The sequence below is a fragment of the Curtobacterium sp. MCPF17_031 genome, assembly GCF_003234035.1.
In the GTDB taxonomy this organism is placed as follows: domain Bacteria; phylum Actinomycetota; class Actinomycetes; order Actinomycetales; family Microbacteriaceae; genus Curtobacterium.
Genome location: NZ_QKSG01000002.1, coordinates 170,569 through 226,850, shown reverse-complemented (window position 1 = coordinate 226,850; position 56,282 = coordinate 170,569). Strand labels below are relative to the sequence as shown.

The following is a 56,282-nucleotide window of genomic DNA, read 5'->3' as shown; positions in this document are numbered from 1 at the left end:
GCCAGTTCCTCGGCCACGTCCGGGACCACGCGCTTCGCCGCGTCGGTCGGGGTGGAGGCGCGGAGGTCCGCGACCTCGTCGAGGATCGGTCGGTCGGCCTCGTGCCCGATCGCGGAGACGATCGGCGTCGTCGCGGCCGCGGCGGCCCGGACCAGGCCCTCGTCGCTGAAACCGAGCAGGTTCTGGAAGTCGCCGCCGCCGCGCGCGACGATGATGACGTCGACCGTGGGGTCGGCGTCGAGCTCCTGGATGGCTGCCGTGACCTCGGCGACGGCTCGGTCGCCCTGCACCGCGGTGTGCACGGTCCGGAACTCGACCTGGGGCCACCGGAGCTGCGCGTTCCGCTTGACGTCCTTCTCGGCGTCGGAGTCCTTGCCGGTGATCAGACCGATGCGGTGCGGCAGGAACGGCAGACGCTTCTTGCGCGCGGGGTCGAAGAGCCCCTCTTCCGCCAGGGCCCGACGCAGCCGCTCGAGGCGTTCGAGCAGGTCCCCGAGCCCCACGTGCTTCATCTCGACGACCTGCATGGTCAACGAGCCGCCCTTGACCCAGTAGTTCGGCTTCACGGCGGCGACGACACGGGCGCCCTGCTTGAGGTCCGACGGCACCCGGGAGCGCACGCTCGACCAGATGGAGAACGAGACGGTGGCGTCGACCTCGACGTCCTTGAGCTTGCCGTAGACGTTGCCGCCGGCGACGTTCCACTGGGTGATCTCACCCTCGACCCAGGCGACCCCGAGTCGGTCGATCCAGTCCCGGAGCTTCGCGCCGAGCAGCGCGACGGGCCACGGGTCCTCTGCCGTGGGCGGCCCCTGTTCGATCGCCATGGCGCCCCTCTCTCGTCGTGCGGTCCATGCTGCCGGACACCGGGGACATCCCGGGCGGCGACGCTCCTCCACAGGCTCGTCGGTGCCCAGGCTGCGCGGGTCCTGCTCACCTATCATCGGGGACGTGACGATCACCAACGGCCACTCGGTCCCGCTCGCCCCGCCGCGGGTCCCCGCAGCGCGCGGTCGACTGCGCGACGTCCCGGTGAGCGGACCCAAGCGGGTCCTGCTCGCCGCACCTCGTGGGTACTGCGCCGGCGTCGACCGGGCCGTGGTCGCCGTCGAGAAGGCGCTCGAGCAGTACGGCGAGCCGGTCTACGTCCGCAAGCAGATCGTCCACAACGTCCACGTGGTGTCCACGCTGGAGCAGCGCGGAGCCGTCTTCGTCGACGACGTCGCCGAAGTTCCCCGTGGATCGCACGTCGTCTTCAGCGCGCACGGCGTCTCCCCGGCCGTCGTGGCCGGTGCCGCGGACCGCGACCTGCACGCCATCGACGCGACCTGCCCGCTCGTCACCAAGGTGCACCGCGAAGCCACCCGGTTCGCCAAGGCCGAGCGCACGATCATCCTCATCGGGCACGCCGGCCACGAAGAGGTCGAGGGCACCATGGGCCACGCACCCGACCGGACGATCCTGGTGAACGGTCCGGCCGACGTCGCTGCGCTCGACGTCCCCGACCCGGACAACCTCGTGTGGCTGTCGCAGACCACCCTGAGCGTCGACGAGACCATGGAGACGGTGCGGCTCCTGCGCGAGAAGTACCCGTCGATCGAGAACCCGCCCTCCGACGACATCTGCTACGCCACCCAGAACCGCCAGGTCGCGGTCAAGAAGGTCGCGCCGGCAGCGGACCTGGTCATCGTCGTCGGCTCCGCGAACTCGTCGAACAGCGTCCGTCTGGTCGACGTCGCCCTCGAGTACGGCGCGAAGGACGCACACCGCGTGGACTACGCCGAGGAGATCCGCCAGGAGTGGCTCGACGGCGTGCAGACCGTCGGGGTCACGAGCGGCGCCTCCGTGCCGGAGGTCCTGGTCGCAGAGGTCCTCGAACAGCTCGCCGACGCCGGCTACGGTGCGGTCGAGGAAGTCGTCACCGCGCACGAGGACCTGATGTTCTCGTTGCCCCGCGAACTCCGCACCGACGCGGACGGCAAGCCGACGCGTCCGCTCGGCGGGCGCACCCGATGAACGGCCCTGATCCGCGGACGGACGGCTGGTCCCGGGTCCCGCCGCGGACGACGACGGCGGTGGACGGCCGGGAGGCCCGGGTCGACCCCGACGCGTCCGTCGACCCCGAGGGTGGTGGCGCCGGTTCCGGTACAGCCGGCGCGGCCGGTGCGGCCGGTGCGGCCGGTACAGCCGGGACGGCCGGCACGGCCGGTGTCTCCAGTGCGGCCGGTCGTCCGGCTCCGCAGTACGGGGAGTACGCACCCGAGGGTTGGGTCAACCCCGTCCTCGTCGAGCAGGAACGGCAGGAGCAGCGGGACCGCGATCACGCCGCCGCGTCGGCCGTCGCATCCGCCGAGCGCTCGAACGGCACAGCGCGTTCGAACGGCACGGCGCGTCCAGACAGCTCGGCCCGCTCGCCGCAGGGGGACCGCGGTCGGGGAACGACCCCGCGGGAGGGCGCGTCCGTCCGCCGGCTCGGTGCATCGCCGGTCGACGTGCTCCTGACGTTCGTCCTCCTGGCGATGGGACTGGTCAGCGTCGTGCAGTCGCTGTCGATCGGCTCGGTCGCCTCCACTGTCCGCCAGACCCTCGAGACGAACTACACGGAACTGCAGGACCCGGGCACGCTCAACGGCGCCGCGATGATCAGCGCCGTCGGCATGCTCGTGGTCTTCGCCCTCGTGCTCTGGTGGTCCGTCGTCCGGCTCCGGGCCGGCAGGCGCACCTTCTGGGTGCCGCTGCTCGGCGGTGCCGTCGCGACGGTGTTCAGCTCGATCGTCTTCGTCATCGTGGTGTTCCAGGACGACGGCTTCGTCGCAGCGATGATGCGTCAGGCCTCGGGCGGCTGAACCCGGGTCTCCGGACCGGGCTTCCGGACCCGGGCCTCGTGACCCGAGCCGCCCAGGTCAGGCCAGGAAGGCCGCGACCGCCGCGTGCAGGTCGGCGAGGTCGTCGACGTGCACCAGTTCGCGGACCGAGTGCATCGACAGCAGGCCGACGCCGATGTCGATCGTGGGGATCCCCAGCCGGGTCGCCGCGATCGGGCCGATCGTCGATCCGCCCGGGATCGTGTTCACGTTGACGAACGGCTGGTGGTCGACACCGGCCGTCCCACACGCGGCAGCGAACACCGCCGTGCCCCTCGCCTCGGTCATGTAGCGCTGGTTCGCGCTGATCTTCAGGAGCGGACCACCACCCGGCCGCGGGCGGTTGGTGGGGTCGTGCTTCTCGGAGTGGTTCGGGTGCACCAGGTGTCCGGCGTCGCTCGACAGCAGCCACGAGGCACGGAAGGCACGGGCGGACTCGGACCGGGTGGCACCGAGGCCCTCCTGCACGCGGGCCAGCACGTCCTCGAGGAACGGCCCACCCGCACCCGACGGCGAGGACGACCCGATCTCCTCGTGGTCGAACGCCGCGAACACCGGGATGTGGTCACCGTCACCCGGGGCCTCGAGCAGCCCGCGCAGTCCGGCGTGCACGCTCGTCAGGTTGTCCATCCGGCCCGAGGCCAGGAACGCCCGGTCGATGCCGATCCGCGACGGGGCCTGCGTGTCCGCGAAGAACAGGTCCCACGAGACGGCGGTCTCGCCGAGGCGGGAGCGCAGCCACTCCATCACGTCGGTGCCACCCGTGCCGGCGTCGGTGCCGACGATCGGCAGCGTGTGCCGCTGCTTGTCGAGTGCCGGACCGTCGTTGGCACCGCGGTCGAGGTGGATCGCGAGGTTCGGGATGCGGGCGACCCCGTCGACGGTGTCGAAGAGCGAAGTGGTGCCGTCGCGGTGGACGACCCGTCCGGCGATGCGGAGGTCACGGTCGAACCAGGTGGACAGGACCGGGCCGCCGTAGACCTCGACGTTCAGCTGCTCCCAGCCGCCGACGCGGACCGTCGGGTTCGGCTTGATCCGGAAGCCGGGGGAGTCGGTGTGTGCGCCGAGGATGCGGAAGGGCGTCGTCGCGGTCGCCCCGTCCGGGAGGCGCCAGGCGATCACGGCACCGTCGCGGACCACCACGTAGGCACCTGGTCCAGTCGGCCACGCCTGGGTCTCGTCGAGGTCGGTGAAGCCGGCGGCGACCAGACGGTCACGGGCGACCGAGGCCGCATGGAACGCGGTGGGGGACTCCGTGACGAAGTGGGCGAACTCGCTGGCGATGGCGTCGACGGTCATCCGACCATCGTGGCACGCCGTCGTGAGCCGGCATGCAGTGGGCGTCCCCGGACGCAGACGGGGGCCCGTCCGCCGGACGCGCCCCCGGGCCTCCTGGCCGGTCCGTCGTCAGCTCTGGGACTGTCCCGCCGAACCGAGGACCTTCGTCGCCTCGACGACACGAGCGGCCATCGCGGACTCGGCGACCTTGCCCCAGGCGCGCGGGTCGTACTGCTTCTTGTTGCCGACCTCGCCGTCGAGCTTGAGGACGCCTTCGTAGTTCGTGAACATCGAGCCGGCGATCGAGCGTGTGAACGCGTACTGCGTGTCCGTGTCGATGTTCATCTTGATGACGCCGTTGCGGACGGCCTCGTGGATCTCGTCGTCGGTCGACCCGGACCCGCCGTGGAAGACGAGGTCGAGCGGGTTCTGGCCGGTGCCGTGCTTCTCGGCGATGGCATCCTGGATCTCGCCGAGGAGCTCGGGGCGGAGCTTGACGTTGCCCGGCTTGTAGACGCCGTGCACGTTGCCGAACGTCAGCGCGGCGATCCAGCGGCCCTGGTCACCCATGCCGAGCGCCTCGACGACACGCTCGACGTCGTTCGCGGTCGTGTACAGGGCGTCGTTCGTGCCCTCGTGCTGCACGCCGTCCTCTTCGCCGCCGACGACGCCGATCTCGACCTCGAGGATCGCGTTGATGTTGCGCGTCTTCTCGATCATCGTCTTGGCGATGTCGATGTTCTCGTCGAGCGGCACGGCCGAACCGTCCCACATGTGCGACTGGAAGATGGGGTTTCGACCCTGGCGGACCTCTTCCTCGCTCGCGGCGATGAGCGGCAGGACGAAGCCGTCGAGGGCGTCCTTCGGGCAGTGGTCCGTGTGCAGCGCGACGGTGATCGGGTAGTTCTTCGCCACCTCGTGCGCGAAGGCCGCCATCGCGAGCGCACCAGCGGCACGGTTCTTGACGGTCTGGCCGGCGAAGTAGTCCGCCCCGCCGGTGGTCACCTGGATGATGCCGTCGGAGCCCGCCTCGGTCAGTCCCTGGAGGACCGCGTTGATGGTCTGCGAGGACGACACGTTGACCGCGGGGTAGGCGAACTTCCCGGCCTTCGCGCGGTCGATCATCTCGGCGTACTGTTCCGGCGTTGCGATGGGCACTGGGATCTCCTTCGACTTCTTCGGTGATGTCCCGGTCGATGCTAGTCAGGGCCGGTTGGTGCGTGGTGGGTGTGACGGGTGCCTGTGGACGGATCGCGCTCTGCACATCCGTCCGCAGGGGAGGCCGGACGGTCGGCGCTCGGTACGCTGGGGGGTGTGACTCCCACGACTGAGACCGGCTCCCTGTTCCTCCAGCCCGACCGCAACCTCGCGCTCGAGCTCGTGCGTGCGACGGAGGCCGCCGCGATCCGTGCGCAGCCGTGGGTCGGTCGGGGTGAGAAGAACCTCGCCGACGGTGCCGCGGTGGACGCGATGCGGAAGTTCCTCGGCACAGTGAACTTCGACGGCGTGGTCGTCATCGGAGAGGGCGAGAAGGACAACGCCCCGATGCTCTACAACGGCGAGCACGTCGGCAACGGCCACGGTCCCGCGTGCGACATCGCCGTCGACCCGATCGACGGCACCTCGCTCACCGCCGCTGGCCGCCAGAACGCCATCTCCGTGATGGCCGTCTCCGACCGCGGTTCGATGTACGACCCGTCGGCCGTGTTCTACATGGACAAGATCGCCGCAGGTCCCGAGGGCCGCGGGGTCCTGGACCTCGACAAGCCGATCGGCGACAACATCCGGGCGCTGGCAGAGGCGAAGGGCAAGGACCTCGAGGACATGGTCGTGGCCGTGCTCGACCGTCCGCGCCACGACGAACTCATCCGCGCCATCCGTGCCACGGGCGCCGGGACGCGACTGCTCCTCGATGGTGACGTCGCCGGCGGCATCGCGGCGGCGCTCCCCGGCTCGGCGATCGACATGTGCGTCGGCGTCGGCGGCACGCCGGAGGGCATCATCACGGCCTGCGCGATCAAGGCGCTCGGCGGGGTCCTGCTCGGCAAGCTCCAGCCGAAGGACGACGAGGAGCGCCAGAAGGCGATCGACGCCGGCCACGACCTGGACAAGGTCCTCGACCAGGACGACCTGGTGACCGGGGACAACACCTTCTTCGTCGCGACCGGTGTCACCGACGGCGTGCTCGTCGACGGTGTGCGTCGGTCCCGCGGGGTCATCCACACCGACTCGCTCGTGCTGCGGTCCCGCTCGAACACCATCCGTCGTATCCAGGCCGACCACCGCGCCGAGAAGTGGTTCTGATCCGCTGAGTCGACGGCGCCCCGGCCCCGCCACCGGCTGCCGCTGCGGCCCGCGGTGCCGATCAGCTGCGCACAACAGGAACCCGCTCGCGCCACGGCATCCCGTGGTTCGAGCGGGTTCCTGTTGTGCTGGGGCCGGCCGGCATCGGGCAACGGCACCGGGCAACGGCACCCGGGGCGGGCGTCGCGCCGCCGCGCTCAGTCCTCCGTCGCGCTGACGAGCTCCGGCGCCGTCAGCAACCGCGGCTCGTCCTCGATGCTCGTCGGGTCCGCGATCACCTTGGACTCGTCGAGCAGTGACAGCCGTCGGGCGCTCGGCAGCACCTGCCGCTCGAGCGAGCCCACGAAGCGGTTGTAGTCGACGACGCTGCCCCGGATGGACCGGCCGAGCTTGTCGACGTGGGTGGCCATCGTCGCCAGTCGCCCGTGCAGTTCACGGGAGATCGTGAACAGCTCCCGCGCTTCCTGCGTGACGACGTCCTGCTGCCACGAGAACGCCACGGTCTTCAGCACCGACCACAGCGTCACGGGGGAGGCCAGCGCCACGCGCTTCCGGAAGGCGTGGTCGAGCAGTCCGGGGTCGGCGGCGAGTGCACTGGCGATGAGCGACTCGGACGGGATGAACGCCACGGTCAGCTCCGGTGAGGCGTCGTAACCGGACCAGTACTCCCGCGCGGCGAGGGCGTCGACGTGGCCCCGGAGCGCCTTGACGTGCTGCGCCATCAGCTGGTCACGACGTGCGGCCTCGGCACCGGTGGCGCTGGCCGGGATCTCGGACGCCTGCAGGTACGCGGCGAAGGGCACCTTGGCGTCGACGGCGATCGACTTGCCGCCGGGGAGGTGCACGATCATGTCCGGTCGGGCAGCGCCGGCGGAGGTGGTCACGGCGGACTGCACGTCGAAGTCGACGCGTTCGAGCAGACCGGCCGCCTCGACCACGTTGCGGAGCTGCGTCTCGCCCCACATCCCACGGGTGCTGTTCGACGACAGGGCGCCGGCGAGGGTCTCGGCGGTCGCTCGGAGCCGTTCCTCGGACTCGGCGGCAGACCGGAGCTGGGCCGAGATCGCGCCGTACTGCTCGCTGCGGGAGCGTTCGAGTTCGGCGATCTTCTCGCGCATCACCTGCAGGGTGTCGGCGACCGGGCTCAGCGCCGTGAGCACCTTCGACTCGTCCTGCGCCCGAGCGGACTCCGCGCCGTGCAACCGCTGTACGAGGTGCTCCAGTTCGGCGGCTCGGCGCTCGAGGGATTCGACCTGCCGTCGGTACTGCGTGTCCTGCGCGTCGAGCCGGTCGTCGGCGTCGTTCCGCGATTCCTCGAGCTGGGACCGCAGCGCCTCGGCGGTGGCGCGGGCTACCGCCGCGTCGACGCCGGCACGGGACTTGGCGAGCGTCCACGCGACGAGGGCACCGACGACGGCGCCGAGCACGAGGCCGATGACCAGGGCGAGGATCTGCATGACGCGACCCTGGCAGGACCCACCGACACCGGGCCTCCCGTCCGGCGCGGCGGCGACGTGGATCGCAACCCATGTCATGACATTAGGCCAAGGGTCGTGTACAGTCGTGCTCGTCCGACGATGAAGCCGCACGGAAGGTCCTGCTGTCGCATGACGATCGAAGCACCGCACGCCTACGACGTGATCACGATGGGACGCGTCAGCGTCGACATCTACCCGCAGCAGACCGGCCCCCTCGAAGACGTCGAGACGTTCTCGAAGTCAGTGGGTGGCAGCGCCACGAACGTCGCGATCGCGGCGGCCCGGCACGGCGCGGACACCGCCGTCATCACCCGCACCGGTGACGACCCGTTCGGCCGGTACATCGCCCGCACGCTGCCCGAGTTCGGCGTCGCCAACGACTTCGTCGCCACGGTCGACGGCCTGAACACACCGGTCGCGTTCTGCGAGGTGTTCCCGCCGGACGACTTCCCGCTCTACTTCTACCGTGCGCCCAAGGCGCCGGACCTGATGATCACCGCGAAGAGCCTGCCGCTGCACGAGATCGAGCGGGCGCGGGTGTTCTGGACGACCGTCACCGGACTCAGCGAAGAACCGAGCCGGACCGCGCACCACGTCGCGTACGCGGCACGGAGCGCGTCCGAGCACACCACGAAGGTGCACACCGTCCTGGACCTCGACTACCGGTCGATGTTCTGGTCGACCCCGGCCGCCGCCACGCGGGAGGTCTCCGTCGCCCTCGAGCACGCCACCGTCGCGGTCGGCAACCGCGAGGAGTGCGAGGTCGCCGTCGGTGAGACCGACCCGGTGCGCGCGGCCGACGCCCTGCTGGAGCGCGGGGTCGAGATCGCGATCGTCAAGCAGGGGCCGAAGGGCGTCCTGGCGAAGACCCGTGACGAGTTCGTCGAGGTCCGTCCGCACCACGTCGACGTCGTCAACGGGCTCGGCTCGGGCGACGGTTTCGGGGGCGCGCTCACCCACGGGCTGCTGCAGGGCTGGGGGCTCGAACGGATCCTGTCGTTCGCGAACGCGGCCGGTGCGATCGTCGCGACCCGGTTCGAGTGCTCGACGGCGATGCCGACGAGCGACGAGATCGACGCCTTCCTGCGGAGCAACCCGACGCAGGGCACGGCGACCGAGGGAAGCAACACCGAGGGAACCAGCACCGAGGAGGCTCTCCGTGCCTGAGCTGACCACTTCCGACTTCGACCGCCTGCGTGACACGCGCGCCGGTCACCCCGAGCGGATCGCCTCGGTGCTCGCGTCGCGACGGAGGCGCCCCCTCCTGGGCGAGGACGGCAAGCTCTTCATCGTGGCAGCGGACCACCCCGCCCGTGGCGCGCTCGCGGTGCGGGACGACCCGGCCGCGATGGCGGACCGCTACGACCTGCTCGAACGCCTCGTCGTGGCCCTCGGCCGCCCCGGCGTCGACGGGGTCCTCGGGACCCCCGACATCCTGGAGGACCTGGCGCTCCTCGGGGCACTCGACGACAAGGTGGTCGTCGGGTCGATGAACCGCGGAGGACTCCGGGGAGCGACCTTCGAGATGGACGACCGCTACACGGCGTACTCGGCAGCATCGATCGCGGACTCCGGGTTCGACTTCGCGAAGCTGCTCATCCGCGTGGCCCTGTCGGACGCCGGCACCGCCCCGACGTTGGAGGCCACCGCGAAGGCCGTGACGGAGTCGGCCGCACGCCGCCTGCCGATCATGCTGGAGCCGTTCATGTCCGACCGTCGTGACGGCGCCGTCGTGAACGACCTGTCGGCGGAGGCGGTGATCACCTCGATGGCGATCGCCGCGGGCCTCGGCGAGTCGAGCGCCTACAGCTGGCTGAAGATCCCGGTCGTCGACGACATGGAGCGGGTGATGGCCGCGACGACGCTGCCGACGCTCCTGCTCGGCGGTGACCCGTCGGCCCGTCCGCTCGAGACCTACGCGAAGTGGGCCGATGCCCTCGCGCTGCCGGGCGTCCGCGGCCTGGTCGTCGGCAGGACGCTCCTCTACCCGTCGGACGGCGACGTGGCGGGAGCGGTCGACGTGGCCGCAGGGCTCGTCCACAGCGGGACCCAGCACACGGATCTCTCCACAGATCCCCATGACTCCTCTGCGGGGCCCGTCGGTTCCGCGAGCATCAACGAGCCCGTCTCGGAAGGAAGCAACGCATGACCACCACGGGATCCACCACGACCGTGTCCGACTCCACCAGCACCGACAGCCCGGTCGTCGGGCACTGGATCGACGGCGCGCACGTCGCGTCCACGTCCGGACGCACCGCGCCGGTCTACGACCCCGCCCTCGGAGTCGTGACGAAGCAGGTCGCCCTCGCAGACGAGCAGGAGATCCAGACGGCGATCGCCAGCGCGAAGGCCGCCTTCCCCGCTTGGAGTGAGCTGTCGCTGACGAAGCGCCAGCAGATCATGTTCTCGTTCCGCGAGATCCTGAACCGCGACAAGGCCGAGCTCGCCGAGATCATCACGAGCGAGCACGGCAAGGTCGTGTCCGACGCGCTGGGCGAGATCGCCCGCGGGCAAGAGGTCGTCGAGCTGGCGACGAGCATCCCGCAGCTGCTCAAGGGCGAGTTCTCCGACCAGGTGTCGACCGGCATCGACGTGTACTCGATCCGACAGCCACTCGGTGTCGTGGGGATCATCAGCCCGTTCAACTTCCCGGCGATGGTGCCGCTCTGGTTCCTGCCGATCGCCATCGCCGCCGGCAACACCGTCGTGCTGAAGCCGAGCGAGAAGGACCCGTCCGCGGCCATCTGGCTGGCGTCGAAGTTCACCGAGGCCGGACTGCCGCCCGGGGTGTTCACGGTCCTGAACGGTGACAAGGTCGCGGTCGACGGACTCCTGACCAGTCCCGACGTCGAGTCGATCTCCTTCGTCGGTTCGACCCCGATCGCGCAGTACGTCTACGAGACCGGGACGAAGCACGGCAAGCGCGTGCAGGCCCTCGGCGGCGCGAAGAACCACATGCTGGTGCTGCCGGACGCCGACCTCGACCTGGTCGCGGACAACGCCATCAACGCGGGCTTCGGTTCAGCGGGGGAGCGCTGCATGGCGATCTCCGTCGTCGTCGCGGTGGAGCCCGTCGCCGACGAGCTCGTCGCGAAGATCGCCGAGCGCGCCGCCACGCTGCGCATCGGTGACGGCCGCCGCGGCTGCGACATGGGACCACTCGTCACCGAGCAGCACCGGGACAAGGTCGCCTCGTACATCGAGGTCGCAGAGCAGGACGGTGCGGTCATCGTGGTGGACGGCCGCACCGTCCGTCCGGACGGCGACGAGAACGGCTTCTGGCTCGGCCCGACCCTCATCGACGAGGTGCCGACCTCGAGCCGCGTCTACACCGAGGAGATCTTCGGTCCGGTGCTCGCCGTCGTCCGGGTCGCCACCTACGAAGAGGGCCTGGAGCTCATCAACTCGGGCGCCTTCGGCAACGGCACCGCGATCTTCACGAACGACGGCGGCGCCGCCCGGCGCTTCCAGCGGGACGTGCAGGTGGGCATGATCGGCATCAACGTGCCGATCCCGGTGCCGGTGGCCTACTACTCGTTCGGCGGGTGGAAGAACTCGCTGTTCGGCGACCACAAGGCCTACGGCGCGGACGGCGTCAGCTTCTTCACGCGGCAGAAGGCGATCACCTCCCGGTGGCTCGACCCCTCGCACGGCGGCATCAACCTCGGCTTCCCCTCGAACGGCTGATCCGACGATGACCGACAACTGGTTCAACCCGCGGGGCAGCCGGCCGGAAGACGGCTGGACCGACGTGGTCGACGGCCGGGTGCCGGGGTGGGCGCACACCGGCCTCCGGACCGGGACTCTGACGGACGGTGGCTCGCTGCGGCTGGACTCCGCCCCGGTCGAACGGATCGTCGTGCCGCTCGCCGGCAGCTTCACCGTGACCCATGGCGACGCCGTGCAGCAGCTCGAGGGTCGCACGAGCGTCTTCGAGGGCCCCACGGACGTCCTCTACCTCGGCTCGGGGACCGCCGCGGTGATCACCGGCACCGGCCGACTCGCGGTCGCCGAGGCCCCCACCGACGTGGTCGAGCCGACGGTGTACATCCCGCGGCAGGACGTGCCCGTCGAACTCCGTGGTGCCGGGCAGTCGAGCCGCCAGGTCCACAACTTCGGGACCCCGGCGGCGCTCGACGCCGCACGGCTGATCGTGTGCGAGGTGATCACGCCCGCGGGCAACTGGTCGTCGTGGCCGGCGCACAAGCACGACACCGAACGGCCCGGGCAGGAGTCCGAGCTCGAGGAGATCTACTACTACGAGTCCGCCGTCGCCCGTGGCTCCGAGCACGTCGCTCCCGACGCCGCCGACCCGTTCGCGCTGCACCGGACCTCGGCCTCGGACGACCGGCCGATCGACGAGTTCCGGCAGGTCCGCACGGGCGACATCGCACTCGTGCCGTACGGCTGGCACGGACCCGCCGTCGCCGCCCCGGGCTACGACATGTACTACCTCAACGTGATGGCCGGGCCCGGCCCGGAACGCGTCTGGAACATCACCGACGACCCCGCCCACGGGTGGGTCCGTCAGCTCTGGGAGTCCGAGTCGCTCGACCCCCGCCTGCCCTACCTGAAGGAGGACGTGTGACCACGACACAGCGCCAGCCCGGACCGACGCGCCGCATGACCGTCGGCCAGGCGCTCGTCGAGTTCCTGGCGAACCAGTGGACGGTGGACGGTGACGTCCGCGAGCGCACGATCCCGGGGGTCTTCGGGATCTTCGGTCACGGCAACGTCGCCGGCCTCGGCCAGGCGATCAAGCAGCTGCACGTCGAGCAGCCCGGACTGCTGCCGTACCACCAGGCCCGCAACGAGCAGGCGATGGTGCACGAGGCCGTCGGGTTCGCCCGGATGCACCGCCGTCGTGCGACCTTCGCGTCGACGGCGTCGGTCGGGCCGGGCGCTGCGAACATGCTCACCGCCGCCGCGCTCGCCACGACGAACCGGCTGCCGGCACTGCTGCTGCCCTCGGACACCTTCGCCACGCGGACGACCGACCCGGTGCTGCAGCAGATCGAGATGCCCCACGACACGTCGATCCAGGTGACCGACGCGTTCCGTCCGCTCTCGCGCTTCTTCGACCGGGTGGTCCGACCGGAGCAGCTCTTCTCGATCGCGCTCCAGGCCATGCGGGTCCTCACCGACCCGGCCGAGACCGGTGCGGTGACGATCGCCCTGCCGGAGGACGTCCAGGCCGAACAACTCGACGTCCCCGTCGCGTTCCTGCAGCCCCGCGAGTGGCACATCCGGCGTCCGATCCCGGAGACCGGTCCGTTGGCGCGTGCCGTCGCCGCGATCCGACAGGCGAAGCGTCCGGTCATCGTCGCCGGTGGTGGGGTCCTCTACTCCGGCGCCGAGGACGAGCTCCGTCGCTTCGTCGAGGCCACGGGCATCCCGGTGGGCACCTCGCAGGCCGGAGGTGGATCCCTGGTCTGGGACCACCCGCAGTACCTCGGCGGCATCGGGGCCACCGGCACGGCCGCCGCGAACGCCGTCGCCGCGCAGGCCGACGTGGTCATCGGGATCGGGACGCGGTACAGCGACTTCACCACGGCGTCCCGCACGGCCTTCCAGGACCCCGACGTCACCTTCGTCAACGTCAACGTGGCGTCCTTCGACGCCTACAAGCACGGCACGCAGCTGCCGGTGATCGCGGACGCCCGGGAGGCCCTGGTCGCGTTGACCGCGGCCCTCACCGCCGACTCGTCGTACGCGGTCGACGCCGGCTACGTCGCCGAGGTCCGGGACCGGAAGCGCGAGTGGGACGCTATCGTCGACGAGGCGTTCGCCCCGTCCGGCGCCGATCTGCCCGGGCAGGCCGAGATCATCGGCGCCGTCCAGGCTGCCAGCGATCCGCGTGACGTCGTCATCCAGGCCGCCGGGTCGCTGCCCGGCGACCTGCACAAGCTCTGGCGGGTCCGCGACGCCCTCGGCTACCACGTCGAGTACGCCTTCTCGTGCATGGGCTACGAGATCGCCGGCGGCATCGGTGTCCGCCGCGCAGCACCGGACCGCGATGCCATCGTGATGGTCGGTGACGGCTCGTACCTGATGCTGCACACGGAGCTCGTGACCGCCGTCGCCGAGGGCATCAAGATCATCGTGGTGCTCATCCAGAACCACGGGTACGCCTCGATCGGCCACCTGTCGGAGACCGTGGGGTCGGAGCGGTACGGCACGAAGTACCGCTACCTGGACGAGACGCAGTCGTTCGACAACGGCGAGCCGTTGCCCGTCGACCTCGCTGCGAACGCCCGGTCCTACGGCGTCGACGTGATCGAGGTGCAGCCCGGACCGGACAGCATCGCCGACCTCACCGCAGCGCTCCGCCAGGCGAAGGCGAACCAGCACACCACGCTCGTGCACATCAACTCCGACCCGCTCGTGTACGCGCCGGACGGCGACGGCTGGTGGGACGTGCCGGTCGCACAGACCTCCACGCTCCCCAGCACGCAGGCCGCCCGCGCCGAGTACGAGCAGCAGGTCGCCGCGCAGCGTCCGCTGCTCGGCTGAACCCGATCCGAGACAGAAAGCGACAGCGACGTCATGACCGACACCGCCACCCCCACCGGGGTCCCCGACGAGGACACCACCACCGCCGGCATCCGCATCGGCACCGCTCCCGACTCCTGGGGCGTCTGGTTCCCGGACGACCCGAACCAGGTGCCGTGGCAGCGCTTCCTCGACGAGGCCGCGGCCGCCGGGTACCGGTGGATCGAACTCGGCCCGTACGGCTACCTGCCGACCGACCCGGCGCAGCTGTCCGACGAGCTCGAGTCCCGAGGCCTGCAGCTGTCGGCCGGCACCGTCTTCACCGGGTTCCACAAGGGCGACGACCAGTTCCAGCGTGCCTGGGACCAGGCGGTCGCTGTCGCCGGACTCGCAGCGGCCCTCGGGGCGGAACACCTCGTGACGATCCCGGACCTGTGGCGCTCGGACGCCACCGAGGAGGTCCTCGAGCCCCGGACGCTCAGCGACGAGCAGTGGGAGCGCCTGGGCACGGGGCACGACCGACTCGGCAAGGCGCTGCTCGAGGAGTTCGGTGTCCACCAGCAGTTCCACACGCACGCGGACAGCCACGTCGGGACGTTCAAGGAGACCGTGCGCTTCCTGGAGGTCACCGACCAGCGGTACACGAACCTGTGCCTCGACACGGGCCACTTCGCCTACTACGGCGGCGACAACCTGAAGCTCATCGCCGAGCACCCGGACCGCATCGGGTACCTGCACCTCAAGCAGGTCGACACCGATCTGCTGTTCGACGTACTGAAGAACGACGTGCCGTTCGCCACCGCGGTGTCGCAGGGCATCATGACCGAGCCGCCGCACGGTACCCCGGCGCTCGCGCCGATCATCGAGGCCGTCGCCCGCATCAACCCCGAGGTGTTCGGCATCGTCGAGCAGGACATGTACGGCTGCTCCATCGACGCCCCGGGGCCGATCGCCGAGCGCACCTTCCAGCACATCTTCGGTTCGACCGCGGCCGCGCGGACCGACTGACGTCGCGAACGCCACCGTCACCACGACCACGTCCACCACACAGAGGAAGACAGCCATGAGCACCACGCAGAACCTCCGCGTCGCCGTCGTCGGCGCGGGCATGATGGGCGCGGACCACGTCCGACGCATCACCGCGAAGATCTCGAACGCCGACGTCGTCGCGGTCGTCGAGCCGGACGCGTCCCGGGCCGCCGCCGCTGCTGCGCTGGCCCCGGGTGCGATCACCGCGGCCTCGTTCGAGGAAGCCCTCGACTCCACCGACATCGACGGTGTCATCATCGCGACCCCCGGTTTCCTGCACGAGCCCATCCTCGTGACCGCTCTCGAGCGCGGTCTCGCCGTGCTCTGTGAGAAGCCGCTGACGACCAGCGCCGAGGACAGCCTGCGCATCGTGCAGCTCGAGCAGGAACACGCCAGCCGTCCGACGATCCAGGTCGGGTTCATGCGACGGTTCGACGCCGGGTACCAGGAGCTCAAGGCGCTGCGGGAGTCGGGCGCGAACGGGGCTCTGCTCGCGCTGCACCACGCCCACCGCAACCCGACCACGCCACCGAACTTCAGCGAGTCGATGCTCATCCACGACTCGGTGATCCACGAGATCGACATCATCCCGTTCCTCACGGGCGAAGCGATCACGAGCGTCGAGGTCAAGAAGCCGCGGAAGAACTCGCTGGCACCGGCCGACCTGCCCGAGCCGCAGTTCGTGCTGTTCACGACCGAGTCGGGGACGATGGCGATCGTCGAGATCAACGTCAACGCCCAGTTCGGGTACCAGGTCACCACCGACGCCGTGTTCGAGTCCGGTGTCGCCTACATCGGGCGCGACACCTCGCAGACGATCGTGTCCGCCGGGGTCTCTGGTCAGGGCGTCACGCCGTCGTTCAAGGAACGGTTCGCGGCGGCCTACGACGAAGAGGTGCAGCGCTGGGTCGATGCCGCTCGCGACGGCGGCATCGACGGGCCGAGCGCCTGGGACGGCTACACGGCATCCGTCGTCGCCGAGGTCGCCGTCCGCGCGCAGCAGTCCGGCGCAACCGAGCCCGTGGAGTACGCGGTGGTCAAGCCGGCGTTCTACGACGCGGCTGCCGCACCGGCCGACGTCCTCGTGGGAGCGTAGCCCGTGCCGAAGATCGCCCTCGATCCGACCCCGTTCCACCACGACCTCGACCTGCTCGAGTTCCCCCGGAAGGTCGCCGAGCTGGGCTACGAGTACCTGCAGCTGACCCCGCACCGCGACTTCATCCCGTTCCACCGGCACCCGAAGGCGGACGACGACCTCGTCGACGCGTTCGCGGCAGCCTGCGTCGACGCCGGCGTCCAGGTGGCGTCGGTGCTGCCGGTGCTCCGCTGGTCCGGGCCCGACCGGGAGACGCGGGAGACCGCCGTCAAGCAGTGGAAGCGCGTCATCGAGATCACCAAGCGGCTCGGCGTGGACACCATCAACACCGAGTTCTCCGGCCGACCCGAACGTGCCGAGGAGTCCGAGGCACAGTTCTACTGGGCGATGGAGGAGCTCCTGCCGATCATCGAGGACGCGGACCTCCGGGTGCTCATCGACCCGCACCCCGACGACTTCGTCGAGGACGGTCTCGAAGCACTCCGGGTGATCCGCGGGCTGAACTCGAAGAACGTCGGCTTCGTCTACGTCGCCTGCCACACCTTCCACTACGGCGGGGACATGGACGCGGTCATCGACGCCGCCGGTGACTCCCTCCAACTCATCCACGTGGCGGATGCGTACGACCACCGTCGCTCGCACGGCCTCCGCTACATCACGAACCCGCCCGGCAACCCGGTCCGGGTGCACCAGCACCTGCCGGTCGGGCAGGGCGACGTCGACTTCGACGCGTTCTGGCGCGCGCTCGACCGGGTGGGCTTCTCCGGCCGTGACGACACCGTCGCGGTGTCGAGCGTCTTCGCCGAGGACGAGAACGCCGACGCGGTGTCGCGGTTCCAGCTCGACCAGATCACGAAGGGACTCCACCGATGACGAGCACGCTCGAGACCCAGGACGCGGCTGCGGTCGACGTCCGCCCGGTCACCCTGCAGGCGACGGAGCAGACGCCCACCGCGCTGTGGAACGACTCCGCCGACCCGCACGAGCTCGCGACCGCGATCTCCGAGTACGGAGCGGTCGGGGCGACATGCAATCCGGTCATCGCCTACACGTGCATCAGGCAGGACCCGGAGGTCTGGGTCCCGCGCATCCGACAGCTCGCCGAGGAACACCCGACCGCGGGGGAGACCGCACTCGGGTGGATGGCGGTCGAGGAGCTCTCGGTCAACGCTGCCGCGCAGCTGCTGCCGGCGTTCGAGGCATCGGGCGGTCGCAACGGCCGGCTCAGCATGCAGACCGACCCGCGCCTGCACCGCGACCGGGATGCCCTCGTCGAGCAGGCCGTGCGCTTCTCCGGCCTCGCGCCGAACATCATCGTGAAGATCCCGGCGACGAAGGTCGGCATCGCGGCCATCGAGGAAGCGGCGTACCGGGGTGTCTCGATCAACGCGACCGTGTCGTTCACGGTGGCGCAGGTCGTCGCGGTCGGCGAGGCGATCGAGCGTGCGTTGGACCGCCGGGCGGCCGACGGTCTGCCCGAGCAGGAGTTCGGGCACGTCGTCACCCTGATGGCCGGTCGGTTCGACGACTGGCTGAAGACCGTCGTCAAGCGCGACCACGTGATGATCGACCCGGGGTACCTCGAGTGGGCCGGGGTCGCCGCGGTGAAGAACGCGTACCGGGTGTTCCAGGAGCGCGACTTCCGATCCCGGGTCCTCGTCGCGGCCTTCCGGAACGCACTGCAGTGGTCCGAGTTCCAGGGCGGTGACCTCGTCGTTTCGCCGCCGTTCCAGTGGACGAAGGACATCAACGACAACGCGTTCCCGTTCCGTCCGGACGCGATCGACGACGAGGTACCGGCACACGTCCTCGAGGCACTCCGCCGTGCGACGCCGGAGTTCGCCCGTGGTCACGACGTCGACGGCATGACCATCGACGAGTTCGACCGGTTCGGCGCGACCGTCACGACGCTCCGCCAGTTCCTCGACGCCGATGCGCAACTCGACGCCCTCGTGCGCGACATCATCGTCCCGGCCGCCTAGGTCGTCGACGATGGACACGGTCGGGGTGGGGCTCATCTCGGTGGGGTGGATGGGACGCCTGCACTCTCGCGCCTACCGAGCGCTGCCGGACCACTTCCCGGAACTCGGAGTCCGCCCGCGCCTGGTGGTCGCGGCCGACCCGGTGTCTGCGGCACGGGAGCAGGCCACGGAACGGCTCGGCTACGAGCGGGCCGTCGCCGACTGGCAGGAGGTCCTCACGGACCCGGAGGTCGACGTCGTCTCGATCTGCTCCCCGAACTTCCTGCACCGCGAGATGGCGGTCACGGCGGCCCAGGCGGGCAAGCCGTTCTGGATCGAGAAGCCGATGGGCCGGTACGCCAGCGACTCCCGTGACATCCACGACGCCGTCCAACGGGCGGGGGTGGTCACGAGCGTGGGGTTCAACTACCGGCACGCACCCGCGGTCGAGCGGGCACGTGAGCTCGTCCGCGGCGGGAGGCTCGGCCGGATCACGAACGTCCGCGGCTCCCTGCTCGCCGACTACTCGTCCGACCCGGCGGCTCCGCTGACCTGGCGCTTCGAGCGCGACCGAGCGGGGTCCGGCGTGCTCGGTGACCTGCTGTCGCACGGCCTGGACCTGGCGCAGTACCTCGTCGGCCGGATCGCGAGCGTCACCGCACTCGCCGAGACCTTCATCACGGAGCGGCCGCTGCCCGGCGCCGGGATCGTCGACCGCAGCGCCGCCGCGACCGGTGACCGCAGGCCGGTCGAGAACGAGGACTACGCCGCCCTGCTCTTCCGCTTCGACGACGGTGCGGTCGGGACGATGGACTCCAGCCGGGTGATGCGCGGTCCGCACGCCGAGTACACGATCGAGGTCTACGGCACCGCCGGGTCGATCCGGTGGGACTTCCAGCGGATGAACGAACTGCAGGTCTGCCTCGACGGGCAGGAGACGCACGGCTACACGACCGTGTACGTCGCGCCCGGGGACGGCGAGTTCGCCCGCTTCCAACCGGGCGCCGGGACCGCGATGGGGTACGACGACCTCAAGACGATCGAGGCGGCGCAGTTCCTGGCGAGCGTCCGGAGCGGCCGCCAACTCGCGCCGTCGGTGGCGGACGGGCTCGCAGCAGCGTCGATCGTGGAAGCGGCGGAGGCCTCGCTTGCCGACGGGGCCTGGCACGACGTGGCACGGATCGACGGACTGCTCACCGCGGACGCGCCGACACCGGTGTTCTGATCCCGGCGGGTCCACCGACCACGATCCTGACGGGAGGCGCGTCACCAGCTGGTGACGCGCCTCCCGTCCGTCATGGGGTGACGCACGACGCCCGCTGGTCGCCGCCGCAGCAGCGGGGGCGATAGTATGTCCTGACAAAGTCACCACCAGCAGGAGGCACCATGCCGCTCGTCCGATTCGACCTCGCCACCGGTCGCACCCCGGAAGCCGTCCGCGCGATCGCCGACGCCACCCACCAGGCGATCGTCGACGTCTACGGGATCCCGGAGCGAGACCGCTTCCAGGTCATCACCGAACACCCGCCGACGCAGATCATCGCGCAGGACGCCGGCCTCGGCTTCGAACGCACCGAGGGTGTCGTCATGATCCAGGTCTTCACCCAGCGGGGGCGGTCAGACGACGCGAAGCAGGCGCTCTACGCCGCGATCCACGACGCGCTCGCCGGGGTGGGCGTCGCCTCCGAGGACGTCTTCATCGGCTACGTCGAGAACGGTCCCCAGGACTGGTCGTTCGGCTTCGGTCGCGCCCAGTACCTGACCGGCGAACTCGGCGTCCCCAGCGCGAGCTGACTGGCCTGCCAGGCCCTACTTGTCGACGAGCGTGACCTCGAACGAGTACCGGTCCGGCCGGTAGCAGTGCACGCCGTACTCGACCGCTCGACCCGAGGCGTCGTACGCCGTCCGGCTCATGGTCAGCACGGGGTCGCCGTCCTCGATCTCGAGCAGACCCGCCTCGTCGTCGGTCGCCGCACGGGCACCGATCCGCTGCTTCGCGACCCGCATCGTCACCCCGCGGGACCGCAGCAGCTGGTAGAGGCCGTGGGCGCGGAGGTCCTCATCGGTGATGTCCGCGAACTCGGGCGGCAGGTAGTTCTCGAGCACCGCCATCGGCACGTCCTCGGCGAACCGGACGCGGAGGACGTGCACGACGCTCGCCCCGACCTCGACGCCGAGGGCCTCGGCCACGGCCCGGGTCGCCGGGACGTCGCTGCGGTCGAGGAGCTTCGTCGTCGGCTGCTGCGACCCCTGCGTCAGGTCGTCGTACAGGCTGGTCAGCTCGACCTTGCGGGTGACCGGTCCGTGCACGACCTGCGTGCCGATGCCACGTCGGCGGACGAGCAGCCCCTTGTCGACGAGGTCCTGGATGGCACGTCGGATGGTCGGGCGGGACAGGCCGAGGCGCTCGCCGAGGGCGATCTCGTTCTCGAGACGAGCGCCGGGCGGCATCGCACCGGAGCGGATCGACTCCTCGATGCGTGAGGCGACCTGGTGGTACAGGGGCATCGGACCCGACCGGTCCAGGTCCATGAACAGGTCGGACGGCAGCTGGCCATCGTTGGTCATCGCGGTCCTTCGCAGGGGAGAACGGGCCCGAGCACCAGCGCCGGGCATATTGTCGTGACAATACCACCGGGCGTGGCGTGGCCAGGACCGGCCGGCGCGGCCAGGACCGGCCGGCTGGGCCGCGTCAGTCGGAGAAGACCATCGGACGGCGGGACAGCCGGGGCTGCACTGCAGACTTCGGCTTCTCGACTCGGGCGCGCACCGGGTTGATCGTCACCCGGGTGACGGCACCGAGGGCCTCGACCGTCGGCACCCCGTGGTGACCGGCAGCGTGCACGACGATCGCGGCGCAGGCTTCGGCGTCGGCGGCGGCGTCGTGGTGTTGGAAGCCCGAGAACCCGGCAGCCATCGCCGCCATCGGCAGACGGTACGAGTCGAGGGTGTAGGTCTTGCGGGCGACCTGCAGCGAGCACATCGAGTGGTGCTCGGCCAGTTCGATCCCCGTCGCCGCACACCCGCCGGCGATGACGCCCATGTCGAAACGGGCGTTGTGCGCGACCAGCACGTCCCCCTCGGCGAACGCCACCAGGTCCGGGTACTGCTGCTCCCACGACTTCGCGTGCACGACGTCCGACTCGACGATCCCGTGGATGCGCGTGTTCCACTCGAGGAAGTCGTCGTGCCCGGCCGGCGGACGGATGAACCACGAAGCCCGATCGACGACCCGACCGCCACGCACCTTCACGAGTCCGACCGAACACGCGCTGGCGGGCGAGTTGTTCGCGGTCTCGAAGTCGATGGCGGTGAAGTTCAGCACGCCTTCGATCGTTGCACGGAGAACCGACATCACCGGAACCGGACGCGGCGTGGTGCGTCGAGGGGGCGTGCCCGCTCCTACCCTCGAGACATGGAGAACCCGCTGCGGCGCACCCCGCTCGTCCTGGTCCTCGCGGGCGCCGGGTACGGCCAGCAGGCGCCGCTGCTCTGGTGGACGGACGCCATCGCCCGGCAAGCCGGCTGCGAGGTCGTCGCGCCCCGATGGGTCGTCGACGACGTCGCCGAGGCCGACCCGGTCCGTTTCGTGCAGCAGGCGCTGACGACCGCGCTCGCCGGACGACGGCCGGACCTCGTCGTCGCCAAGTCGTTCGGCTGCGCCGCCCTGCCCTGGGCGATCGATGCGAGCGTCCCCGGCGTCTGGCTGACGCCGGTCCTCACCCACGAAGCGGTGCGGGCCGCGCTCGCCGCAGCCGACGACGCGCACACCGCACTCGGCGGTTCGGCTGATCCCGTCTGGCGGCCGGAACTGGTGCGCGGGACGCGGGCGCGACTCCAGACCGTCGACCGAGCCGACCACCGACTCGAGGTGCCCGGCGACTGGAAGGCGTCGCAGCGCCTCCAGGCCGAGGCCCTGGCCGTGGTCGAGCACGCCGTGCGTGCGGTGACGAGGGAGACGGACGGGAGGCTCGGGTCGGCCCCGACAGGCTGCCGCCGGTAGGCTGTGCTCCCGTGGCTCTCACCATCGGAATCGTCGGTCTCCCGAACGTCGGCAAGTCGACCCTGTTCAACGCCCTGACCAAGAACCAGGTGCTCGCGGCCAACTACCCGTTCGCCACCATCGAGCCCAACGTCGGCGTGGTGAACCTCCCCGACCCGCGTCTCGACCAGCTCGCCGAGCTGTTCCACTCTGAGAAGACCGTGCCCGCGCCGGTGTCGTTCGTCGACATCGCCGGCATCGTCAAGGGTGCGAGCGAGGGGGAGGGGCTCGGCAACAAGTTCCTCGCCAACATCCGCGAAGCCGACGCCATCGCGCAGGTCGTCCGCGGGTTCACCGACGACGACGTCGTGCACGTGGCGAACAAGGTCTCCCCGAAGGACGACCTCGAGGTCATCAACACCGAGCTGATCCTCGCCGACATGGAGACCATCGACAAGGCGCTCCCGCGGTACGAGAAGCTGCTCAAGCTCAAGCAGGCCGAGCCCGCCGTCCTCGAGGCGGCGAACGCCGCGAAGGCCGAGCTCGAGAAGGGCGTGCTCCTCTCCGCGACCTCGATCGACCTCGAGCCGATCAAGGAGCTCGGGCTCCTCAGCGCCAAGCCGTTCATCTTCGTCTTCAACGTTGACGAGGCGATCCTGACGGACGAGTCGCGGAAGGCCGAGTTGTCCGCGCTCGTCGCCCCCGCGCACGCCGTGTTCCTCGACGCCCAGGTCGAGTCCGAACTCATCGACCTCGACCCCGAGGACGCCAAGGAGCTCCTGGAATCGACCGGTCAGACCGAGTCCGGCCTCGACCAGCTCGCCCGCATCGGGTTCGAGACCCTCGGACTGCAGACCTACCTGACGGCGGGGCCGAAGGAAGCCCGTGCATGGACGATCGGCAAGGGGTGGAAGGCTCCCCAGGCTGCCGGCGTCATCCACACGGACTTCGAGAAGGGCTTCATCAAGGCCGAGGTCATCTCGTTCGACGACCTCATCGCCACCGGCTCCATCGCCGAGGCTCGTGCGCAGGGCAAGGCCCGCATCGAGGGCAAGGAGTACGTCATGCAGGACGGCGACGTGGTGGAGTTCCGCTTCAACAACTGACCGCCACGGCTGTCGCGACCGCCGCCACGCGAGGAAGTTGATCGCGAAGCTCACGTGTGCTCCTCGTCACGGTCACCCCGACAGCACGACGGACCGATACGGTGACGCCATGACCTACGCGGGTGCCGGCCGGTCGGGTGACGAGCATCCAGGACACGGTGCCCGGACGCCGTCGCCGGCTGGCCGGCATCGCGGTGACGGTGGCTCCCAGTAGCCTCCTCCCCGTGGACGTGGAGTGGGCGCTCGAACAGCTGGAGAACTACCTGAGCCTGACCGAGCGGGTTCCCTGCCGGTCGAGGAGCAGCGGCCCAACAAGAAGTCGCGGTTTCGTGGCAGCGAGCGCCAGATCAAAGAGGCCGGGCACGTCGTCTCCCTGATCGCGCAAGCGGTCTACGAGAAGGCGCCGCACTGGTTGAACCGCGACCTCGCGACGAAACTCCGATGGGAGCTGATCGAGGGCGATGAAGTGCGCCGCCGGCTGGGGCTGGACGAACCACCGCCGGCGTATTCAGGCGAGAGCATGCACCCGTGGGTGTGGGACGCCGCGAAGTCGCACTGGTCGAGTGGCAACTTCGACGCCGCGGTATGGGCCGCGGGCGTCAACGTGAACAGCCGGCTTCAGAAGAAGATGGGGCGGAAGGACATCGGGGAAGCGAAGCTTCTGCAGGAGGCGTTCAGCACCGAGGAGCCCGCGGAGGGTCGACCCCGTCTTCGGCTCGTGGACCGGTCGAACCCTGACCTGTTCAAGGATGTGCACGTCGGTGCGTCACTGCTTGGCCGTGGGCTCTACTCTGCGGTTCGGAACACGATCAATCACGTCGGAGCAGAAGTGCACCAGTTCGGAGAGACAGAATCGATGGAGGCGTTGGCAGGTTTCAGCCTGCTGTCGCGCTGGATCGAGCGCGCGGAGGTCGCGGTGGAGTTCCGCTTCGACAACTGAGTCGGCTGGTCCGCATCTCCGTCCTAAGATCGCGGGCATGGGGGACGATGGAGCAGCAGGCGGACCGGTTCCGCTGTCGGAGGAGCTCCCGACGGTCTTCCGCGCCGTCGCGGAGATCCGGACATCACGGTGGCTCCGTCGGCCGAGGCGTGCGATCCACTACGACGCGCGCTGGCCGGACGGTCGCGTGGGGACCGAAGTGGACCTCGTCGCGCTGATGTACCGGCGTGCTCCCGCGGACTACGACGTGGTGAAGCGGGTGATGGACGAGCACTGCCCCGAGACCGGTCCCGGCCCGTGGGTGCTCTACCCCACCGGTGAGGTGCTCTGAGGTCGGTCGACGCGCGTCATTCCACCAGTGCCGCGATCACCGCTGGGATTCGTTGTTCGACGACGTCCCAGATGATCGACTTCTGCGCCGCCCGGTAGTCGTGCGACAGGATGTTCCGCGTCCGACGCACGGCAGCGAGAGACAGTCCGCCGGGAAGGCGGCCGAGGCGGTCTTCCGGAAGTCGTCCGAGCAGATCGTCGAAGTGGATGACGACGGCTTCGGCAGCGCGGTAGGTCAGGCTCCTGGGCGCTTCGAACACGGCTCGCCCATGTTCGACGATCGATGAACACTCGGCCAAGAGATCGAGGAGTGCGGCTTCGAGCCCGGGCCAGCGGTCGACTCCGCCGCCAGGGACAATTCGTGGGCGCGGGCTGAAGCGCTCCGCTTCGTCGCTCACAGAGGCACCGCGTCGTCGCGGACGTGCGCGAAGTGCTCGTCGTCGAGCTGCTCCTCGGTGAGTACGTCGACGGGGAAACCGGTGATGTCTTCGACCACCGAGACGAAGCCGCCGAGATCGAAAAGGTCGGCTCCTTCTTCCGTGGTGACGAGGAGGTCGATGTCACTGCTCGCAGTGTCCGTTCCCCGAACCGCCGACCCGAAGACCCGGACATCGCGCAGCCGGTGCTGACTTGCAGCGGATCTGATCTCGTCCGCGTAAACAGTGAGCGGGATGCTCGGCCTGGTCTGCGCCGCTGCCATGATGCGCTCGAACGACTCAGCGCGCGGCTGCTTCCGGCCGGCCTCGTAGGCGGAGATGGTCGGCTGCTGCATGCCCGCGGCGCGCGCAAGCGCGGTCTGCGTCATGCCGATGTCCTCACGTGCGAGGCGGATCAGGTCTGCGGCGTGGTCCAGGCGCATGGCTCCTCCTATAGCCACCGACTATAGACGTCGGGCTCTGGCCGTTCAACGGCTGCGCAGGTCACGAGTTGTCCATCGCCCGCGCCTCCCGCCCGATCCTGTGCTGTCTGCTGCACCCCGGTGCCTACCGTCAGGACGAGGGAGGTCACATCGTGAAGTACATCCACTACGACGGCACGGACATCCTGACGGGGGACCTGATCGCGGACGCGGTCGCGGACTACGCGGCGGTGCTCGGGGCGAACACCCGCACGGACACGATCGCGGTGCCGACGGTCGGCGAGGACGGGGCGGTCGAGCGGACGACGATGCTCGTCGGACCGTCGAGCGAGATCGTGGTGCGTCAGGCACCGGACGACGAACTCGAACCGGAGGACCCGACGTTCATCCGTCGGCTGCGGGACGCGGCGGACCAGTGCGGCGGGCAGCAGCCGGTGAACGCTGATGGTGGCCGACGGTTCGTCGGCGCGGCCGAGGGCGACCAGGCGAGGTAGGGCGCAACCGGGGTCCCGGCCAGGGCCAGGGCCAGGGCCGGTGCCAGGGCCAGAGCCGGGGCCTTCGCCCGGAACGACGGAACGCCGCCCCCGAAGGGACGGCGTTCCGGTGTGCGCGGGTGTCAGGCGGCCAGGGCCAGTTCCGGCGCCTGCACGGCGCGCGCCTGCAGGATGGTCCGGCTGGCCTCGCCGCGCCAGGAGCGGCCCGGGACGACCCAGCCCGCTTCGCCGTCGACGGCGACGCGGACGCCGGGCGTGAGGAACAGCCCGAGGTCGTCGGCCGGCATGCGCACGAGGAACTCGCGCTGCGAGCGGTCCTCGCGGACGGGGAACTCGGCGATGCGGTCGGGGGAGACGGTGGGAGCCGCGATGGCGGTCCCGGTGATGATGGTGCGTTCGTTCGTGGTCATGGTGCTGTCTTTCTTCAGTCGTTCGGCGTCGCGCGGGGCCGGACGGACTCATTGGTCTCGTCGGCCGCAGGAGCGCGGACGCGCACGTCGGCATTCGACGTGCAAGTGCTCGCCAGTCGGGGAGCGGTGGTCTCGCTGGAATGCGACCCAGGGGGATCGGTTCGAGACGGTCGGTGTGCGCGAGTCAGATGGGTTCGCTGCAATGCACCAGGAAGACACTCTACGCACGAGAGCAGGACTTGTCCAGTCCGCCCGACCGTCACCGGACCGCCCGGCACACCGTTGCGCCTCAACCGGCCAGGAGGCTCGCCCACCGCTGGCCACCGGCCAGCACGTTCCCGGAGTGGTCCAGCCGGGCAGCTGCCGACTCAGGCTTCCGACCCGCCTGGTCGTGCACGAGCTCGTGGAAGTCGTCGGAGAAGCCGAGACGGGGGAGGGCGGCGGTCACGGTGCGGAGGTCGTCGTGGTCCCAGCGCTCCATGCCGACGCCGGAGACGTCGAGCGAGGTCGCGACCTCGAGCAGGTGCCCCTCGGCGTCGAGGTCCGGGTCGACCTCGGGCCACATGTGCCGCTCGACGATCTCCCCGACGCGCCGCGCGCGTGCGGCGGGCCAGCCGGCGCCGATCGCGAAGACACTGCCCACGGCGCCGCCAGCGACCTCGAAGGGGACCTGCACGGCGTCGAAGTGCGGGGTGACACCGAGGTCGTGGAGCATCGTCGCGACGAAGAGCAGCTCGGGGTCCGGGGCGAGTTCGATCGTCGGCGCCAGGAGCGTCGCCCACGCCCAGGACCGCAGGCAGTGGTGCACGAGAGCCGGCGACGACCAGGCACCGACGACGTCCAGCGCCCGGGCCGCGGTCGGCGTCGGCGGAGCGAGCAGTGCGTCGAGGTCGAGGGCCATGACCGCACGCTAGTGGCCCCGGCGGCCCCGACGGAAGGCGTAACACGCGGGAAACCGGTCGGGCCTGAGCGCGAAACACCCCGTCGTTACGGTTCGAGCACTGAGCAAGCGTTCAGCCCGAACCCTGACGAAGGACCCGCACGGATGCAGCACCGCACTCGGCTCCGCTCCCGAACGACGACGCCCCGAACGACGACGCCCCGAACCACGACGCCCCGAACCACGACGCCCCGAACCGCCGCGCTCCGGACGGCCGTCATCGCCGTCGGCGGCCTCGGCCTCGCCGTCCTCGCCGCTTCCCCGGCGTCGGCCGCCCCGGTCGCCACGACGGCCACGATCACCGCGTCGGCCTCGGTGACGGTCGGCGACACCCTCGAGGTCGACCTCACCCTGCCCGCGACGACCGACGTCTTCGCGTACCAGATCGACCTCGCCGCCGACGCGGACTCGCTCGAGGTCGTCGACGGCAGCGTGACCGGCCCGGACGGCGGCTTCGACTCCGTCGAGCAGGACGGCGACACGATCTCGCTGCTGCACACCCGGCTCGGGACCTCCCCGGCGATCTCCGGCGACCTCGCCGCTTCGGTCGAGCTGACCGCGACGAGCCCCGCCACCGTCGACCTCGCCGTGACGCGCGTCACCGTGGTCGCGTCCGACGGCAGCACCACCACGCTGACCGACCCGGCATCGACGACCGTCACGATCGCCGCAGCGCCGACACCGACACCGACACCGACACCGACGCCGACCGCCACCCCCATCGGCGTTCCCACGGCGACGCCGAGCGCGACCCCGATCGCGGGCGGAACCGACGGCACCGGCACCGGCACCGACGCCGGGACGGGCACGGACCCGGTGGGCAGCACCTCCGGCAGGCCCGCCGGCGGCGCGCTCGCGTTCACCGGCGCCGACCTCGCACCCTGGATCGCCGCGAGCGCAGCCCTGCTGCTCGCGGGTGCCGGCCTCGTCCTCGCCCGCCGTCGCGCGCGTCGCCCCGCCTCGACGGAGGACGTCCGATGACCGCCACGCCCCGTCGCCGTGACCTGGCAGACGACACCACGACATCCCGAACCCCCGGAGGAACCCCCGTGACGACCCGCCGTCGCCGCACCACCGTCGCCGGAGCCGCGCTCCTGGCCCTCGTCGGCACCGCCGTCGTCGCGACCCCGTCCCTCGTCGCGAACGCGGCACCGGCCGCGGTCGACGCGAGCCCCGCCGCCATGCTCGCGCCGTACTACACGGCGCTCGACCTCACCGGCGACGACCAGGTCACGCAGGCCGACCTCACCGTCCTGTCCGACCACCTCGGCACGACCAGCACCGACCCGGACTGGTCGACGGTCTCGGCCGCCGACGCGGACGGCAACGGCACCATCACGCTCACGGACGTCGCCGGCCTGTCCCAGCGGATGATCTACGACGACGGGCCCTTCCAGCTCGTCGAGGCCTCGACGCTCGACATGCAGGCCGCGATGAACGCCGGGGTCACGACCTCGGCCGAGATCACCCAGGACTACCTGGACCGCATCGCGGCTTACGACCGGACCACCACGGACACGGGGGCGGGCGGGCGACCGCTCAACTCCATCGTCACGACCAACGCCGGAGCAGTCGCCGCCGCGAAGGCCGCCGACGCCGAACGAGCGGCACACGGCATGACGAGCATGCTGCTCGGCGTGCCGATCGCACTGAAGGACAACTACGACACGAAGGACATGCCGACCACGGGCGGCTGCGGCTGCTGGGACGACAACCAGACCGCCACCGACGCGGCGATGGTCACAGGCCTCCGGAACGCCGGAGCGGTCGTCCTCGCCAAGGCCAGCCTCGACGAGTTCGCGTACGGCTTCGTGTCGGAGTTCTCCTCGAACCAGCCGGCCGGTTCCTCGCTCCTCGTCGCCAGCCCCTACGTGACGAGCCAGACCGCCGGCGGCTCGAGCGGTGGCACCGGTGCGGCCGTCTCCGCCAACCTGGCGGGCATCGGGTTCGGCACCGACACCGGCGGCTCGATCCGCATCCCCTCGTCGTACAACCAGCTCGTCGGCATCCGGCCGACCGTCGGCCTGACGAGTCGCGACGGCATCATCCCGCTCGCGCTGTCGCAGGACACCGGCGGGCCCCTCGCCCGCTCGGTGACCGACGCGGCCGTCGCGCTCGACGCTGTCACCGGGGTCGACGCCGCCGACCCGGTCACCGAAGGCCAGACCGGCAAGGTCCCCACCTCGTACACGCAGTTCCTCGACCCGACCGCGCTGAAGGGCAAGCGCATCGGTTACGTGACCTCGATGGTCGGCACGAACCGCACCACCGCGCGGCTCTTCGCCCAGGCGCAGGCGACCCTCGAGGCCCAGGGCGCCACCGTCGTCCCGATCACCGCGACGACGGAGTTCAACCGGGTCCTCAGCGAGGGCAGCGGCAGCACGAACGAGTTCAAGCACGACCTGGACCAGTACGTCGCGAAGCACCTGGACCCGGACGTCACCGCACGGTCGCTGCAGGGCATCCTCGCTTCGGGCGAGTACGTGCCGAGCCGCAAGAGCACCTACCAGCAGCGTGACGCGATCACCGACGCGCAGTACCAGGCGTGGGCGGGACCGAACGGTTCGCACACCACGCAGATCGCCACCGGCAAGCAGGTGGTCACCGGGATGATGGACGCGCAGGACCTCGACGCGCTCGTCTACCCGTCCGGCACGCCGTACGGCACGCAGGGCACCAACATGCGCCTCAGCCCGAACACCGGCATGCCGGCCGTCACGGTCCCGATGGGGCAGGCGACCGCAGCGGACGCCACGATCACCGGCGCCGGCGTCAACCTGGAGTTCCTCGGCCGCTCGTACGACGAGGGGACCGTCATCGGGCTCGGCTACGGCTTCGAGCAGGCGACGCACGCCCGCACCTCGCCGACGCTGTACCCGGCGCTCGGGTAGGCCGCGACCTGCGGTCGCGATGATGACCGCCTGACGGACGGGAGGCCCGTGGCGACACCGCCACGGGCCTCCCGTCCGTCGACGGCTCAGTTGAGCGTCGGGGTGTCCTCGGGGATCACGCCGCCCGCGTACAGGTCGGCCGTGAGGTCGCGGAGCGCCCGCAGGGCGACGCGCTGCGTCAGCGGACCGTAGGAGATGCGGGCGACGCCCAGCGCCTGGTACTCGGCGGCGGGCAGGGCGCCCGGCAGCCCGATGACGCTGAGCTTGCCGCGGCCCAGGCCCTCGACCAGCTGCTCGACGACCTCACGCTGGACGGCACCGGGGACGAACACGAGCGGGGCTCCGGCGTCGAGGAAGGCCTTTCCACGGGCGATGGCGTCCGCGATGCTCTCCTGGATCGGACGGTCGCCGCCACGGGCGATCGCGTCGGTCCGGGCGTTCAGCTGGAAGTCGATGCCCTCCTGCTCGGCTGCGCGCATGATCGTGGCCACCCTGGCGACGGACTCGTCGAACGGGCGCAGGCGGTCCTCGACGTTGGCACCGACGACGCCGATGCCGATCGCACGACGGATGGTCTCGGCCGGGTCCTCGTAGCCGTCGTCGAGGTCCGCGCTGACCGGCAGGTCCACCGCGTCGACGACGGTCTTCGCGCCAGCGAGGGCGAGGTCGAGCGACATGCCGCCGTCCTCGTAGCCGTACATCGCGGCGATCGAGTGCCCGGCGGTCGCGATCGCGCGGGTCTCCGGGAACGCGGCGACGGTCTTCGCGCTGATCGCGTCCCAGACGTTCACGACGCGGAGGATCTCGGGGGCGGTGTGCAGGGACTGGAGGGTCGTCGCCTTCTCGGCGGTGCTCGTGGTCATGCCGCCGACACTAGGCGGGCGCGGATCCGGGCGTGCCCGATCGGCGGAAGTGGGCGGCAGACGACGTCCGATGACGTCCGGACTCGCACCGGGCCTCCCGTCAGGAGCATGCTGGGACGCATGACCAGCGACGAACAGGACCCGGTCGGCACGCTCCGCGGGGTCCGCACGAGCATCAAGTGGACGCGGTACGCGCCAGACGTGCTGCCCCTGTTCGTGGCCGAGATGGACCACGAGGTCGCGCCGGAGATCCGGCAGGCCCTCGTCGAACGGGTGCAGCAGTCGGACCTCGGCTACCTCGACGGTCCCGGGCCGCTCGCGCCCGCGTTCGCCGGCTTCGCCCGCGACCGATGGGGGTGGGACGTCGACCCCGGGCGCGTGTACCTGGCGACGGACGTCAGCGTGGGGATCGTCGAGACGCTCCGGCTCGCGCTGCCTGACGGCGGACGGGTCGCGATCACGCCGCCGGTGTACCCGCCGTTCTTCGAGCTCGTGGAAGAGGCCCGATGTCAGGTGGAAGAGGTCCCGCTCCGTGAGCAGTGGGGCGTCTACCGGCTGGACCTCGACGGCCTGGAACGGGCGTTCGCGGGCGGCGTCCGCGTGTTCCTGCTCTGCAACCCGCACAACCCGATCGGTCTCGTCCACGACCGGGCAGACCTCGAGGCGCTGGCTCGTCTGGCGGCCGAGTACGACGTCCTCGTGATCAGTGACGAGATCCACGCTCCGCTGACGCACCCCGGTGTGCAGTTCACCCCGTTCGCGATGATCGCCGAACCACTCGGTGCGCGGAGCGTGTGCGTGACGAGCGCGAGCAAGGGCTGGAACCTCGCCGGCGTGAAGTGCTCGGTCATCGTCGCCGGGGACTCGCGGACGGCGGCGCTCCTCGACACCCTGTGGGAGGAGGTCGCCTGCCGCACGAGCATCCTCGGGCTGCACGCGAACCTGGCCGCGTTCACCCTGGCCGTCGGATGGCTCGACGACGTCGTCGACCGCATCATCGCGAACGACCGTCTGCTGGCGAAGCTCCTGGCCGAGCACCTGCCCGGCGTGGTCTACGCCCGGCCTCGGGCGGGGTACCTGGCGTGGCTGGACTTCCGCGGGCTCGGCCTCGGCGACGACCCGGCTGTGCAGCTGCGCGAGCACGCGTTCGTCGCGCTGAACTCGGGGCTGCCGTTCGGGACCGAGGGCAAGGGCTTCGCCCGCATCAACCTCGCATGCTCGCCGGAGACCCTCCGCGAGGCGGTGTTCCGCATCGCTGCCGCGTACCCGTCGAGTGCGCAGGAGGCTGTCGTCTGGCACGTCGCCTGACGAGCTGCGGGAGCCACTGCCAGCTGTCCTCCCCAGGCGGGGCGTCGCGGTGGTCCGTCCACAGGGACTGCGGATCACTCCTGCCGCCTCACGGCGGCGAGCGATCGTGGCTGCGTGCAGACCAGACAACAGGGCAACGGGGCGTCCAACGCTGCTAGACATTCTTGTCCAATCGGTGTTGGACAGGTACCGTGAAGCGCGCGGACCTCGTTCGCCTGCTCCGTCAACGAGCGGCACGGCGTGGCGTTCCCTTCGTGCTCCTCCGGCACGGCGGGAGGCACGACGTCTTCCTCTTCGGCAGTGAGCGCATCGAGATCCCCCGGCACCGGGAGATCCGGGAGATGCTCGCACGATCGATCATCCGCAGCTGCGATGACGGAAAGGACGGATCATGACGACGACGCACAACGTGCGCGCACAGCGGGACGGGCGCTACTGGCTCGTCTGGATCGACGGCGAGCTCCGGACGCAAGCTCGACGGCAGCGCGAGGTCGAACCGATGGCCCGCGACTGGTTGGCGAACATGCACGACCGCCCGGCCGAGGCCTTCTTGGTCCAGGTCGAGTTCGTCCTGCCGGACTCGGTGCGCGCGCACCTGGACCGTGCTGTGGAACTCCGGGACGAGGCCGACCGCGCACGCCGAGCGGCCGCTGACGAGACCGCTGCGGCGGCGAAGGAGCTCCACGATGCCGGATTGACCGTTCGGGAGATCGGTCCGCTGCTCGACGTGTCGTACCAGCGGGCCCAGCAGCTCGTGGCGGCTGCGGACTGACCGCTCCGGTCCGACCTGCTCCGGTCAGACTCGCTCCCGTCAGGCGACGGGCGCGAAGTGGTTGCGACCGATGACGGTCACGTGCAGGTCGACCTCACGCGACGGGATCTGGTCGGTGAGCGAGATCCACTCCCGGGCCACGAAGGCGACCGACGGCCACCGGCGGACCTCGGTCACGGGGAACCCGTCGATGAACACCTGCCACATGCCCTGCTCACGGACGGCCTGGACCTCGTGCGTCGCCATGCCGTGAGCGTAGCAACGAGAGCGCCTCAGGACACGGCGGCGAGCGGTCGGGGTGTGACCATGCCGCCGTTCACGTTGAGGGTCTCGCCGGCGACGAAGCTCGACTCATGCGACGCCAGGAACACGTACGCCGGTGCCAGCTCGGCGGGCTGCCCCGGCCGACCCATCGGCGACTCGCTCGACCCGAAGTCCGGCAGGGTCTCCGGGTCGACCCCGGCGGAGACCTGCAGCACCGACCAGGTGGGCCCGGGAGCGACGACGTTGACGCGGATGCCCCGGGGGATGAGCTGCTGCGCGAGACCCTTCGAGAAGTTGTTGACCGCGGCCTTCGACGCGGCGTAGTCGAGCCGGTCGGGAGCCGGCTGGTACGCCTCCATCGAGGCGGTGGTGATGATCGTCGACCCGGGCTCCAGGTGCGGCAGCGCTGCCTGGACGAGCCGGAAGAGCGACAGGACGTTGACGGTGAAGGTGTCGACGAGCTGGTCGTCGGGGATGTCGGTGACCTCGGCTCGCCAGTGCTGCTTGCCGGCACAGGTGACGATCGCGTCGAGTCCGCCGAGTTCGGCGACAGCCCGTTCGACGAGGGCGGCAGGGTAGTTCTTCGCGGTCAGGTCGCCCGGGATGGTGACGGCCTTCCGTCCGGCCGCCTCGATCAGGGCGACGATCCGCTGCGCGTCCTCTTCCTCGTCCGGCAGGTACGCCAGGGCGATGTCGGCACCTTCTCGCGCGTACGCGATCGCGACCGCTGCGCCGATGCCGGAGTCCGCGCCGGTGATCAGCGCACGACGCCCGGCGAGTCGTCCGGTCCCGCGGTACGAGTCCTCGCCGTGGTCCGGCTTCGGGTCCATCCGCGACTCCAGGCCCGGTTCGGGCTGCTGCTGCGGCTCGGGGCTGGTGCTCGGGTACCGGGTGGTCGGGTCACTGTACTCGTACTGGTCGCGGGGCATGCGGCCGGACGGTACGCGGACCGGCCGGGAGGCCCGTCAACCGCTGCGTGGTCCGGCTCGCGCCGACGGGCGGTCCGGTCCCGGGCCTCCCGGCCTGCCCCGTGTCAGAGGTCGAGTGCCATCGCCACGTCGGCGCGGACGTACGGGCTCGGCGGGTGCTCGTCGGCTCCGAGGTGCCGGAACCCGGTCGTCTCGTAGAGGTGGATCGCGCTCGTGAGAGCGCTGTTCGTCTCGAGCAGCACCCGGCGTGCGCCGAGGTCCCGCGCCCGGTCGATCGCGGCGCGGATGAGCCGGCGGCCGGTGCCGTGTCCCTGGTGGTCAGGGTCGACGGCCATCTTGACGAGCTCGAACTCGTCGGTGTCGTGCGGGGCGGGTCCGGTGCCGTGCGGGGCGAGTCCGACGCAGCCGACGACCTCACTCCCGAGGCGGGCGACGAGGACCACGCCACCGGGGTCGACGATGTGCTGCACGGGGTCGCCGAGGAGCCGGCGGTCCTCGTCCTCGAGCGTGAAGAACGCCGTGATCCACCGCTCGTTCAGCGACTGGAACGCGGCGGCGTCGGCAGCGGAGGACATGTCGTCGATGACGATCTCGGTGGTGGTGTCGGGCATGTGTCCATCCTCCGGAACCGACGGAGTCAAGTCCAATACTCGTTCAGTCTGATCGATAGGCTCGGCGCATGGATCGTGCTCCCGAGGTCGACCTCCGCCAGCTGCGGGCGTTCCTGGCGCTCGCCGACGAGCTGCACTTCGGACGGGCGGCGGCGGGGCTCGGCATCGCCCAACCCGCCCTGTCGCAGCTGATCCGGCGCATCGAGGTCGCTCTCGGTGTCGACCTGTTCACCCGGACCTCCCGGAGTGTGGCGCTGACCCCGGCCGGTCGGGTGCTGCAGGGACGAGCCCGGTCGCTGCTCGCCCAGACCCGGCGGGACCTCGACGAGACCATCCGGACCGGGCGCGGTGAGGCCGGGCGGCTCGACGTCGGGTTCGTCGTCTCGGCGCTGCCGCTCGGCCCGATCGAGTTGGTGCAGCGGTTCCGGCTGCGCTACCCGTTGGTCCGCGTGGAACTGACGGAGGGGTTCTCCTCCCGGCTCGTCGCGGCCGTGCAGCGTGGGGAGCTCGACCTGGCAGTGGTCCGCGACCCGGATCCGGCCGAGGGGGTGCGGTTCGTCCGGTTCCGCAGCGAGCCCTTCGTCGCCGCCGTGCCGCGGGACCACCGCTTCGCCGGCCGCGCATCGGTGCGCGGCCCGGAGCTGCTCGACGACCCGTTCGTGTTCTTCCCCGCGGAGGCCGGCGCGCTCGCCACCGAACGGAACACCGCACCCGTGGCCTCCGGCGGTCGACGGCCGGTGATCGTGCAGGAGGCGACGACGTGGGCGACCGTGCTGCACCTGGTCGGCGTCGGACTCGGGGTGACGGTGCTGCCGGAGAGTGCGGCGCTCGCGGCCCCGGACACCGTGGTGCTCCTGCCGCTCGAGGGCAGCGCACACCGGAGCGAGCTGGTCTGGGCGTCACGGTCGGACGACGACCGCGAGGTCCTCCGGAACTTCGCCGCGGCGGACTGACGAGCGGGCACGGCCCATCAGCGCGGTCGTCAGCGCGACCGTCAGCGGACGAGTGCCAGCGGCAACACCGGTGCCCGCTGGTCGCCGAGCTCGTCCGCACGCCATGGCCGGGCTCCGGCGAGCGCGAGCCCGATCTGCGTGAGCACGAAGCCCACGTGCGGCTCGACGTCCGGATCCCACGGCCCCTCGACCCCCAGACCGAACGCGCCGAGCTCGTCGTCGGCCTCGTCCCGGACGGTGAGACGCCAGCGGCCGTCCCCGAGTTCCTCGACGACGGCCCACCGAGCGGTGCGGAAGCGGTCCGGGTTCACTCCGTCGTCAGCAGGTCGGCCGTGAAGTTGTGCAACCGCTGCAGCAACGACTCGGAGCGCATCGCGATCGTCGCCGGTGGGTTCAGGTGCGGCGGCGCCGTGCGGATCAGCATCGGGCAGCCGAGGTCCTCGCAGATGTAGGTGCCGATGGTGTTGCCGTTCCGCCCGGACTCACCGGCGCGGGCGGCGGAGAAGAGCCGCACCTGCGTCGCCGGCTGGGGGGAGTGGCAGAACGAGCACATCGCGGCGATGCCCGCGCGCAGTGAACCCCCGGCTGCCCGGACGACGATCCCGACCGGCTTGCCGTCCATCCAGGACACCATGTAGCCGCGACGGGCGGCCTGCGGGTCACGCCAGCCGAGGAACTCGCGTTCGTTCCACAGCGTCTCGTGCAGCCCCGGGATCGGGAGCTGGGCGAGTTCGTCGGGCGTGGCGTTGACGAAGGAGGATCGGATGTCGGATTCGGTGAGCGGCTGCACGGTTCCCCTCGCGGTGGCGGACCGGACCAGGCTAGCCCCGTGCGCCGACAGGCGGGCGCAGGGCGGGCCTCCCGGCCGGTTCAGGACAGTCTGGAGGCCCGCACCGCGCCGAGTGCACCCGTCGCGTCCGCCACCAGGACCGCCCGGCGCAACGCGTCGCGGCCCACCCGGCGTGCGGCTGCGTCGTCGGCGGCGAACTCGACGAGGACCCGGGTCGACCGGGCCATCGCACGGGCTCCCGGGACCCACGGGACGGCGCGTTCGACGGACTCGGCGAAGCCGACGACGGCCGCGTGGTGCTGCCGCAGGTGCGCGCGCTCGTGGGCGACCACGGCCTCCAGCTCGTCGGTGTGCAGCTGTTCCGTGAGCCCGGTGCTGACGAGCACCCCGCCGGAACGACCGGGGACCGCGCAGGCCAGGGCCGTGTCGGCCTGCAGGACGGCGACGAGGGTGCCGTCGACCTCGCGGTGGGGAGCGGCGCCGGTGCGGATCGCCTCACGGACGGCCTCGTGCTCGGGGCCGGGCCGGACGCGGACGGCGACGGCGAACGCGACGACGGCGAGCACGGCGACACCGACGTTCAGGCCGTGACTCGGGGAGTCACCGATGCCGAACGGGTCGGTCAGCGGGCGCCCGGCGAGGACGACCAGGGCGATGCCGACCACGAAGCCGGCGACCCCGACGACGACGGATGCCTGCCAGGCGGCGATGGCGGTCAGCGGACGGTCGATGGTCCATCCCGCCCGCGTCAGCACGCGCGGGGCGAGCGCGACGACGGCGAGGGCGAGGACGACGAGGCAGGCGCCGGTGACGACCACGGGGGCGGACCGGTCAGGGACGCGTTCGGGAGTCGATCGCACGGCGGAGGACCTCGAGGTCCCCGGAGGCGAGCGAGCCGGTGAACTGCAGGAGCGCCGCCTCGCGGTCGGAGGAGGCGGCCAGCGCGTTCGTCATGAGGGAGGCGGTGTGGTCCTCCCGCGAGTGCGCGGCATGGAAGGTGAGCGGGGCGTCGTCGTGCTGCTCGCGGACCACCGTCCCCTTGCGGCCGAGACGGTCGAGCACGGTGAGGACCGTCGTCAGGGCCGGCCGCGGTTCGTCGAAGACCTCGAGGACCTGCCGTGCGGTGAGCCCGGCGTCGGCGGTCCAGAGCGCCTCGAGCACCGCCTGCTCGAGCTGCCCACGGGGGCGCGATCGCTGTCCTGCCACGGCGTCACTCTACGTGATGTCGAAGGGCCACCGGAGGAGCCGCGGTCCGCATCCGCGACACATGCCCGTAACGCGGGCTCGGTATGCTCGCCGGACAACAGAACACGACGGCCGACCACCCGCCGCGGGAGAGCCCCCGACCCGGAGCGCACTGCATCCGGGGTCAGGGCACCGAAGGAGCAAGCTCCCCGCCAATCTCTCAGGTCCAACACCGCAGCGGGCAGGCCACTCTGAAAAGCAGACACGCGATCGTGGGCACCTCCCACGGCCTCGTCGTCTCGCCCACGGTGAAAGCCGCCGGACCTCACGGGCCGCGGTGAAGCTCTCAGGCCCATGACAGAGGGGGAGTTCCGCACCCGACGACGGTCGTCGGGCCCTGCCGATGCCAGGAGAACTCCGTCCATGTCAGACCCATCGTCCGTGCTGCGTTCGTCGCCACTCGAGGCCGCGCACGTCGCCGCCGGCGCCACCTTCACCGACTTCGGCGGCCACCGCATGCCGGTCCGCTACTCGTCCGACCTCGCCGAGCACCACGCGGTGCGCCAGGCAGCCGGCGTGTTCGACCTCTCGCACATGGCCGAGATCGGCGTGCAGGGGCCCGACGCCGTCCCGTACCTCGACGCCGCGCTCGCCGGGTCGTTCGGCACGATGCCGGTCGGTCGGGCCAAGTACTCGTTGCTCCTGACCCCGGACGGCGGGATCCTCGACGACCTCGTCGTGTACCGCACCGGTGACGACGTCTTCCTCGTCGTGGCGAACGCCGGCAACCGGGACGTCGCCGTGCAGGCCATGCGGGAACGCGCCGCCGGGCACGACGTCTCGGTCACGGACGACTCCGACCGGACCGCCCTCGTCGCGATCCAGGGTCCGGCTGCCGCCGGGACGCTCGACGCCCTCGTCGTCGCCGACCGCCTGCAGCCGGAGACCCCGCTCGACGAACTGCGCTACTACCGGGTGCTGCACGCGCTCTTCGACGGCAGCGAGGTCCTCATCGCCCGCACCGGCTACACCGGCGAGGACGGCTTCGAGCTGTACAGCGACACCGACACCGCGCCGGTGCTCTGGGACGCCCTGCTCGACGCGGGTGCCGAGCGCGGGGTCGTGCCCGCCGGACTCGCCGCTCGCGACACCCTCCGCCTCGAAGCCGGCATGCCGCTCTACGGCCACGAGCTCGACACCTCCGTCCGTCCGGCGCAGGCCGGGCTCGGCCGGGTCGTCGCGACCTCGGGCTCGTTCGTCGGTGACGCCGGCGTGCAGCCCGCACCGGACGCCCGCGTGCTCGTCGGCATCACGATGGCGGGGCGCCGCGCTGCCCGCGCCGGGTACGACGTGCTCCGCGACGGTGTCGTCGTCGGCACCGTCACCTCCGGTGCCCTCTCGCCCACGCTCGGCCACCCGGTCGCGATGGCCTTCGTCGACCCGGACTGCGCCGACGGGGGACAGGTCCTCCACATCGACGTCCGCGGTACCGCCATCCCCGGAACCGTCACCGCTCTCCCCTTCTACCGCCGCGCTTCGAGAGGCTGATCCCCATGACCGACCAGACCGCACTGCAGTACACCAAGGACCACGAGTGGATCCTCGTCGAGGGCGACGTCGTCACCGTCGGGATCACCGACCACGCGGCCGAACAGCTCGGTGACGTCGTCTACGTCGAGCTCCCCGCCGTGGGCACCACCACGACGGCGGGCGAGCAGCTCGGCGAGATCGAGTCGACCAAGAGCGTCGGTGAACTCTTCGCCCCGATCGAGGGCGAGGTCGTCGAGGTCAACGACGCCGTCGTCGCGACCCCGGACACCGTCAACCAGGACCCGTTCGGCGCCGGTTGGCTCGTCAAGCTCAAGGTCGACGGCACCTCCTTCCCGGAGGACCTCATGGACCACGACACGTACCGGGCCTCGATCGCATGACCGCGGACCAGGACCTCACCACGTCGACGAACCTGCAGACCACGTTCGCCGACCGCCACATCGGCACCACGCTCGCCGACCAGCAGGCCATGCTCGACGTCGTCGGGCAGTCCTCGCTCGACGCCCTCGTCCGGGCCGCCGTCCCGGAGTCGATCCACGCCGCACCGATCGCGCACTCGTCCGTGCCGACCGCGGTGGGGGAGACCGAGGCGCTCGCCGAACTGCGTGCCGTCGCCGGGCGCAACACCGTCCGACGCGCGATGATCGGCCTCGGCTACTCCGACACGCACACGCCCGCGGTCATCCAGCGGAACGTGCTCGAGAACCCGAGCTGGTACACGGCCTACACGCCGTACCAGCCGGAGATCTCGCAGGGCCGGCTGGAAGCGTTGATCAACTTCCAGACGATGGTGTCCGACCTCACCGGCATGGCGACCGCCGGGGCGTCGATGCTCGACGAGGGCACCGCCGTCGTCGAGGGCATGCTCCTCGCCCGCCGTGCCTCGAAGGTCAAGGGCGACGCGTTCCTGGTGGACGCCGACCTCCTCCCACAGACCGCCGCGATCCTCGGCCACCGCGCGGAAGCCGTCGGCATCACCCTGCGTGGCTTCGACGCCGCCGACGGGCCCACCGACGAGCAGCTCGACGGCGCCTTCGGCGTGGTCCTGCAGTACCCGGGCGCCTCCGGCCGGGTCGTCGACCCGAGCCGCACCATCGAGCGCGTCCACGCGGGTGGCGGCATCGCCGTCGTCGCGGCCGACCTGCTCGCGATGACCCTGCTCGCCAGCCCCGGGGACCTCGGCGCCGACGTCGCCGTGGGCACCAGCCAGCGTTTCGGTGTCCCGCTCGGCTTCGGTGGCCCGCACGCCGGCTACCTCGCCGTCCGTGCCGGTCTCGAGCGCCAGCTGCCCGGTCGTCTCGTCGGGGTGTCCTTCGACGCCGACGGCGGCATGGCCTACCGCCTCAGCCTGCAGACCCGCGAGCAGCACATCCGCCGCGAGAAGGCGACGAGCAACATCTGCACCGCGCAGGTGCTCCTCGCCGTGATGGCGTCGATGTACGCGGTCTACCACGGGCCCGAAGGCCTGCGCTTCATCGCGCACCGGGTCGCCCGGACGACGGCGGCGCTCGCCGACGTCGCCCGTGCCGCGGGCGCCGAGGTCGTGCACGACGACTTCTTCGACACCCTGACGCTCCGGTTCACCGGTGGCGCCGAGTCCCTCGTCAGCGCCGCGCACGACGCCGGGTACCTGCTCCACCTCGTGGACGCCGACACCCTGCAGCTGTCTGCCGACGAGACGACCACGCCGGAGGACGTCGCCGCACTCGCCGCGGTGTTCGGTGCCGCCGACGTGACCGTCCCGGGGACCGAGACCGCCGTGCGTGACGCGGGCACGGGCCTCCCGGCCGCGCTCGAGCGACAGAGCGCGTTCCTGACCCACCCGGTCTTCTCCGCGCACCGCAGTGAGACCCGCATGATGCGGTACCTCAAGCACCTCTCCGACAAGGACTACGCGCTCGACCGCGGCATGATCCCGCTCGGCAGCTGCACCATGAAGCTCAACGCGGCGACCGAGATGGCAGCCGTGACGTGGCCGGAGTTCGCCCGACTGCACCCGTTCGCCCCGCGCGAGGACGTGCAGGGCTACCTCGACATGATCGGCGACCTCGAGACCTGGCTCGGCGAGGTCACCGGGTACGACACGGTCTCGGTCCAGCCGAACGCCGGCAGCCAGGGCGAACTCGCCGGGCTGCTCGCGATCCGCGGGTACCACCGGTCCCGCGGGGACGACGCCCGGACGGTGTGCCTCATCCCGTCGAGCGCGCACGGGACGAACGCCGCCTCGGCGGTCCTCGCAGGCATGCGGGTCGTCGTCGTGGCCTGCGACGAGGACGGCAACGTCGACCTCGTCGACCTCCGTGCGAAGACCACCGAGCACGCCGGACAGCTGGCCGCGCTGATGATCACCTACCCGTCGACGCACGGCGTCTACGAGCACGACATCACCGCGATCTGCGACGCCGTGCACGACGCCGGCGGCCAGGTCTACGTCGACGGTGCCAACCTGAACGCGCTCCTCGGGCACGCCCGCTTTGGGGACTTCGGTGGCGACGTCTCGCACCTCAACCTGCACAAGACGTTCTGCATCCCGCACGGCGGCGGCGGCCCGGGCGTCGGTCCGGTCGCGGCGAAGGCGCACCTCGCACCGTTCCTGCCAGGCCACCCGATGGCGCAGGAGGCCGACCGTCGCACCGGTGCCGACGCAGCCGTCGACGGCGACCGCCTCGCGCACGCCGGCGGGCCGGTCTCGGCAGCGCCGTACGGCAGCCCGAGCATCCTGCCGATCACCTGGACCTACGTCCGGATGATGGGGGTCGAGGGGCTCACCCGGGCGACCGAGGTCGCCGTGCTCGGCGCGAACTACCTGGCGGCACGTCTGCGCGAGGCGTTCCCGGTCCTCTACACGGGGGAGTCCGGCCTGGTCGCGCACGAGTGCATCCTCGACCTGCGTCCCCTGCGCGAGGCGACGGGCATCACGGTCGACGACGTCGCGAAGCGGCTCATCGACCACGGCTTCCACGCACCGACGATGTCGTTCCCCGTCGCAGGCACGCTCATGGTCGAACCGACCGAGAGCGAAGACCTGGCCGAGCTCGACCGCTTCGTCGACGCCATGCTCGCCATCCGTGCCGAGGCGGACGCGGTCGCCCGGGGCGAGTGGCCGGCGGAGGACAACCCGCTCGTCAACGCGCCGCACACGGCCGCGTCGGTGATCACGGGGGAGTGGCAGCACGCGTACACCCGTGAGCAGGCGGTCTACCCGTCGGCCGGCCAGGCCGGTCGGAAGTACTGGCCGCCGGTGCGCCGGATCGACCAGGCGTACGGGGACCGCAACCTCGTGTGCGCTTGCCCGCCGGTGGAGGCGTTCGCGTAGGACGACAGCAGCCCGGACAGGGCGGCAGGACGGACGGGAGGCCCGTGGCGGGATCGCCACGGGCCTCCGGCGCGCATCGTGCGGGGTGGAGCGCTCCGAATGCAACCGCTCGCGGGCGACATCTGTGGTTCACCCGGGCGTCACCTGCGCGCTGCACGGACGTTGATGCAAACGCAACAGATGAGCGGTACTCCGGCTCAGACGCGCGGAAGTTGCATTGTGCCGCAACGATCCTGCAACTTGGTTTCAGGCGTGTAACCGATGCGCGCAGGGTTTGGTCGGTTCTCTCTGCACTGCCTACAGTTCAGGAGTCAAACGTGCCGGGAGGGACCTCTGTGCCCGGCGCGTCCCATGCACCAGGAGGAACTCTTGATCAAGAAGCGCGCTGGGCTCACTGCCCTCGCCGTGCTCGGGGCCACAGCAATTGCCCTGACCGGCTGCTCCGGCAACGGTGGCGGAAGCGGCTCGGGCTCCGGCTCCGGCTCCGGTTCGGCCAACGCCACCGGCATCGTCACCACGAACGGCAGCGAACCGCAGAACCCGCTCATCCCCTCGAACACCACCGAGACCGGTGGCGGCAAGATCATCACGTCGCTGTTCGACGGTCTGTTCTCGTACGACGCCGACGGCAAGCCGGTGAAGGAACTGGCCAAGAGCGTCGAGACCGACGACTCGAAGACCTTCGACATCACGATCAACTCGGGGTGGAAGTTCACCAACGGCGAGGCCATCACCGCCGAGTCCTTCACGAAGGCGTGGAACTGGGCAGCCCAGAAGTCGAACGCGCAGGGCGCGAGCTACTTCTTCGAGAACATCGAGGGCTACGACGCCGACAAGGACTCCGAGCTCACCGGCCTCAAGGTCAAGAGTGACGACGAGTTCACCGTGACGCTGAAGTCGGCGCAGTCGGACTTCCCGCTGTCCCTCGGCTACAACGCCTTCGTGCCGCTCCCCTCGGTCTTCTACGACGACACCAAGGCCTTCGGTGAGAACCCGATCGGCAACGGTCCGTACAAGCTCGACGGCAAGAGCGCCTGGACGCACAACCAGGACATCAAGCTCGTCACGAACAAGGACTACCAGGGCAAGCGCAAGCCGAAGAACGGTGGTCTGACGATCACGTTCTACACGTCCCAGGACACCGCGTACTCCGACGCCCAGGGCGGCAACCTCGACGTCCTCGACGCCGTGCCGGACGCCGCGTTCGCGACCTACAAGTCGGACTTCCCCGACTCGAACGTCAACCAGGCCGCCGCGATCTTCCAGGCGATCTACCTGCCCTACTACCTCGACCACTGGAAGGGCGAAGAGGGCAAGCTCCGTCGCGAGGCGGTGTCGCTGTCGATCAACCGCAAGCAGATCACCGACAAGATCTTCCAGGGCACCCGCACCCCGGCCAAGGACTTCACCTCCCCGGTGATCGACGGCTGGACCGGCGACCTCAAGGGCTCCGACGTCCTCAAGTACAACAAGTCCGAGGCCAAGAAGCTGTGGAAGCAGGCCGACGACATCTCGCCGTACAACGACACGCTCACCATCGCGTACAACGCTGACGGTGGACACGAGGCCTGGGTCACCGCCGTGACCAACTCGATCTCCAGCACGCTGGGCATCAAGGCCGAGGGCAAGGCCCTCCCGACGTTCGCCGAGGCGCTCGCGCTGCAGACGGACGACAAGCTCACGGGCGGAAGCCGCACCGGTTGGCAGGCCGACTACCCGTCGCTGTACAACTTCCTCGGCCCGACCATGGGTGAAGGCTCGTCGAACAACTACTCGCGCTACGACTCGGCCGAGTACAACGAACTGCTCGCCAAGGGCCGTTCGGCCTCGTCCGTCGAAGAGGGCAACAAGTCCTTCGACAAGGCTCAGGAGCTGCTGCTCAAGGACCTGCCCGAGATCCCGCTCTGGTACTCCAACGTCACCGGTGTCTGGTCTGCCGACAACGTGAAGAACGTCAAGTTCGGTTGGGACTCCGTCCCGCTGTACTACGACATCGAGGTCACCAAGTAACACACGTCTCCTCGCGAGACACATCGCGGACAGGTATCCTGCTCCGCGGCCAACCGGACGGGGGTTCGGGGACCACGGTCCCCGAGCCCCCGTACCACGGCGGTCACACCTTCCCCCACGAACGCGGGCGCCGCCGCCCGCACCGGACACCCGTGCCGACCCTCGGACCGTCCACCCCTCACGACATGAACCTGAACGACATGCGCGCTGCGAACCAGGCAGGGATCTGATGCTCTGGTACCTCGGCAAGCGCCTCCTGCAGCTCATCCCCGTCTTCTTCGGGGCCACGTTCCTCATCTACTTCATGGTGTTCTCGCTGCCCGGGGACCCGGTCGCCGCACTGTTCGGCGACCGCCAGCCGTCGCCGCAGGTGATCGAAGCGATCCGGCAGCAGTACAACCTCGACAAGCCGTTCTTCGTCCAGTACCTGCTCTGGGTCGGTGGCCTGTTCCGCGGTGACCTCGGCACGACGTTCTCGGGCCTGCCGGTCAGCCAGCAGCTCGCAGCGGCGTTCCCGATCACCGCGCGCCTGGCGATCCTGTCGCTCGTCTTCGAGGCCGTGGCCGGCATCGTCGTCGGTGTCGTCGCCGGTCTCCGCAAGGGCAAGCTGTTCGACGCGACGGCCCTCGTCGTCTCGCTGCTGCTCATCTCGGTCCCGACCTTCGTCGTCGGATTCCTGCTGCAGTACGTCCTCGGCATCAACCTCGGCCTGTTCCGCGTGACCGTATCCGGCCAGGCGCCGTGGTCCGAGCTGGTGCTGCCGGCGATCGTGCTGGCGTCGGTGTCGTTCGCCTACATCGTGCGTCTGACCCGTGCGAGCGTCGCCGAGAACATGAGCGCTGACTTCGTGCGGACCGCGACCGCGAAGGGTCTGTCCCGTCGTCGCGTCGTCGGGGTGCACATCTTCCGGAACTCGCTGATCCCGGTCGTGACCTACCTGGGCGTCGACATCGGCAACCTGATGGTCGGTGCGATCGTGACCGAGGGCATCTTCAACATCCACGGTGTGGGTGGCACGGTGTTCCAGGCCGTCAAGCTCGGCGAAGGCCCCACGGTGGTCTCCTTCGTCGCCGTGATGGTCATCATCTTCATGCTCGCCAACCTCCTGGTCGACCTGCTCTACGCCGTCCTGGACCCGAGGATCCGCTATGCCAAGTAACACCGAACCCCGCTCGGCGACGCACTACGTCGCGCCGATCGAGGAGACTCCGCTCCTGGCGGTCGACCAGGTCAACGAGGACGAGAAGACCCGTTCGCTGTGGACCGACGCATGGGAGTCCATGCGCCGCCGTCCCACGTTCTGGATCTCGTCGGTCCTCATCCTGCTGATCATCGTCGTCGCGATCGCGCCCGGGCTGTTCACGCACCTGGACCCGCGCGCCGCGAACCTCGACGACAGCAACGAGGGCCCGCGTGCCGGTCACCTGCTCGGCTTCACGCGGCAGGGCTACGACGTGTACGCCCGCGTCATCTGGGGTGCCCAGAACTCCCTCATCGTCGGCCTGCTCGCGACCGTGCTCGTCACGATCGTCGGCGTGGTCATCGGTGCCCTCGCCGGGTTCTACGGCGGCTGGCTCGACACGATCGTCTCCCGCATCGGCGACGTCTTCTTCTCGATCCCGACCGTCCTCGGCGCTATCGTGATCATGTCGGTGGTGCCGGCGCGGAACGCCGTGACGGTGTCGCTCGTGCTCGCCGTCTTCGCCTGGCCGCAGATCGCGCGCATCATGCGCGGTGCCGTGCTCAGCGCGAAGCAGGCCGACTACGTGACCGCGTCCGCGGCGCTCGGTGTCAGCCGCTTCACCACGCTCGTGCGGCACGTGATCCCGAACTCGCTCGCTCCGGTCATCGTCGTCGCGACGGTGTCCCTCGGCACGTTCATCGTCGCGGAGGCCACCCTGTCGTTCCTCGGCATCGGCCTCCCGCCGTCGGCACTCAGCTGGGGCCTCGACATCGGTGCCGCGCAGTCGTCGATCCGCACCAGCCCGTCGACGATCTTCTGGCCGTCCGCCGCCCTGTCCATCACCGTGCTCGCGTTCCTCCTCCTCGGTGACGTGGTCCGCGACGCGCTCGACCCGAAGGCGAGGGCCCGCCGATGAGCGAGACACTCACCGAGCCGAACGCCAAGGCGTCCGGCACACCCGGCGCCCCGCTGCTGGAGATCACCGACCTGCACGTCGGCTTCAAGACGCAGTCCGGTCTGGTTCAGGCCGTCCGTGGCGTCAACATGACGCTCGAGCAGGGCGAGCGCCTGGCGATCGTGGGGGAGTCCGGTTCGGGCAAGTCCACCAGCGCGCAGGCGATCATCAAGCTCCTCCCCGGCACCGGCCAGATCACCGGCGGATCGATCAAGCTGAACGGGCGCGAGCTCGTCGGCCTGAACGAGAAGCAGATGGCCGAGATCCGCGGAACCGAGATCGGGTACGTCCCCCAGGACCCGATGTCGAACCTCAACCCGCTCTGGAAGATCGGGTTCCAGGTCGAAGAGGCCATCAAGGCGAACGGCATGGCGACCGGCAAGTCCGCGATCCGTGCCCGGGCCGTCGAGGTCCTGCAGGAGGCCGGACTCGGTGACGCCGAGAGCCGTCTGAAGCAGTACCCGCACGAGTTCTCCGGCGGTATGCGCCAGCGCGTCCTCATCGGCATCGGTCTGTCCAGCCGCCCGAAGCTGCTCATCGCCGACGAGCCGACCTCGGCCCTCGACGTCACCGTGCAGCGTGTCATCCTCGACCACCTCGAGAGCCTGACGCGCGACTTCGGCACCTCGGTCCTGTTCATCACCCACGACCTCGGCCTGGCTGCCGAGCGTGCCGAGAAGCTCGTGGTGATGTACAAGGGCCAGGTCGTCGAGGCCGGTCCGTCCAAGGAGATCCTGGCGAACCCGCAGCACCCGTACACGCAGCGACTCGTCGCCGCGGCACCGTCGCTCGCGAGCCGTCGTATCCAGTCGAAGGTGCAGCACCAGTCCGTCGCGATCGCCGACACCGGCAGCGAGGACGACGAACTCCTGGCCCGCGCCCACGAGCGCGAGAGCAGGCCCGCCGAGGACCTCATCGTCGTCAAGGACCTGCAGAAGGTCTACAAGCTGCGTGGTCAGGGCATGGCGACCCGAGAACTCAAGGCCGTCGACGGCGTCTCCTTCGCGATCCCGAAGGGCACCACCACGGCGCTCGTCGGCGAGTCCGGTTCGGGCAAGTCCACCGTCGCCAAGCTCGTCCTGCAGCTCGAGTCGATCACGTCCGGTTCGGTGCAGTTCGACGGCATCGACATCGGTGCGCTCAAGGGCAAGGACCTGTTCGACTTCCGTCGCCGCGTCCAGCCCGTGTTCCAGGACCCGTACGGCTCGCTGGACCCGATGTACAACGTCGGCAACACGATCGCCGAGCCTCTCAGCACGCACAAGGTCGGCGACAAGGCCTCGCGCCGTGCCCGGGTCCTCGAGCTGCTCGACCAGGTGGCACTGCCGAAGTCGATGGTCAACCGGTACCCGAGCGAACTGTCCGGTGGACAGCGGCAGCGCATCGCCGTCGCGCGTGCGCTGGCGCTCAAGCCGGAGGTCATCGTCCTCGACGAGGCGGTCTCGGCCCTCGACGTGCTCGTGCAGGGTCAGATCCTCGACCTGCTCACCGAGCTGCAGTCGGAGCTCGGTCTGACCTACCTGTTCATCACCCACGACCTGGCGGTCGTCCGTCTGGTCGCGGACAACGTGTGCGTGATGCGCAAGGGCCAGATCGTCGAGAAGGCGACGACCGATGAGGTCTTCGCCAACCCGCGTGAGCAGTACACGAAGGACCTGCTGGCCGCCATCCCCGGCGCCGGCTTCGAGTTCGGTCGCTGACCCGCAGAGCCCGCAACACGAGGAACGCGCCGCCCCGCCTCGGGACGGCGCGTTCCGTCGTTCCGGGTGTCGGACGGGAGGCCCGCCTCACGACGCGCACACCGGGAACGCCCCGGTGGTCGATGGCGGTGTCGGTCAGGTCAGAGGCGCGCGCCGGCCAGGCTGCCGGCGATCCCGAGGACGACGAGGGCGACGATCGCCCAGCCGTGCACACGGTGCACGATCGGTGCCGCGGTGACCGTCGCCGGGGGAGCGCCGTCGTACGCGACCGGGGCGGGTACCCGCGCACGCATCTCGTCCGCCGCAGCGGCGACGCTGAGTTGCACCGGGCCTCCCGGCCGTTCGATCGCGAGCCGTGCCGTCGGACGCGGCGCGATCCAGACCCGCTGTTCACCCTGGTCGGTGACGACCTCGAGCCCGTACTTCGACCGGACGTCCTGCACGCGGCGCCAGGCGAAGCGGGTGGTGCGGCGGACGTCGACGACGACCAACTCGTCCTCGGTCAGCTCGATGCGCGGACGCCAGAGCACGACCCAGGCGAACCAGGCGGTGAAGAGGGACGGCACCGGCACCAGCCACGCGGCGCGGAGGCCGTTCGTGACGAGTCCGATGACGACGAGGGCGACGGCGACGACCCAGAGTGCGACGGCGAAGCGGCGCATGTTGGTCACGACGATCCGGGTGGGCGCTGTCCGTTCGGGCATGGGGGCAAGCCTAGGAGAGACCGCATCGGCGGGCGACGAGAGCGCCTCCCCGGGACCACCCACCGAGCGGACCAGACAGGCCGAGCACGTACCGGCAGGAGACCCGATGTCCCGGGGAGGCGAACCCGGAGGTCTGCAGGGCAATCATCGTCACCCCGTCGGTCCCGCCTGTCAACGCCTCATTCGACGAGTTGCTCGATCTGGTCACGGATGACCTCGGCGCGCGGGAAGCGGAGGCCGACCAGGCCCACGTGCCGCCAGCGCACCAGGCCGTCCGGACCGATGACGAAGACGGAGCGGCGGAGGCCGAGGCCGGGCACGTGGACGCCGTAGGCGCGGACGACGTCACCGGCGACGTCGGAGAGCAGTGGGAAGGAGAGCGACGCGTTCCGGGCGAAGCCCTCGTGCGAGTCGAGCCCCTGCGGGCTGATGCCCCAGACCACGGCACCGAGGTCGCGGAAGTCGTCGAGTTCCTGCTGGTAGGAGCAGAGTTGGGCGGTGCAGACGGGGGTGGCGTCACCGGGGTAGAAGGCGAGGACGACCGGGCGGCCGACCTCGGCCGCGAGCGAGTACTCCGCGTCGTTGCGGACACCATCGCGGACGATCATTCCGGGGAGCGCGAAGCCCGGCGCCGCGGTGCCCGTGTCGGGGATGGCCATGGGGCAACAGTACGGTCCGGGCAGTCGATGCGACGGGGACTGCACCGTGCATGTCCTGCGAGAGCGCACACCGGACGGAACCGGGACGACGAAGGGGCCGGACGCAGTGCGTCCGGCCCCTCGCTGACCGTCAGTCGGTGGCTACTTGGTGAAGCCGACCTTCGTCCAGTCGATGTTCTGCGCACCCGCGAACGCGCCGTAGTTGGCGAGCTTCGGGTTCTGGGCGACCAGCGCGGGCTTCGCGGTGATCGGCATCGAGTGTCCGATCGACCAGACCTGCTTGTCGATCTTGTTCCAGATGACGTTGGCCTTGTCCGAGTCCGGCTCGGACAGCGCCTGCTTCGTCAGCTTGTCGATCGCACCCGAGCTGACGCGGCCGTAGTTCTGGCCGGTGGCACCCGAGGTGTAGATCGTCGCCGCGCTGGAGTGGAAGCCGGTGCCGCCCCAGACGAAGATCGTCATGTCGTAGTTGCCGGGGGTGACGTACTGCTCGAAGAAGTCGTCGGTGGCGACCGACTTCAGGGTGAGCTTGACGCCGATCTCCTTCAGCTGCTGCTGCATGACCTGCGCCAGCTGCTGCGAGGTCGGGGCACCGGACGGGATCGTGACGGCGATCGCGAGCTGCTTGCCGCCCTTCGAGCGGTAGGTGCCGTCGGTCTTCCAGCCGTCGTCGTCCAGCAGCTTCTTCGCCTTCTCGACGTCGAAGTCGCCGTTCGGCTTGATGTTCGACTTGTAGCCCTTGTCCGTGGACAGGAACAGGTGGTTGTCGAGCGTGCCGAGCTTGTAGGGCAGGGTGCCGCCGATGACCTGGGCCAGGGCGTCACGGTTCACACCGTGCTGGATCGCCAGCCGGAGCTGCTTGTCCTTGAGCAGACCGTGCGACGAGAAGTCCACGTGGGTGTACTGCGCGGATGTCGAGGCGAGGATCTTCGAGTTCTTCACCTTCTTCACCCGGTCGAAGCGCTCCGACGTCGTCGTGAGGACGGAGTCGATCTCCTTGTTGAGGTACGCGTCGACGTCGGCGTTGCCGTCCAGCGACCGGAAGATCACCTGGTCGAGCTTCGGCTTGTCGCCCCACCAGTTGTCGTCCGGCTTCATGGTGACGGTGCCGGCGGTCTCGTTCAGGTCGGTGATCTCGTACGGACCGGACGAGACCGGGACCTTGCCCTTGTACCCGTTGTTGAACTGGTCAGGCGTGCTGGTCTGGCTGGCCGGGTACAGCGGACTGAACAGGGACTTCCAGTCCGAGAACGGGGTGGCGAACTCGACCACGACGTCCTTGTCGGTCGCGCCCTTGGTGACGGAGGAGATGTCCTCGTAGCCGGTCGAGCCGGCGATGAGGTAGGCCTTGTCCTCGCCGTTGGTGGTCTTCCACTCGTTCTCGAAGTCACGCCAGGTGATCTCCGAGCCGTCGCTCCACTGGGCGTCGTCGTTGATCGTGTACGAGATCGTGAGCGGGTCGTCGCTCGTGACCTCCGCCTTCGAGACGTAGTCGGTGTTGAGCGTCGGGGCACCCTTGCCGTCGATCGTGTAGATGAACGGCATCGTCGCCTGTTCGATCGTCGACGCGTCGACGAGTGGACCGTCGACCTGGTTGTAGTTCCACTGCGAGACCCACTGCGAGATCGGCAGACGCAGTGTGCCGCCGTCTTCCAGGTCCGAGACGGGCTTCGCGTTGATCTGTGCCGAGGTCGGCAGCGTCTTCTTGCCCGAGTCGTCCGAGGCGGACCCGCCGGATCCACCCGAGCCGCCCGAGCAACCGGTCACGGCGAGTGCGATGCCGGCGAGGGCCGCCGTCACCACGATGACTTTCCTGTGCTTCATTTCGTTCCCCTCTGGAAGTTGTCGTTGAGCCTAGGGCCCCCCAGCGGGGGTAGAGCGCTTTTTCTGCATCCGACGTACTTTCGTTACGAGCCCGGCCGTGGCGCGACATGTACCGGAAACAAACGAGGCTCTATGGTGGCCTCCATGATCCGCTTCCTGGCGCGTCGATTCGTGTACTACGTCGTGCTCGTGTTCCTCGCGACCTCGCTGACCTACTTCCTCGCGTCAGCGACGTTCAGCCCCCGCTCCGTCTACGCGCAGCGGAACCCCGCGCCGTCAGCGCAGGTCATCGACGCCAAGCTCGACGACATCGGCGTCAACGACAAGACCCCCGTCGTGATCCGCTACGGGCACTGGCTCGAAGGCGTGGTGCACGGTGACCTCGGCCAGACGATCCAGGACCGCTCCGTGAACGAACAGTTCTTCCCGCGGCTCGGGGTGAGCCTCCGACTGCTGCTCGTCGGGTCGATCGCCGGCATCGTGCTCGGCGTGCTCGTCGGCGTGTGGAACGCGATCCGGCAGTACCAGATCTCGGACCGGGTGAGTGCCGCGATCTCGATCGTGCTGTTCTCGACACCCGTGTTCCTGACCGCCGTGTTCCTGAAGATCGGTGCGACCAAGCTCAACCAGGACGCCGGCAGCCAACTCATCAACTTCACCGGCGAAGCCACGCCCGGACTCGACGGATCGGCGTTGACCCTGCTCGTCGACCGCGGCGCGCACCTGCTGCTGCCGACGATCTCGATCGCGGTGGGCCTCATCGCCATCTACAGCCGCTACCAGCGCGCGACCATGCTCGACGTCCTGGGCTCGGACTTCCTCCGGACCGCTCGGGCGAAGGGGCTCACGCGCGGCCGCGCCACGTTCAAGCACGGCCTGCGCACCGCACTCATCCCGATGACCACGCTCTTCGCCTACGGGTTCCTCGGCATCCTGACCGGGGCCACCCTGACCGAGAAGATCTTCGCGTGGAACGGGCTCGGTTCGTGGTTCATCGACGCGGTGAACGGCAACGACGTCAACGTCGTGACGGCGTACACGCTGTTCGCCGCGGTGGTGGTGCTCATCGCCGGGTTCCTCGCCGACGTCGCGACCGCCGCGCTCGACCCGCGCGTCAGGAGGGCATGACATGACCGACACCCGGATCGAACCCGTCGACCCGTCGCTCATCGCGCGGAGCGACACCCCGGCCCGTCCGAAGCGGCAGGGCAACCGGTTCCTGCAGACCACGCGGCGCCTCTTCATGAACCGCGGTGCCGGCATCGGCGTCATCGTCGTCGTGGTGCTGTTCGCCTTCGCGTTCATCGGCCCGCTGGTCAGCCCCTGGCAGTACTCGGCGATCGACTACACGTCGTTCACGCGACCGCCCAGCGCAGCGCACTGGTTCGGTACGAACGGCATCGGGCAGGACGTGTTCGCGCAGACCGCACGCGGCATGCAGAAGAGCCTGCTGATCGGCCTGCTCGTCGCCGTGTTCTCGACCGCGATCGCGGCGATCACGGGTGCGGCCGCCGGGTACTTCGGCGGCTGGGTCGACCGCATCGTGATGTTCTTCGTCGACATGCTGCTCGTGCTGCCGTCGTTCCTCATCATCGCGATCATCAGCCCGCGCATCCAGAACGCCGGCTGGCTGGTCCTGGTCGTGCTCATCACGCTGTTCGGCTGGATGATCACCGCCCGTGTGGTGCGGGCGATGACGCTGTCCGTCAAGGAACGCGAGTTCGTCCGGGCCGCCCGCTACATGGGGATCGGCCCGTTCCGGATCATCTTCCGGCACATCCTGCCGAACGTGGCGTCCTTCCTCATCATCGACGGCACGATCCAGGTCGCCACCGCGGTGCTCGGCGAGACGACGCTGAGCTACTTCGGCTTCGGCGTGCAGGCACCCGACGTCTCGCTGGGCACCCTGATCGCGCAGAACCAGGCCAACGCGCTGACCAGCCCGTGGCTGTTCTACTTCGCAGCCGGCGCGCTCGTGGTCTTCGCGATCGCGGCGAACCTGATCGGTGACGGTCTCCGCGACGCCCTCGACCCCACCTCGACGACCGGCAAGCGCGAGAAGCGCAACCGCCGTCGTGACCAGAACCAGGCGGCCGTGGACGTGGCCGCGTTGAACACGCAGGCCGGCTCCGGCGTATGACCGCCGCACTGACCATCGGGGAAGCAGCATGAGCACCATCACGAACGGGTCGGCCGCGACGCCGACGACCACCACTGAGCCGATCCTGCGGGTCCGTGACCTGCACGTCCGCTTCCCGACGCCGCGGGGGACCGTGCACGCGGTCCGCGGGGTCGACCTGGAACTCCGACGCGGCGAGGTCCTCGGCATCGTCGGGGAGTCCGGGTCCGGCAAGTCGGTGACGAGCATGGCCGTCCTCGGACTGCTGCCCGAGACGACGAAGGTGACCGGCTCCGTCGAACTCGACGGCGAGGAACTCCTCGGCCGCTCGGACAAGCAGATGAGCCGGCTTCGTGGCGACAAGGTCGCGATGGTCTTCCAGGACCCGCTGTCCGCGTTCACACCGGTGTACACGATCGGTGACCAGATCGCCGAGACCGTCCGCCTGCACCGCGGTGCCTCGAAGGCGGAGGCCCGTGCCCGTGCGATCGAGCTCCTCGAACTCGTCGGGATCCCCGAGCCCGCCCGCCGCGTCGACGCCTTCCCGCACGAGTTCTCCGGCGGCATGCGGCAGCGCGCGATGATCGCGATGGCGATGGCGAACGACCCCGACGTGATCCTGGCGGACGAGCCCACCACGGCGCTCGACGTCACGATCCAGGCGCAGATCATCGAGGTGCTCCGGACCGCCCAGCGCGAGACGGGTGCGGCGCTGGTGTTCGTCAGCCACGACCTCGGGGTCATCGCGGGCATCGCCGACCGGATCGCCGTGATGTACGCCGGCCGGATCGTCGAGACAGCGACCGCCGAAGAGCTGTTCGCCCGTCCGCGCATGCCGTACACGATCGGACTCATCGGGGCGCTCCCGCGGCTCGACGCCACCGACCGGTCGCCGCTCGTGCCGATCCCCGGGTCGCCGCCCTCGCTCATCGACCTGCCGGACGCCTGCCCCTTCGCGGCTCGTTGCCCCCTGGTCAGCGAGGTCTGCCGGTCGACCGAGCCGGCCCTCGCTCCGCCGGTGGGCATCGGCATCGCAGCCGTCGACGCCGCCGCCGTCGGTACCCGGGCGGATGCGGACGAGACCACCGCGAGCACCGCCACGCCCTCGGCTGCCAGCGCGTCCCGTCCACTGCACGCTTCCGGTCACACCGCCGCATGCCACCGCACCGCCGAGGTCGCCGCCGCCCACGCGGATGCCGGCCGGATCTTCGCCCTGCCCGTCGTCCCCGAGCACGCCGCCGCGGTCGAGGCGTCGCGCACCGACCGTGAGCCCGTCGTGCACGTCGAAGGGCTCACCAAGACGTTCCCGCTCGTCAAGGGCGCCGTGTTCCGTCGGAAGGTCGGCGACGTCTACGCCGTCGACGGAGTGGACCTCGACATCCGCCGCGGTGAGACCCTCGGCCTCGTCGGCGAGTCCGGCTCCGGCAAGTCGACGACCCTGCACCAGCTGATGGACCTCGAGCGTCCCGAAGCGGGAACCGTCGAACTGTTCGGCGAATCACTCGCCGACGCCACCGCCCGCGGTGCAGCCGGCACACGGGCACTGCGTCAGCGCATCTCGATGGTGTTCCAGGACCCGTCCGCCAGCCTCGACCCGCGCATGTCGGTGTTCGACGTCGTCGCGGAACCGCTCCGAGCGATCGGTGCGCCGGCGTCCCGCATCGACGAACGGGTGCCCGAACTGCTCGGCCTGGTCGGGCTGCAGGCCGCCGAGGCAGACCGTTACCCGCACGAGTTCTCCGGCGGGCAGCGGCAGCGCATCTCCATCGCACGTGCGCTCGCGGTGGAGCCGGACCTCGTCGTCCTCGACGAGCCGGTCTCCGCCCTCGACGTGTCGATCCAGGCTGGCGTGCTCAACCTGCTCGCCGAACTCAAGGCACGCCTTGGGCTCTCGTACCTGTTCGTCTCGCACGACCTCTCCGTCATCCGGCACGTCGCCGACCGGGTCAGCGTGATGTACCTCGGCCGCACGGTCGAGGAGGGTTCCGTCGACGAGGTCTTCGAACGCCCGATGCACCCCTACACGGCAGCACTCATGTCCGCCGTGCCGGTGCCGGACCCCGTCATCGAGCGGTCCCGCACGACGATCCTGCTGCCGGGTGACCCACCCAGCCCGACCGAGCGACCGACCG

General features: G+C 70.2%; 54 protein-coding genes, 1 pseudogene and 1 riboswitch (2 of these 56 only partly in view). Of the genes and pseudogenes, 34 read left to right on the top strand and 21 right to left on the bottom strand.

The features are described from left to right. Positions 1–827 (bottom strand): annotated as a pseudogene (xseA, locus tag DEJ31_RS04095) (exodeoxyribonuclease VII large subunit) (its annotated part extends 452 nt beyond the left edge of the window); the annotation flags it as partial. Positions 828–951: 124 nt separating this feature from the next. Here xseA and DEJ31_RS04090 point away from each other — a divergent pair. Then, positions 952–2,016, top strand: coding sequence for a 4-hydroxy-3-methylbut-2-enyl diphosphate reductase (locus DEJ31_RS04090; protein WP_110903335.1), 1,065 nt, complete (start codon positions 952–954; stop codon positions 2,014–2,016). Continuing rightward, complete coding sequence (locus DEJ31_RS17110) at positions 2,013–2,846, top strand: DUF6264 family protein (RefSeq protein ID WP_181427412.1); 834 nt, start codon at positions 2,013–2,015, stop codon at positions 2,844–2,846. The genes DEJ31_RS04090 and DEJ31_RS17110 overlap by 4 nt, the downstream gene beginning before the upstream one ends. A gap of 57 nt (positions 2,847–2,903) precedes the next feature. Here the strand turns inward: DEJ31_RS17110 and DEJ31_RS04075 are convergent, their stop codons facing one another. After that, entirely contained in the window at positions 2,904–4,163 is a 1,260-nt protein-coding gene (locus tag DEJ31_RS04075) for a M18 family aminopeptidase (protein WP_110903333.1), read from the bottom strand. A gap of 108 nt (positions 4,164–4,271) precedes the next feature. Continuing rightward, entirely contained in the window at positions 4,272–5,300 is a 1,029-nt protein-coding gene (gene fbaA / locus DEJ31_RS04070) for a class II fructose-bisphosphate aldolase (RefSeq protein WP_111121256.1), read from the bottom strand. A gap of 156 nt (positions 5,301–5,456) precedes the next feature. Here fbaA and glpX point away from each other — a divergent pair, with 156 nt between their 5' ends. Beyond that, positions 5,457–6,446, top strand: coding sequence for a class II fructose-bisphosphatase (glpX, locus tag DEJ31_RS04065; protein ID WP_110903331.1), 990 nt, complete (start codon positions 5,457–5,459; stop codon positions 6,444–6,446). A 197-nt stretch (positions 6,447–6,643) separates the two neighbouring features. On the opposite strand, the gene rmuC is transcribed toward glpX, so the two are convergent. Beyond that, positions 6,644–7,903: a DNA recombination protein RmuC gene (gene rmuC / locus DEJ31_RS04060; RefSeq protein ID WP_111121367.1), complete on the bottom strand. Its 1,260-nt coding sequence runs from the start codon at positions 7,901–7,903 to the stop codon at positions 6,644–6,646. Between the two features lie 150 nt (positions 7,904–8,053). Here rmuC and iolC point away from each other — a divergent pair, with 150 nt between their 5' ends. From iolC to DEJ31_RS04005, 11 genes are all read left to right on the top strand, one after another. Then, positions 8,054–9,091 carry a 5-dehydro-2-deoxygluconokinase gene (iolC, locus tag DEJ31_RS04055; protein ID WP_111044631.1) on the top strand — a complete coding sequence of 346 codons (1,038 nt, stop codon included), beginning with the start codon at positions 8,054–8,056 and terminating at the stop codon, positions 9,089–9,091. Beyond that, a complete protein-coding gene (locus tag DEJ31_RS04050; RefSeq protein ID WP_110903329.1) occupies positions 9,084–10,073 on the top strand; it encodes a class I fructose-bisphosphate aldolase in 990 nt (329 codons plus the stop codon). The genes iolC and DEJ31_RS04050 overlap by 8 nt, the downstream gene beginning before the upstream one ends. Beyond that, on the top strand, positions 10,070–11,611 hold the full coding sequence (locus tag DEJ31_RS04045) for a CoA-acylating methylmalonate-semialdehyde dehydrogenase (RefSeq protein WP_110903328.1): 1,542 nt from the start codon (positions 10,070–10,072) through the stop codon (positions 11,609–11,611). Before DEJ31_RS04050 ends, DEJ31_RS04045 begins: the two co-directional genes overlap by 4 nt. Before the next feature lie 7 nt (positions 11,612–11,618). Continuing rightward, positions 11,619–12,512: a 5-deoxy-glucuronate isomerase gene (iolB, locus tag DEJ31_RS04040; RefSeq protein WP_110903327.1), complete on the top strand. Its 894-nt coding sequence runs from the start codon at positions 11,619–11,621 to the stop codon at positions 12,510–12,512. A gap of 35 nt (positions 12,513–12,547) precedes the next feature. Beyond that, the gene (iolD, locus tag DEJ31_RS04035) at positions 12,548–14,437 is read left to right on the top strand and encodes a 3D-(3,5/4)-trihydroxycyclohexane-1,2-dione acylhydrolase (decyclizing) (protein ID WP_110903393.1); all 1,890 of its coding nucleotides are present in this window, start codon (positions 12,548–12,550) and stop codon (positions 14,435–14,437) included. 33 nt (positions 14,438–14,470) lie between these two features. Beyond that, positions 14,471–15,424 (top strand): sugar phosphate isomerase/epimerase, encoded by a 954-nt coding sequence (locus tag DEJ31_RS04030; protein WP_111121255.1) that lies wholly within the window; start codon positions 14,471–14,473, stop codon positions 15,422–15,424. 55 nt (positions 15,425–15,479) lie between these two features. After that, positions 15,480–16,541 carry a Gfo/Idh/MocA family protein gene (locus tag DEJ31_RS04025; RefSeq protein WP_111121254.1) on the top strand — a complete coding sequence of 354 codons (1,062 nt, stop codon included), beginning with the start codon at positions 15,480–15,482 and terminating at the stop codon, positions 16,539–16,541. Between the two features lie 3 nt (positions 16,542–16,544). After that, positions 16,545–17,414: a sugar phosphate isomerase/epimerase family protein gene (locus DEJ31_RS04020; protein ID WP_110903324.1), complete on the top strand. Its 870-nt coding sequence runs from the start codon at positions 16,545–16,547 to the stop codon at positions 17,412–17,414. Continuing rightward, positions 17,411–18,523, top strand: coding sequence for a transaldolase family protein (locus tag DEJ31_RS04015; RefSeq protein WP_111121253.1), 1,113 nt, complete (start codon positions 17,411–17,413; stop codon positions 18,521–18,523). The genes DEJ31_RS04020 and DEJ31_RS04015 overlap by 4 nt, the downstream gene beginning before the upstream one ends. Positions 18,524–18,533: 10 nt before the next feature. Next, positions 18,534–19,727 carry a Gfo/Idh/MocA family protein gene (locus tag DEJ31_RS04010; RefSeq protein ID WP_111121252.1) on the top strand — a complete coding sequence of 398 codons (1,194 nt, stop codon included), beginning with the start codon at positions 18,534–18,536 and terminating at the stop codon, positions 19,725–19,727. 161 nt (positions 19,728–19,888) lie between these two features. Beyond that, complete coding sequence (locus DEJ31_RS04005) at positions 19,889–20,296, top strand: tautomerase family protein (protein WP_111121251.1); 408 nt, start codon at positions 19,889–19,891, stop codon at positions 20,294–20,296. A gap of 15 nt (positions 20,297–20,311) precedes the next feature. On the opposite strand, the gene DEJ31_RS04000 is transcribed toward DEJ31_RS04005, so the two are convergent. Beyond that, positions 20,312–21,070, bottom strand: a complete 759-nt coding sequence (locus DEJ31_RS04000) for a GntR family transcriptional regulator (protein ID WP_111121250.1) — start codon at positions 21,068–21,070, stop codon at positions 20,312–20,314. 124 nt (positions 21,071–21,194) lie between these two features. Next, positions 21,195–21,857: an exonuclease domain-containing protein gene (locus DEJ31_RS03995; protein ID WP_111078607.1), complete on the bottom strand. Its 663-nt coding sequence runs from the start codon at positions 21,855–21,857 to the stop codon at positions 21,195–21,197. A gap of 60 nt (positions 21,858–21,917) precedes the next feature. Here DEJ31_RS03995 and DEJ31_RS03990 point away from each other — a divergent pair, with 60 nt between their 5' ends. From DEJ31_RS03990 to DEJ31_RS03975, 4 genes are all read left to right on the top strand, one after another. Then, complete coding sequence (locus tag DEJ31_RS03990) at positions 21,918–22,505, top strand: hypothetical protein (RefSeq protein ID WP_111078608.1); 588 nt, start codon at positions 21,918–21,920, stop codon at positions 22,503–22,505. Positions 22,506–22,516: 11 nt separating this feature from the next. Next, positions 22,517–23,590 (top strand): redox-regulated ATPase YchF, encoded by a 1,074-nt coding sequence (gene ychF / locus DEJ31_RS03985; RefSeq protein ID WP_111044638.1) that lies wholly within the window; start codon positions 22,517–22,519, stop codon positions 23,588–23,590. 235 nt (positions 23,591–23,825) lie between these two features. Beyond that, positions 23,826–24,530 carry a TIGR02391 family protein gene (locus tag DEJ31_RS03980; RefSeq protein ID WP_110903316.1) on the top strand — a complete coding sequence of 235 codons (705 nt, stop codon included), beginning with the start codon at positions 23,826–23,828 and terminating at the stop codon, positions 24,528–24,530. A 37-nt stretch (positions 24,531–24,567) separates the two neighbouring features. Then, positions 24,568–24,861: a hypothetical protein gene (locus DEJ31_RS03975; RefSeq protein WP_110903315.1), complete on the top strand. Its 294-nt coding sequence runs from the start codon at positions 24,568–24,570 to the stop codon at positions 24,859–24,861. A gap of 16 nt (positions 24,862–24,877) precedes the next feature. On the opposite strand, the gene DEJ31_RS16830 is transcribed toward DEJ31_RS03975, so the two are convergent. Together DEJ31_RS16830 and DEJ31_RS03965 are read right to left on the bottom strand one after the other, a co-directional pair. After that, positions 24,878–25,258 (bottom strand): HepT-like ribonuclease domain-containing protein, encoded by a 381-nt coding sequence (locus DEJ31_RS16830; RefSeq protein WP_146240665.1) that lies wholly within the window; start codon positions 25,256–25,258, stop codon positions 24,878–24,880. Further along, positions 25,255–25,719, bottom strand: coding sequence for a nucleotidyltransferase domain-containing protein (locus DEJ31_RS03965; RefSeq protein ID WP_110903313.1), 465 nt, complete (start codon positions 25,717–25,719; stop codon positions 25,255–25,257). Before DEJ31_RS03965 ends, DEJ31_RS16830 begins: the two co-directional genes overlap by 4 nt. A gap of 152 nt (positions 25,720–25,871) precedes the next feature. On the opposite strand from DEJ31_RS03965, the gene DEJ31_RS03960 reads away from it, so the two are divergent. Beyond that, positions 25,872–26,213, top strand: coding sequence for a hypothetical protein (locus tag DEJ31_RS03960; protein ID WP_110903392.1), 342 nt, complete (start codon positions 25,872–25,874; stop codon positions 26,211–26,213). A 122-nt stretch (positions 26,214–26,335) separates the two neighbouring features. On the opposite strand, the gene DEJ31_RS03955 is transcribed toward DEJ31_RS03960, so the two are convergent. Together DEJ31_RS03955 and DEJ31_RS03950 are read right to left on the bottom strand one after the other, a co-directional pair. Next, entirely contained in the window at positions 26,336–26,623 is a 288-nt protein-coding gene (locus DEJ31_RS03955) for a hypothetical protein (protein ID WP_110903312.1), read from the bottom strand. A gap of 289 nt (positions 26,624–26,912) precedes the next feature. Continuing rightward, entirely contained in the window at positions 26,913–27,524 is a 612-nt protein-coding gene (locus DEJ31_RS03950) for an HD domain-containing protein (RefSeq protein ID WP_111044639.1), read from the bottom strand. 144 nt (positions 27,525–27,668) lie between these two features. On the opposite strand from DEJ31_RS03950, the gene DEJ31_RS17105 reads away from it, so the two are divergent. Both DEJ31_RS17105 and DEJ31_RS03940 read left to right on the top strand, forming a co-directional pair. Further along, a complete protein-coding gene (locus DEJ31_RS17105; protein ID WP_111044640.1) occupies positions 27,669–28,544 on the top strand; it encodes a cohesin domain-containing protein in 876 nt (291 codons plus the stop codon). Between the two features lie 68 nt (positions 28,545–28,612). Further along, on the top strand, positions 28,613–30,454 hold the full coding sequence (locus DEJ31_RS03940) for an amidase family protein (protein WP_258366133.1): 1,842 nt from the start codon (positions 28,613–28,615) through the stop codon (positions 30,452–30,454). Between the two features lie 86 nt (positions 30,455–30,540). Here the strand turns inward: DEJ31_RS03940 and DEJ31_RS03935 are convergent, their stop codons facing one another. Continuing rightward, complete coding sequence (locus DEJ31_RS03935) at positions 30,541–31,317, bottom strand: isocitrate lyase/phosphoenolpyruvate mutase family protein (protein ID WP_110903308.1); 777 nt, start codon at positions 31,315–31,317, stop codon at positions 30,541–30,543. Between the two features lie 120 nt (positions 31,318–31,437). Between DEJ31_RS03935 and DEJ31_RS03930 the strand changes: the two genes are divergently transcribed. Then, positions 31,438–32,625 (top strand): MalY/PatB family protein, encoded by a 1,188-nt coding sequence (locus tag DEJ31_RS03930; protein WP_258366132.1) that lies wholly within the window; start codon positions 31,438–31,440, stop codon positions 32,623–32,625. Positions 32,626–33,016: 391 nt separating this feature from the next. After that, positions 33,017–33,397, top strand: a complete 381-nt coding sequence (locus DEJ31_RS03920) for a hypothetical protein (RefSeq protein WP_110903306.1) — start codon at positions 33,017–33,019, stop codon at positions 33,395–33,397. A 39-nt stretch (positions 33,398–33,436) separates the two neighbouring features. Here the strand turns inward: DEJ31_RS03920 and DEJ31_RS03915 are convergent, their stop codons facing one another. The 3 genes from DEJ31_RS03915 to DEJ31_RS03905 form a co-directional block, all read right to left on the bottom strand. Beyond that, a complete protein-coding gene (locus tag DEJ31_RS03915; protein ID WP_110903305.1) occupies positions 33,437–33,643 on the bottom strand; it encodes a hypothetical protein in 207 nt (68 codons plus the stop codon). A 26-nt stretch (positions 33,644–33,669) separates the two neighbouring features. Continuing rightward, complete coding sequence (locus tag DEJ31_RS03910) at positions 33,670–34,590, bottom strand: SDR family oxidoreductase (protein ID WP_111121248.1); 921 nt, start codon at positions 34,588–34,590, stop codon at positions 33,670–33,672. A 104-nt stretch (positions 34,591–34,694) separates the two neighbouring features. Then, positions 34,695–35,201: a GNAT family N-acetyltransferase gene (locus tag DEJ31_RS03905; RefSeq protein ID WP_110903303.1), complete on the bottom strand. Its 507-nt coding sequence runs from the start codon at positions 35,199–35,201 to the stop codon at positions 34,695–34,697. A 68-nt stretch (positions 35,202–35,269) separates the two neighbouring features. Here DEJ31_RS03905 and DEJ31_RS03900 point away from each other — a divergent pair, with 68 nt between their 5' ends. After that, complete coding sequence (locus tag DEJ31_RS03900; RefSeq protein WP_111121247.1) at positions 35,270–36,154, top strand: LysR substrate-binding domain-containing protein; 885 nt, start codon at positions 35,270–35,272, stop codon at positions 36,152–36,154. A 41-nt stretch (positions 36,155–36,195) separates the two neighbouring features. Here the strand turns inward: DEJ31_RS03900 and DEJ31_RS03895 are convergent, their stop codons facing one another. The 4 genes from DEJ31_RS03895 to DEJ31_RS03880 form a co-directional block, all read right to left on the bottom strand. Next, on the bottom strand, positions 36,196–36,465 hold the full coding sequence (locus DEJ31_RS03895) for a hypothetical protein (RefSeq protein WP_111044644.1): 270 nt from the start codon (positions 36,463–36,465) through the stop codon (positions 36,196–36,198). Beyond that, positions 36,462–36,944 carry an FBP domain-containing protein gene (locus DEJ31_RS03890; protein WP_181427414.1) on the bottom strand — a complete coding sequence of 161 codons (483 nt, stop codon included), beginning with the start codon at positions 36,942–36,944 and terminating at the stop codon, positions 36,462–36,464. The genes DEJ31_RS03895 and DEJ31_RS03890 overlap by 4 nt, the downstream gene beginning before the upstream one ends. Before the next feature lie 80 nt (positions 36,945–37,024). Next, positions 37,025–37,804 (bottom strand): M56 family metallopeptidase, encoded by a 780-nt coding sequence (locus DEJ31_RS03885; protein ID WP_111121245.1) that lies wholly within the window; start codon positions 37,802–37,804, stop codon positions 37,025–37,027. After that, positions 37,776–38,150 (bottom strand): BlaI/MecI/CopY family transcriptional regulator, encoded by a 375-nt coding sequence (locus DEJ31_RS03880; RefSeq protein WP_111121244.1) that lies wholly within the window; start codon positions 38,148–38,150, stop codon positions 37,776–37,778. Before DEJ31_RS03880 ends, DEJ31_RS03885 begins: the two co-directional genes overlap by 29 nt. 115 nt (positions 38,151–38,265) lie before the next feature. Continuing rightward, positions 38,266–38,374, top strand: a riboswitch (glycine riboswitch). Positions 38,375–38,552: 178 nt separating this feature from the next. Between DEJ31_RS03880 and gcvT the strand changes: the two genes are divergently transcribed. The 7 genes from gcvT (at position 38,553) to DEJ31_RS03845 (ending at position 48,844) form a co-directional block, all read left to right on the top strand. Next, the gene (gene gcvT, locus DEJ31_RS03875; RefSeq protein WP_110903297.1) at positions 38,553–39,677 is read left to right on the top strand and encodes a glycine cleavage system aminomethyltransferase GcvT; all 1,125 of its coding nucleotides are present in this window, start codon (positions 38,553–38,555) and stop codon (positions 39,675–39,677) included. A gap of 5 nt (positions 39,678–39,682) precedes the next feature. Beyond that, positions 39,683–40,060: a glycine cleavage system protein GcvH gene (gene gcvH / locus DEJ31_RS03870; RefSeq protein WP_110903296.1), complete on the top strand. Its 378-nt coding sequence runs from the start codon at positions 39,683–39,685 to the stop codon at positions 40,058–40,060. Further along, positions 40,057–42,996, top strand: coding sequence for an aminomethyl-transferring glycine dehydrogenase (gene gcvP / locus DEJ31_RS03865; RefSeq protein ID WP_111121243.1), 2,940 nt, complete (start codon positions 40,057–40,059; stop codon positions 42,994–42,996). Before gcvH ends, gcvP begins: the two co-directional genes overlap by 4 nt. Positions 42,997–43,365: 369 nt before the next feature. Continuing rightward, entirely contained in the window at positions 43,366–45,006 is a 1,641-nt protein-coding gene (locus DEJ31_RS03860) for an ABC transporter substrate-binding protein (protein WP_181421534.1), read from the top strand. A gap of 229 nt (positions 45,007–45,235) precedes the next feature. Beyond that, entirely contained in the window at positions 45,236–46,165 is a 930-nt protein-coding gene (locus DEJ31_RS03855) for an ABC transporter permease (protein WP_110903293.1), read from the top strand. Further along, positions 46,155–47,105, top strand: a complete 951-nt coding sequence (locus DEJ31_RS03850) for an ABC transporter permease (RefSeq protein WP_110903292.1) — start codon at positions 46,155–46,157, stop codon at positions 47,103–47,105. The genes DEJ31_RS03855 and DEJ31_RS03850 overlap by 11 nt, the downstream gene beginning before the upstream one ends. Next, positions 47,102–48,844 carry an ABC transporter ATP-binding protein gene (locus DEJ31_RS03845; RefSeq protein ID WP_110903291.1) on the top strand — a complete coding sequence of 581 codons (1,743 nt, stop codon included), beginning with the start codon at positions 47,102–47,104 and terminating at the stop codon, positions 48,842–48,844. The genes DEJ31_RS03850 and DEJ31_RS03845 overlap by 4 nt, the downstream gene beginning before the upstream one ends. Positions 48,845–48,984: 140 nt before the next feature. Here the strand turns inward: DEJ31_RS03845 and DEJ31_RS03840 are convergent, their stop codons facing one another. The 3 genes from DEJ31_RS03840 to DEJ31_RS03830 form a co-directional block, all read right to left on the bottom strand. Next, positions 48,985–49,548, bottom strand: a complete 564-nt coding sequence (locus DEJ31_RS03840) for a PH domain-containing protein (RefSeq protein ID WP_111121242.1) — start codon at positions 49,546–49,548, stop codon at positions 48,985–48,987. Positions 49,549–49,727: 179 nt separating this feature from the next. Further along, positions 49,728–50,207 (bottom strand): peroxiredoxin, encoded by a 480-nt coding sequence (locus tag DEJ31_RS03835; RefSeq protein ID WP_110903289.1) that lies wholly within the window; start codon positions 50,205–50,207, stop codon positions 49,728–49,730. Between the two features lie 141 nt (positions 50,208–50,348). Beyond that, on the bottom strand, positions 50,349–52,031 hold the full coding sequence (locus tag DEJ31_RS03830) for an ABC transporter family substrate-binding protein (RefSeq protein WP_111044649.1): 1,683 nt from the start codon (positions 52,029–52,031) through the stop codon (positions 50,349–50,351). A 144-nt stretch (positions 52,032–52,175) separates the two neighbouring features. Here DEJ31_RS03830 and DEJ31_RS03825 point away from each other — a divergent pair, with 144 nt between their 5' ends. The 3 genes in view from DEJ31_RS03825 to DEJ31_RS03815 are tightly spaced (at most 28 nt apart) and all read left to right on the top strand, a layout consistent with a single transcriptional unit that may run on beyond the window. Continuing rightward, positions 52,176–53,159, top strand: a complete 984-nt coding sequence (locus tag DEJ31_RS03825; RefSeq protein ID WP_110903390.1) for an ABC transporter permease — start codon at positions 52,176–52,178, stop codon at positions 53,157–53,159. 1 nt (position 53,160) lies between these two features. Further along, positions 53,161–54,171, top strand: a complete 1,011-nt coding sequence (locus DEJ31_RS03820) for an ABC transporter permease (RefSeq protein WP_110903287.1) — start codon at positions 53,161–53,163, stop codon at positions 54,169–54,171. Between the two features lie 28 nt (positions 54,172–54,199). Next, a protein-coding gene (locus tag DEJ31_RS03815; RefSeq protein WP_111121241.1) for an ABC transporter ATP-binding protein crosses the window boundary here: on the top strand, positions 54,200–56,282 show its 5' portion. Its footprint extends 164 nt past the window's final position; 2,083 of the gene's 2,247 nt are visible here — the first part of the coding sequence; it begins with the start codon at positions 54,200–54,202; its stop codon lies beyond the right edge, outside the window.

Coding starts and splice junctions, on each gene's coding strand:
- DEJ31_RS17110 (WP_181427412.1), top strand. CDS start 2,013: ATGAACGGCCCTGATCCGCGGACGGACGGCTGGTCCCGGGTCCCGCCG.
- DEJ31_RS04075 (WP_110903333.1), bottom strand. CDS start 4,163: ATGACCGTCGACGCCATCGCCAGCGAGTTCGCCCACTTCGTCACGGAG.
- rmuC (WP_111121367.1), bottom strand. CDS start 7,903: ATGCAGATCCTCGCCCTGGTCATCGGCCTCGTGCTCGGCGCCGTCGTC.
- iolC (WP_111044631.1), top strand. CDS start 8,054: ATGACGATCGAAGCACCGCACGCCTACGACGTGATCACGATGGGACGC.
- DEJ31_RS04045 (WP_110903328.1), top strand. CDS start 10,070: ATGACCACCACGGGATCCACCACGACCGTGTCCGACTCCACCAGCACC.
- iolB (WP_110903327.1), top strand. CDS start 11,619: ATGACCGACAACTGGTTCAACCCGCGGGGCAGCCGGCCGGAAGACGGC.
- iolD (WP_110903393.1), top strand. CDS start 12,548: ATGACCGTCGGCCAGGCGCTCGTCGAGTTCCTGGCGAACCAGTGGACG.
- DEJ31_RS04030 (WP_111121255.1), top strand. CDS start 14,471: ATGACCGACACCGCCACCCCCACCGGGGTCCCCGACGAGGACACCACC.
- DEJ31_RS04025 (WP_111121254.1), top strand. CDS start 15,480: ATGAGCACCACGCAGAACCTCCGCGTCGCCGTCGTCGGCGCGGGCATG.
- DEJ31_RS04015 (WP_111121253.1), top strand. CDS start 17,411: ATGACGAGCACGCTCGAGACCCAGGACGCGGCTGCGGTCGACGTCCGC.
- DEJ31_RS04010 (WP_111121252.1), top strand. CDS start 18,534: ATGGACACGGTCGGGGTGGGGCTCATCTCGGTGGGGTGGATGGGACGC.
- DEJ31_RS04005 (WP_111121251.1), top strand. CDS start 19,889: ATGCCGCTCGTCCGATTCGACCTCGCCACCGGTCGCACCCCGGAAGCC.
- DEJ31_RS04000 (WP_111121250.1), bottom strand. CDS start 21,070: ATGACCAACGATGGCCAGCTGCCGTCCGACCTGTTCATGGACCTGGAC.
- DEJ31_RS03995 (WP_111078607.1), bottom strand. CDS start 21,857: ATGTCGGTTCTCCGTGCAACGATCGAAGGCGTGCTGAACTTCACCGCC.
- DEJ31_RS03990 (WP_111078608.1), top strand. CDS start 21,918: ATGGAGAACCCGCTGCGGCGCACCCCGCTCGTCCTGGTCCTCGCGGGC.
- DEJ31_RS03975 (WP_110903315.1), top strand. CDS start 24,568: ATGGGGGACGATGGAGCAGCAGGCGGACCGGTTCCGCTGTCGGAGGAG.
- DEJ31_RS03965 (WP_110903313.1), bottom strand. CDS start 25,719: ATGCGCCTGGACCACGCCGCAGACCTGATCCGCCTCGCACGTGAGGAC.
- DEJ31_RS03955 (WP_110903312.1), bottom strand. CDS start 26,623: ATGACCACGAACGAACGCACCATCATCACCGGGACCGCCATCGCGGCT.
- DEJ31_RS03950 (WP_111044639.1), bottom strand. CDS start 27,524: ATGGCCCTCGACCTCGACGCACTGCTCGCTCCGCCGACGCCGACCGCG.
- DEJ31_RS17105 (WP_111044640.1), top strand. CDS start 27,669: ATGCAGCACCGCACTCGGCTCCGCTCCCGAACGACGACGCCCCGAACG.
- DEJ31_RS03935 (WP_110903308.1), bottom strand. CDS start 31,317: ATGACCACGAGCACCGCCGAGAAGGCGACGACCCTCCAGTCCCTGCAC.
- DEJ31_RS03930 (WP_258366132.1), top strand. CDS start 31,438: ATGACCAGCGACGAACAGGACCCGGTCGGCACGCTCCGCGGGGTCCGC.
- DEJ31_RS03920 (WP_110903306.1), top strand. CDS start 33,017: ATGACGACGACGCACAACGTGCGCGCACAGCGGGACGGGCGCTACTGG.
- DEJ31_RS03915 (WP_110903305.1), bottom strand. CDS start 33,643: ATGGCGACGCACGAGGTCCAGGCCGTCCGTGAGCAGGGCATGTGGCAG.
- DEJ31_RS03910 (WP_111121248.1), bottom strand. CDS start 34,590: ATGCCCCGCGACCAGTACGAGTACAGTGACCCGACCACCCGGTACCCG.
- DEJ31_RS03905 (WP_110903303.1), bottom strand. CDS start 35,201: ATGCCCGACACCACCACCGAGATCGTCATCGACGACATGTCCTCCGCT.
- DEJ31_RS03900 (WP_111121247.1), top strand. CDS start 35,270: ATGGATCGTGCTCCCGAGGTCGACCTCCGCCAGCTGCGGGCGTTCCTG.
- gcvT (WP_110903297.1), top strand. CDS start 38,553: ATGTCAGACCCATCGTCCGTGCTGCGTTCGTCGCCACTCGAGGCCGCG.
- gcvH (WP_110903296.1), top strand. CDS start 39,683: ATGACCGACCAGACCGCACTGCAGTACACCAAGGACCACGAGTGGATC.
- gcvP (WP_111121243.1), top strand. CDS start 40,057: ATGACCGCGGACCAGGACCTCACCACGTCGACGAACCTGCAGACCACG.
- DEJ31_RS03855 (WP_110903293.1), top strand. CDS start 45,236: ATGCTCTGGTACCTCGGCAAGCGCCTCCTGCAGCTCATCCCCGTCTTC.
- DEJ31_RS03850 (WP_110903292.1), top strand. CDS start 46,155: ATGCCAAGTAACACCGAACCCCGCTCGGCGACGCACTACGTCGCGCCG.
- DEJ31_RS03845 (WP_110903291.1), top strand. CDS start 47,102: ATGAGCGAGACACTCACCGAGCCGAACGCCAAGGCGTCCGGCACACCC.
- DEJ31_RS03840 (WP_111121242.1), bottom strand. CDS start 49,548: ATGCCCGAACGGACAGCGCCCACCCGGATCGTCGTGACCAACATGCGC.
- DEJ31_RS03835 (WP_110903289.1), bottom strand. CDS start 50,207: ATGGCCATCCCCGACACGGGCACCGCGGCGCCGGGCTTCGCGCTCCCC.
- DEJ31_RS03830 (WP_111044649.1), bottom strand. CDS start 52,031: ATGAAGCACAGGAAAGTCATCGTGGTGACGGCGGCCCTCGCCGGCATC.
- DEJ31_RS03825 (WP_110903390.1), top strand. CDS start 52,176: ATGATCCGCTTCCTGGCGCGTCGATTCGTGTACTACGTCGTGCTCGTG.
- DEJ31_RS03820 (WP_110903287.1), top strand. CDS start 53,161: ATGACCGACACCCGGATCGAACCCGTCGACCCGTCGCTCATCGCGCGG.